Genomic DNA, 57,671 nt, shown 5'->3' with positions numbered 1-57,671 from the left:
GCGAATTCGGCGAAGAATGGATTGGACAGGTCGTTGATCACCAGTGCGATGCTGGAGGACGTGCGCCGCCGCAGGTTGGCTGCTGCGCGGTTGTAGACATAGCGCTGGCGCCGCAGCTCGGCCTCGACCTTGGCCCGGGTATCGACGTTGACCAGCGGGCTGCCGCGCAGCACCAGCGACACGGTCGCCCGCGATACGCCGATGGCGCGCGCGATGTCGGTCACCGTCACTGCCTTGCCGGCGCGTTTGCTGGAAGTGCTGCTGCCGTTGTCGTTCATCGTATTCCCGGGCTCCGCTGAGGGCTCAAGCCTAATGGATCGCGGCCGTCTCGTGCCGTGCCGTTCGCTGGGTCGCCGCGAACGGCACAGCCCCGATCAACGCAGCTGGCTGCCAGGTGCCGCGCACCAGGACACCGGCAGATCCTTCACCGCCGTGCCCCACCCCTGGGTCGGCGCCTGCGCGTCGAGGGCGAAGTGCAGGCGCGGGCCCTGCTGCAGGCGCTCCCAGTCCAGCCAGACCGGGGGATGCGCCTGGCCATCGACCTGCACGCCCTGCACGTACTGCAGGCGGCGGCCGTCCGCCCCCGGGGCATTGATGCGCAGGGTGCGGCCATTGCCCATGTCGACCTCGACCCGGGCAAAGCGCGGCGTATGCAGCAGGAACTGGCCACTGCCCGGTACTGCCGGGTACATGCCGATCGCACTGAACAGGTACCACGCCGACATCGTTCCAAGATCGTCGTTGCCGGTCACGCCATTGGGCGCATTGGTGAACAGCTGCTGCGCGGCCCGCACCACCGCGGCGGTCTTCCACGGCTGGCCGATCAGGGTGTAGAGCCACGGCGCGTGCAGATCGGGTTCGTTGTTCGGGTTGTAGCGGAACTGGTTGTAGTAGCTGTAGGGTCCGACCACCCATTCGCGCCGCGCGGCATTGAGCGGGTCGGCCTGCAGTGCATCCATCGCGAAGAAGGCATCGAGCCGGCGCCCGGCCTGCTCACGACCGTCCATCGCCTCGACCAGCCCCGGCATGTCCTGCTGCGCCAGCCACTGGTACTGCCACGCGGTGCCTTCATGGAAGCCGTGGTGGGAACGTGGGCTGTAGTGCCCGTCGGCCGGGGTGTACCACTGCCCGTCCTCGGTGCGAGGCCGCGGGAAGCCGCTGAAGCCGGTCTCGGCGTCGCGGACCTGCGGGTCCCACACCTTGCGCCAGTTGCGGCCGCGCTCTCGCAGCGTCGCCGCATCCCGGGCGTGACCCAGGCCATCGGCCATCTGCGAAAGCGCGCAGTCGGCCAGTGCATATTCCAGAGTGGCCGAGCCGCCGTGATGCGGATCGACGTCCATGCCCTTGGACGGGAACGCACGGTCGTAGACCACGTAGCCCTTGTCCAGATAGGTCGGATTGCCCGACCGGCCCGCATGACGGGAATTCAACGGAGGGGTGCCGAACGCATTGCGGCGCAGCGCATCCCACGCCTGCGATTCACGGCCCTTGAACGCACCGAAACGCCACAGGTCGACCATGAACGGGGTCACCGGATCGCCGGTCATGATGTTCGTCTCAAAGTTGGCGTAACCCCAGCGTGGCAGCCAGCCCCCCTGCTCGTCGATCGCCAGCAGCGTGCGGCCGATGTCACGCGCCACATCGGGGCGGGTCAGCGCCAGCCATTGGTTCTGCGCACGGTAGGTATCCCATAGCGAGAAGTACTCGTAGTAGGTCCAGCCATCCGCGCGATGGATGCCATCGTCGTAGCCGCGGTAGCGGCCGTCGGCATCGCTGCCGGTCAGCGGCTGCAGCAGCGCGTGGTAGGCGGCGCTGTAGAACACCGTGCGGTCATCAGCACTGCCGCCCTGCACGCGCACCCGGCCCAGCTCCTCGCGCCACGCCTGCTGCGACAGCGCGCGCATGCGGTCGAACCCCATCAGCGCTCCGCCCTGCATGCCCTCGGTGCGCAGGTTGGTGCGCGCGCCTTCGGCATCGACGTGCGAAATCGCGCTCACCGCCGTGACCGACTGCCCCTTGGCCAGGTCGAAGCTCAACCAGGCACCGTTCGGCTTCTGCTCGCCTTCCATGCTGTGGCGCGCCCCCGGCAGGCCACCGGCCTCGCCCCAGGTACCATGCGCCTTGAACGGGCGATCGAACTCGATGCGGAACCACGTCGTGTACTGGTGGCCACCGCAGAAACTCTTGGTGACCAGCTTGCCCTCGACCACGCGGTCGCCGACCACGTCGATCACGCTGCCGATCACCGAATGGCGTTCATTCGCCTGGCCGACATTCACCAGCACGTGGCCATCGCCGCTTCGCTGGCTGAAGGTGTAGCGCTCGGCGGCGGCACGGGTGCGCGCGGTCGCCTCGGCATCGATGCCACCGTAGCTGGTCAGGCGCACCTTGTAGTAGCCGGCCTGGCCGATTTCGCCGTCATGCGTGTACGACGCGGCATAGGTCTTGTGGTTGAAGCTCTTGGCGTCGGCGGTGTCGAAATCGCCACCGGGACCGATGCTGCCGGTCACGGGCAGGACCGAGACCTGGCCGCCCTGCTCCCAGCACCCGGCACCGGACAGGAAGGAGTGGCCGAAGCCACGGATCTTCTCGTCGTCGTAGCGCCACCCCGAATAGTGGCTGCCGATGGGGCTGACCTGGATCAGGCCGAAGGGTGCCGAGGCGCCCGGGAACGTGTTGCCATCGTCCTTGCTGCCGATGAAGGTGTTCACCTCGCGCTCGAGTGCGGCCGGGGCGGCCTGCAGCAGCACCGGCGACATCGCCAGAGCGAGCAGCCAGGCCAATCGCGTCAACGGGCGCGGCGTCGAGGGGACAGCGGGAGCGGACGGCACTGGGCGCATGTCGGGTTCCTGTGGTCGATGGTGCGGTGGCAGACGGCTGGAGCCTGCAACGCCTTCCGCTGAGCGCTGCCTGCAGGCAGCCTGCTCCCCGTGGAATGGCGCGAGACCCGCGCAACCGTGAATTTAGATCGATTCAAGTAGAGCATGGCGATTCGCGCCAATGCATTCTGCGCCGCAGCATACGTCCCGCCGCGCGGCCTCTTGGCCGGCCTGCCGGGGAATCGCGCGAGAAAACGTTTCCAGCCGATTCAGAAAAACGTCATGCCCCCGCCACGGCAATACCATATTGCGCAGCAGCATGCGCCGACGGGCAACCCATGCTAAAAAACGCCCGCCCATCGCTTAGATCGATCCAAGACGACGTTGCGGTGGCCGGGAGTTTGGGGAAGCAGCGACAGGACGGGCCGGCACAGACAAAGGATGCAGTTGCAACTGCGTAGCGACCGCACCGGCATCACCAAAGATTAGATCGATTCAAGTCATCCGCACCACGTCACACGTCACCGGATCAATCCAGGAGAGAGGGAGAGATGGGAATGAGTCACTCAATACGCATGCATGGCCAGGACGCGCTGTCGCTGGCCATCGCGCTGGCATTGGCCGCCGCCGTCCTGCCGGCGGGCGCCGCCGCGCAGCAGGCCACCACCGGCACGCCCGACGCCACCACGCTGGACAGCGTCCAGGTCACCGGCTACCGCTACGCCATCGAAAAGAGCCTTGAGCAGAAGCGCGACGCCAACGCCGTGGTCGAAGTAATCACGGCCGAAGACGTCGGCAAGTTCCCCGACAAGAACGTGGCCGACGCGCTGCAGCGCGTACCGGGCGTGGTCATCACCCGCGACGGCGGCGAAGGCAAGACGGTCAGCGTGCGCGGCCTCGCTGCAGACCTGACGCTGACCCAGTTGAACGGCAACTACGTCGCCACCTCCGAGACCAACGACGAGGCGACCCGCTCTTTCAACTACACCCTTCTGCCGTCCAACATGCTGTCCAGCGCCGAGCTGTTCAAATCGCCGGAAGCGCGCATCGATGAAGGCGGCATCGGCGGCACGGTCATCCTGCACACCCGGCGCCCTCTGGACATGGAGTCCAACTCGGGCTTCGTCACCCTCGAAGGCACCTCGTCGGATACCAATCACGACATCGATCCGCAGGCCTCCGCACTGTACTCGTGGCACAGCAAGGACGAGCGTTTCGGCGTGCTGGTCGGCGTGACCCAGCAGAAGCGCACCAGCCGCACCATGGAAGTCACCACCGAGAACTATCAGTGGTACGGCACCGATACCGATGCGCGCGACGTGCATGGCAACCCCATGCTGCAGGACGGCATCGAGTACTGGTGGGGCAACTCCGGCTTCAACAACCAGAACGGTCGCAACTACACCGACTTCTTCATGCCGACCTCGGTCAATTTCGCGGTGAAGGAGGAAACGCGCGAGCGCAAGGGCGGGCAGCTGACCTTCCAGTTCAAGCCGGTCGACAACGTGACCATGACGGCCAACTACTTCCGCTTCGAGCTGGAGGGCAACTACGCCCAGCACATGCTGAAGGTGCCGGAGTGGAGCATGGCCCGCTTCAATGGTGACGGCAACTGGGCCGGCGGCCGCATGCTCAACGGGCTGGACTTCGATCCCAGCGGCACCGTCGTCACCGGCGCGCAGTTCGAGAAGCTGGCCGGCAAGACCTATTACTGCAATGAAGCCGAGGCCGAAGCGGCCGGGCTCGAGCCGGGGGGCTGGGGCCCCGATGACTGCACCATTCCGACCCCGCAGCTCACCGGCGGCTACAGCCGCGAAAAGGCGCTCTCGCAAACCGCCGACCTCAGCATCGACTGGGATATCAGCCCGCTGTGGAAGGCGTCGTTCACCGGCGGCCGCACCTGGTCCGAAGGCGGCCCCTCGATGAACTTCCGCATGTCAGCCAAACCGCGTCGGCAGACCAATGGCGTGTGGGAATCGTCCAGCAGCACCTCCTGGGACCTGACCGGCACGCCGTCGGGCACCTTCGCTCCCGACCTGCAGCAGCAGCTCATGGCCGGCATCGCCGAGATCGACACCGGTTCGACCGACTCGTCCTGGAAGCAGACCGAGATCAAGCAGAACTATTTCCAGGCCGATGTCACCAAGCTGTTCGAATCCGGCTGGCTGGACTCGATCCAGTTCGGTGCCAAGTATCGTGACGGCACGGTGCACCGCAACACCGGCAATACCTACTGGGTGTGCCAGGGCCGAGACCCGTCGGACTACGACAACAACCGCTACCAGAGCGGCTGCGACCCTACGGCCAATATCGCCCAGCCCGGCTTCTTCCTGTCCAACCCGATCAGCAACATCCCCGGCGGCTTCAATACCAACGTGTTCCCGGGCATCAACTATCCGGCCTACATCGATTACCTGAACAAGACCTACGGCGGTTCGCACAACCGTGTCGAGGACGACTTCATCTACAACGTCAACGAGAAGATCTACTCGGGCTACTTCCAGGCCAACTTCCGCACCGAGCGGGTGCGCGGCAACGTGGGCGTGCGCGTGGTGCGCACCAAGCAGCTGGCGCAGTCCACCGATTCGATCGAGCGTTTCGACGACTACTTCCTCGACAACGCCGCAGGCGCACCGATGGCGTGCTCCGACCCGGCCGCGGCGGCCTACCCGAACTACAGCTGCGAGAGCGGTTTCGTGCGCCTGCCCTACAACCTGGCACAGAGCAAGAGTTTCGAGCTGCTGGGCGTGGACCGCACCTACACCGACGTCCTGCCGAGCTTCAACATCGCCTGGGACATCACCGATACCCTGCTGCTGCGCGGCGCCGCCTCCAAGGTCATCGCACGCCCCGGCTACACCGAGATCGGCGCTCCGGGCAGCCTGCGCTACTACAGCGAGGAGTACGTCAATGACCGCCGCGTGGCCGGCGGTGCACCGACCCCGGGCTGGACCGGCGACGGCAGCAACAAGCAGCTTGAACCCTTCGAGGCCACCCAGTTCGACCTCGGCCTGGAGTGGTACTTCCAGCCTGGCGCGGTGGCCGGCGTGGGCCTGTTCCGCAAGAACGTGGACAACTTCACCGTGCCTGTCGTGCGCGACATGCAGATGCAGGTCGGTGGCGAAACCGTGACCGTGCAGGACTACGAGACCCGTGCCAACGGCCAGGACGGCGTGTCGCAGGGCGTGGAGCTGTACGGCCAGTACACCTTCGATTTCGGCGTCGGCGTGCAGGCGAACTACACCTACAACGACACCAACCTGGCCTCGATCGTGCTGGATGGGCAGAACATCGGCTCGTCGCCGCTGGTCGGCAGCGCCAAGAACCAGGCCAACGTGACGGTGTTCTACGAGAACGACAAGTTCCTTGCCCGCGCCTCGTACAACCGTCGCGGCCAGGTGGTCGGCGGACTGAACAACGGCATGACGGTCTACACCGAGCCGTACGACCAGCTTGATCTCAACGTGGCCTACAACCTCACCCCGGAGTGGACCCTGACCGCGTCGGTGATCAACGCCACCAGGTCCGAGCAGCGCGTGCATCTGGGCAATGACACCAAGGCCCGCCTGATCTCCAATACCTACGCGGGCCGCCAGCTGTACTTCGGCGCGACCTGGAAGTTCTAAGGCAGTCGCCCCGCCTGGCGCGGGGACATTCCTCCACGGCAGTCACGCTGGTACAGGTGGCTGCCGTTTTTCATGGGCACCGCGGAGGCTTCACTTGACCCTGCCATCGTTGGAAGGTGCACACTGGCTGCATTCCCCGGAACCGAAGGAGCTACAGATGGACTTCCATGTTGACGGCATGACCTGCGGCGGATGCGCGCGCAGCGTGACCCGCGCGATCCAGAGCGTTGATCCGCAGGCCACCGTGGTCGCCGATCCGCCGACAGGCCGCGTGCAGGTGCAGACCACGGCCAGCGAAGCGGAGATCTTCGCCGCTGTGAAGGACGCAGGCTTCCCGCCGCGCACCGCCTGATCGCCCGGCTCCGGGCGATGCTCACGTCCTTCTGAAGGAGCCACAGCACTCCCGCCGCGCAGGTGCGAAGGCCCCTGCGCCCCGCGGCTCAGCTCCGGCGCGCCTGCCGCCGCCGCGCCGCGACTGGCTCCGCGCCTTCCTCGCCCTCCTCCAGCCGCTGCAGGATCGGGCACTCCGGCCGCTCGTCGCCCGCACAGCAGCTGATCAGCGACTTCAGCGTATCGGCCATCTGCCGCATGTGGTCGATGCGCTGCTCGAGATCATCGATGTGCTGCTCGGCCAGGCGCTTGACGTCGGCGCTGTGGCGCGAGGTATCGTTCCACAGACCCAGCAGATCCGTGATCTCGGCGACCGAGAATCCCAGGTCCCGCGCGCGGCGGATGAACCGCAGTCGATGCACGTCGGCGTGCGAATAGGCCCGGTAGCCGGATGCCGTACGGTCGGCAGCAGGAATCAGCCCGATCTGCTCGTAGTAGCGGATCATCTTCGCCGAAACGCTCGATGCCTTCGCGGCCTCACCGATGTTCAAGACAGTCTCCTTTTCAGTGGCTGGCGGCGTCGGCCATCGGCGCCCGGAAGCGACGCAGGCGCAGTGCATTGCCCAGCACGAACACGCTGGACAGTGCCATCGCACCGGCGGCGAATACCGGCGACAGCAGGATGCCGAAAGCCGGATACAGCACGCCGGCGGCCACCGGAATCAGAGCGGTGTTGTAGGCGAAGGCCCAGAACAGATTCTGCCGGATGTTGCCAAGGGTGGCCCTGGACAGCGCGATGGCATTGGGCACGCCCAGCAGACTGCCGGACATCAGCACTACATCGGCCGATTCCACCGCCACATCGGTACCGGTGCCGATGGCCAGGCCCACATCCGCCTCCGCCAGCGCCGGCGCATCGTTGATGCCGTCGCCGACGAAGGCGACGTGACCATGCGCAGCCTTGAGGCGTCGCACCGCCTCCACCTTGCCTTCGGGCAGCACTTCGGCCACGACCTCGTCGATGCCCAGCTGGCGTGCGATCGCCTGTGCGGTGCGCGCATTGTCGCCGGTGATCATCGCCACCTTCAGTCCCAGCTCATGCAGTGCGGTGATGGCGGCCGGCGTGCTCGTCCTGATCGGGTCGGACACTGCGATCACCGCTGCCAGCCGGCCATCGAAGGCGGCGTACAGCGGCGACTTTCCTTCACCTCCCAGACGCTGCACCAGCGCGGCAACGCCATCGATATCAACGCCCTGCGTTCGCATGAACCGGTCGGCCCCGACTTCAATGCGGCTTCCCTGCACGATCGCACGCACCCCCATGCCGGTGACCGATTCGAACGCCTGCAGGGCCGGCACGGAGATGCCCTCCTCCTCGGCGGCCTTCACGATCGCGCGTGCGATCGGATGCTCCGAGCGCGATTCAACAGCCGCGACCGCGCCCAGCACCGCCGCTCGCGCAAAACCGTTGCTCAGTTCCAGATCGGTCAATCGCGGGCGGCCCTCGGTCAGGGTTCCGGTCTTGTCCACCGCCACCACCCGCGCATCCTTCAGCAACTGCAGTGCCTCGCCCTTGCGGAACAGCACGCCCATCTCCGCGCCCCGCCCGGTGCCGACCATGATCGAGGTCGGCGTTGCCAGCCCCATCGCACAGGGGCACGCAATGATCAGCACGGCCACGGCATTGACCAGGGCGAAGGTAAGCGCCGGGGACGGCCCGAGCAGCAGCCACGCCACGAAGGTGGCCAACGCGGCCAGCATCACCGCAGGCACGAACCACAGCGTGACCCTGTCGACCACGGCCTGGATCGGCAGTTTCGACCCCTGTGCCTGTTCAACCAGGCGGATGATCTGCGCAAGCACGGTCTGCGCACCTACCGCCGTGGCACGCACGGTCAGTGCTCCCTGCTGGTTGACCGTACCACCGACCACGGCCGCGCCCGATGCCTTTTCAACCGGAACCGGCTCACCGCTGATCATCGACTCATCGACGAAGCTGCGCCCCTCGACCACCTCGCCATCCACCGGGACGCGTTCGCCAGGACGTATTTCCACGAGGTCGTCACTGACCACCTCGCCCACCGGGACGTCGACCACCCGACCGTCGCGTACTACGTGGGCGACCTTGGCCTGGAGCTTGACCAGCCGCTTGATGGCTTCCGACGTACGGCCCTTGGCACGCGCCTCGAGAAAGCGGCCCAGCAGGATCAGCGCGACGATCACCGCCGCAGCTTCGTAATAGACGTTCACCGTGCCGGGCGGCAGCAGCCGCGGTGCGAAGGTCGCGATCACCGAGTAGCCGAACGCCGCCGCGGTGCCCACCGCGACCAGCGAGTTCATGTCCGGTGCCAAACGCAGCAGTGCCGGAATGCCCTTCTGGTAGAAGCGCCGGCCGGGAATCACCAGAACCAGCGTGGTCAGCACGAACTGCACATACCAGCTGGCCTGCAACCCGATGGTCGACATCACCCAGTGGTGCATGCCCGGGATCAGATGCGATCCCATCTCCAGTACGAACACCGGCAGGGCCAGCACGCTGGCCAGTATCAGCGCGTGTTTGAGTTCAGCACGCTCGGCGTCCTTCTTCTCCCCGCCGTCATCGGCCTGCGCGCTGCCATCGAGAAGACGAGCGCCGTAGCCCGCCCTGTCGATCGCCGCCAGCAGCGCCTCCACGTCTGCTGCGCCGCGAACGGTGGCACGCTCGGTGGCCAGGTTGACGCTCGCCGCGCTCACGCCCGGCACGGCCAGCAGCGCGCGTTCGACCCGGCCCACGCAGGACGCGCAGGTCATGCCCTCCACGGCCAGCTCCACGGTCGTGGCCGCAACCTCATAGCCGACCTTGTGCACCGCCTGGATCAAGGCGGCGCGGTCCACCGGCCCCGACGGACGGATATCGGCACGTTCCGTGGCCAGGTTCACCGAGACGCTGCCGACCCCCTCCACCTTGGCCAGCGCGGCCTCGACCCGGCCTACGCAGCTCGCGCAGGTCATGCCTTCGATGGGCAGGCTGATCGGATCAGGCACGGAAGCGGCGGTGTTGGCGTGCGACAGGCTCATGACTGGATTCCCGGGTTCCTTCTGGACAGGAACAGGCTAAACCTTGCCATCGTGGGAAGGTCAAATCCAGCCTGTCCTGTCCGGCGGCCCAGCGGTCAGTTCATCCGCGGGGCATGGATCCACCGGTCGAGGGTGGATCCATGGCGCGGGCTCAGAACGTGAACACGTATTCCAGCGCGAACTCGCGGCCGACCGCACCGAGCAACCGGGTCGGCGCGAAATCGTAGTCCAGCTTGTAGGGATCCTTGTGGTTCCAGCTGGCCGAGTTGAAGACGTTGTTGACGTACACATTGACCTTGGCGCGTTCAGTCACCTGATAGCCCACATTGACGTTCCAGGTGATGAACGGTCCAACCCGGCCGTAGTAGCGCGCCGTGCGCTGGCCGGCGTTCGGATTCGGATTCGGCGAACCATCGGGACGCGTGGCAGGTTCCAGGCAGTCCAGCGAAGGACTGTCGCTGGGTACGTAGCCATCGGCGAACGGCAGGCAGCCGCCGGGATTGTCCAGGCGGTCGGTGCCCCAGTGGTAACGCACGCCCGGCACCGAGCCGATGCGGTCGGCGTACACATTCGCGTTCCAGTGACCACGCTGCCAGGCCAGGCTCGCTCGCAGCTTGCTGCGCAGGTCGCGGTCACGGCGCTGCGGATTCGGATCCGCGGCATAGCGCTGCTCCTTGGTCGACAGCTGGTTGGTGTAGTTCACGCCGAACTGGAAGCTTCCCCATGCTGCGCTGTCCCACCGGTAACGCGCGGTCAGGTCGATACCGCGGACCTCCCGGCTGGCCAGGTTGAACGGCCCCCGCTCGATCGACACCAGGCGGCCATTGCTGTCGCGGTTCACGCGCGCGAGGATGCCGGCGCAGTAGTCGGCACCGGCCGGATTGGCCCACGGCGTGCCGTCGATGTTCAGTCCCGTGCGGCAGCCCGCTTCGCTGGCCAGCACCTCGTCGGCGCCGACATCGACGATCATGTCCTGCAGCTTGATCGCCCAGTAGTCGGCACTGATCGAAAGATTGGACATCACATCCCAGACGAATCCGACCGTCCATGAATCCCCCGTTTCCGAGCGCAGCAGCGGAGTACCGCGACGATTCACGTCGAACGTGTACCAGACATCGGTATTGCCCACTCCACAGTTGTTGACCAGATAGGCACCGCTTTCGATGCAACGCAGGCGGTCATAGGTCTGCACCTCGGAACTGCTGGGCTGCCCCAGCAGGTAGTGCATGTCAGGCGCGTGGAAGCTGGTGGCGTAGGAACCGCGTACCAGCAGCGACTCCACCGGCCGCCATTCCAGACCGACATTCCAGGTGGTCTCCTTCTGGCTGCCGATGTCCAGCGCCTCTGCATTGGCGTCGGCCTTGTAACTGCCGTAACGGTCATAGCGTGCCGCCGCGGTGGCGATCACGCTGTCCAGCAGTGGAATCTTGAACTCCACGCCCGCCGAGTAGCGCGTGCGCTCGCCGCCACCGCGATCAACGTTCTGCAGGTCGAAATCGATGCCGGCGCGAGGGTCGGGAGCGAGGTGATATCCCTGTTGCGCCACCTCGGCCACCGCCGCGAACGAAACAGGCCCCGCCCAGCCCTGGAACAACTCACCGGTGATGTCCGCCGACGCCTGGTTGACCCAGGAAGACGCACGGTTCTTCGCCACCGTACCCATCTGCCAGTACTGGTCCGGCGTGAGCGGGTTCCACCAGCGTGCTTCGTCCAGTGCGTAGATCGCTTCACCATCCGCCGTCGTACCCAGGCGCGGGCCGAGGAAGAAGTCATAGGACTTCTGCTCGTCCACTACATTCTGCCGCTCTTCCACGCGGTAGTAGGAACGGCCGATGGTGGCACTCCAGTCGAAGCGGTCCGCCAGGCGCCCGCGCAGGCCTGCACTCCAGTCCCAGGACAGCTCCCGGTTGGTGTTGCGAAGGGTGTCCAGGCCGCCCACTTCGTTGGGCGTGAACTGGCGCACGCCCAGGATCGCGCGGTTGCGGTTGGCATCCCAGTAGTAGCCGTTGTCATCATCGATGAGCGTCACGCTGGGCGGATTGGTCCCCCAGATCGCCTCCGACCGGTACACCGCCAGGTTGGTCCAGCCCTGCAGGTCGCTGTCGAAATCGAACGTGGCATACAGATTGCCGGACACATTCTCGGCACCACCGGTCAGCAGCCAGTTGGCATAGTCGGCCGTCATGCCACACAACTGCCCGGTATTGGTGATCGTATCGGTGTTGTAGTTGTAGACCAGTCGATCGGCGGTGTAGTACTCGCCATCGAACTTCTCGCAGGTGCCGGTCGGCGGCGCCAGTCGCTGGCCGGTACCCGGGTCGATCAGGGCCAGGCCGGCGGTAGGACGGAAACCGACCTTGCGCTGTTCCATGTTCCAGGAGGGGCGCGGCGCATCATCGGCATCATCCATCTGCGGCCGGTCACGGCCGAACAGCGGATCGCGCTTGGTGTACTGCAGCGCGTAGGTCACGCTCCAGTTGTCTCCGGTCCTGCCACCCGCCCACGACAGATCCCAGGTATCGCGACCACCTTCAGTGGAGGTGCCGCCGCGCACGCGCACTTCGTCGCCGTCGTAGTGGGTCTTCAGGATGACGTTGACCACGCCTGCAATGGCATCCGAGCCGTAGATCGCAGAGGCGCCGCCGGTCAGGACCTCGATGCGCTCCACCGCAGCGGCAGGAATGTTGCCGTAGTTGGAGAAATTGGTCTCCCCGCCATAGGGCAACGGGTAGTCGGCCACGCGACGGCCATTGACCAGCAGCAGTGAGCGGTTGGGGCCCATCCCGCGCAGATTCAGGCCGCTGGCGTTGGGCGTGTGCGAGCCCCACTGCGACGCCGCCTCCACGGTGCCGGTGGCTTCGGTCAATGTCTTCAGCGCATCGTACACGCTGACAAAGCCTTCCTTCTGGATCTGCTGCGCGGTGATCACGTTGACGGGAGCTGGGCCTTCGACGCTGGCGCGCTTGATGCGCGAGCCAGTGACGGTGACCGCGTCGAGATCCTTGGTGGACGAACCTGAGACTTCCTGTGCATTGGCAGCCAGCGGAAGCAGGGCCAGGACCAGGGCCTGGGACAGCAGGTGACGACGATTGCGGACGAACTGAGCCATGTGGACGCTCTCGGAGGGTGTGGTCGCACGGATGGGTGGTGGCGCGGCACTACGGAAGATCCAGGTGCCGGGTCGGTTCAAGCCGGTTCCGGCGCCCCCCTGTGGATCGATCCAAACTAAAGCACAGCTGAACCGGAGAGAGCATTCCGCGGCGCAACACGCCGCTGCGGATCCGCTGCCGTCCCCGCTTGAAAAGTAGATGAATCAGTGGCTTGCGCAGGTTGGCCGCCGCAGGCCGGAGATGAACTGAGGACACGCGAGCGGCAGACCCGCGCGGAACCGACTTCGCCCGGTATTAGGACAGATCGCCGTCCAGCGCCCGCCGCAGCCCCGCCACGATTGCGGCATCGGTCTGATCCCAGTGCGGGTCCAGCCCGCGCAGTGCCGGGTTGTGGAACTGCATGGCCGAGTGCCGGCGGCTCTTGGCCGACGCGTGCAGCTCAACACAGCCGCTGTGCCGCGCCACCGCAGCGATGTTGGCCGGGTCCAGGCCAGCACCCGCCATCACGCTGATGCGCCCCGCCGCCCGGGCGACCAGGCCTTCCAGCACGTCGACACCGGCAGCCGCGCTGGCCTGTCCCCCGGACGTCAATACACGGCTGCACCCCAGAGCGATCACCTGCTCCAACGCCGCCGGAAGGTCACGCGCGGCGTCGAAGGCACGGTGGAACGTCACCTGCAGCGGACCCGCCGCCTGGATGAGCGCGCGGCACAGGGGCAGATCGATATCGCCCTGCCGGTCCAACGCACCGATCACCACGCCATCGCAGCCCAGCGCACGGCACTGTGCGATATCGCGCAGCATCAGCTCGGCCTCCAGGGCGTCGTAGTGAAAATCGCCCGGCCGCGGCCGCACCAGCACGAACAGCGGAATCGACAGGCGTTCGCGGGCCATGGCGATGCTGGCGAACGACGGTGTGGTGCCGCCCTCGGCAAGGTTGTCGAACAGTTCGATGCGGTCGGCACCACCGGCCTGCGCGGCCAACGCCGAAGCCAGCGAGTTGCTGGCGATCTCCAGGGTGAGCCGCGTGCTCACGCCTGTGTGCTCGTGTAGATCGACGGTGAATCGCGCAGGTCGTCCTGGCGCTGCGCATCGCAGACGGCATAGACGAAACCGCGATGCAGCGCATAGGCGCCCACCTCGCCCTGCTTGTTCATGGCCAGGAAGCACACCTGCAGGGTCCTGCTTGCCTCGGGACGCTTGCGTACCACGCGGTCGATCGCCTCACGGCAGGCCTGGGCGGGCGTTCGACCCTGGCGCATCAGCTCGACCACCAGGAACGAGGCCGCATTGCGGATCATCTCTTCGCCCACGCCCGATGCGGTGGCGGCACCGACCTCGTTGTCGACGTACAGGCCGGCGCCGATGATCGGACTGTCGCCGACCCGGCCGTGCAGTTTCCAGGCCATGCCGCTGGTGGTGCAGGCACCGGCGAGATGGCCCCGGGCATCCAGCGCCAGCATGCCGATGGTGTCGTGGTTGTCGCTGTTGCCGGGAAGGCCACGTCGCTCGGCGTTGATCTGGGGCTGGTACTTCTCGGTCTTCAACCACTCGCGCCAGGCCGCTTCGGCCTGCGGCGTCAGCAGACGCCTGCGCTCGAAGCCCTGCTGCACGGCGAACTGCTGCGCCCCTTCACCCACCAGCAACACGTGCGGGCTGTTTTCCATCACTTTGCGGGCCACCGACACCGGGTGCGGGATGTCGACCAGCGCGGCCACCGCACCGCAGCGGCCATCGCCGTCCATGATGCTCGCGTCCAGGCTCAGCACGCCGTCCCGATCCGGATTGCCGCAATGGCCCACGGTGGGATTGCACAGCTCGCTCTCGGCCCAGCGTGCGCCGGCCTCCACTGCGTCCAGGGCACTGCCGCCCTGCGCCAGGACCTTCCATGCCGCCTGGTTGGCCGGCACACCGAAGTCCCAGGTCGAGACCACCTTCGCTCCGCCCTGCACACGTGCCTGTACGCCCGGCAGGGCGGCCATGCCTGCCGCCAGCGCTCCGGCCTGCAGGAACTGCCTGCGATCCACCATGTTGCCTCCCAGTCTGCAACGTGTCGCCGGCCCGATGCCGGCAGCACCGATCAATCGTGTACGGGGTACCGCGCCGCATGCCAGACGGCGGCGCCCAGCACGCCCAGTTGGCCGTGTTCCACCCGCCATACCGGCACCTGCCGCAGCACGTCGGCCAGCACGCCCTTGTTGAGGAAGCGCTCGCGGAAGCGGCCATCGGCGAGGAAATCCTGCACGTGGGTGGAAATGCCGCCCGCCAGGTACACCGAGCGGGCCCCCACGGCGATGGCGGCATCGCCGGCCAGGCTGCCCAGCCAGGCGCAGAACACCTGCAGCGTCTCCACTGCAAGTGCGTCTTCGCCGCTGCGTGCGGCGCCGATCAGCGCTTCGGTGCTGGACCACACCGGAGTGACGCCATGCAGCTCGCACAGGCACGGATACAGATTCATCAGACCGCTGCCGGACAGCACACGCTCGTTGTCCACATGTGGCCACCGCTGCAGCAGCCTGCCCAGCACCTCCAGCTCCAGCGCGTTGCCGGCCCCCAGGGCAGCGTGGCCGATCTCGCTGGGCAGCACCGGACGCCCGCCATCGGCGAAGCGCAGCGCCGCGCCCAGGCCGGTACCGGCCCCCAGCACCAGCGCCGGGAACGCCATCGCCGGGTCGGCATCGCCGTTCAATGGAACCAGGGTGTCGGCCTGCAGGTAGGGAATGGCCAGTGCCACCGCCTCGAAATCATTGATGAGCTGCAGATCGTCCAGACCGGACTGTGCGCGGGTGGCGGACAACGACACCGTCCACGGCAGATTGGCATTGATCAGCACATCGCCATCGAGCAGGCCGGCGATGGCGACCACCGCCGACCGCACCGGCAGTGCGAGGCTCCGGGTGAAGTCGGCCAGAATCGCCGCCAGGCTGGAATGATCGGCACACGCGTAGGTGCGATGACTGCCCAGCCGTGGTGCCTGTCCCGGCAGCGTTTCAGCCAGCGCCAGGCGGGCAAAGGTACCGCCGACATCGGCGACGACCAGGCTTCGCGGAAGACCGCCGCGGGAGGAGTCGGTGGAAACCGGGGGCACTGCTGCGATGGTCACTCTGGCCTGCTTGAATCGATTGAATCGCACCGATTCTCAGGCATCAGGGTCGCTTTGCCTAGCGCGGCGCAGCGCCGGCAGCCGAACCTGCCATGGCCTTGTCCGCAGCGTCCGGGTGGCGGCAGCCGGGACGCAGCGCGCAGCGGCACCTGCGGATCAGGGCTCTGCGGTCTGCAGACTATAACGGGTGGTGGCGGTGAATACCGCACCATCCGGCTGGGTCGAACGCACGTCGATCCTGTGGTCGCCCACGGCCAGGTGGGTGGGCAGCGCGCCGCGCCACAGATGCGGCGAAGCGGTGGCCTCCGGCGAGCGATCGTAACCGCGCAGCACGCTGGACAGGTCGTCCGCCGCATTCTCCACCAGCAGCCGCGGGTCGGGCTGGCGGACCTGCTTCATCGGCTGCCATGCCCCACCGTCCACGCGGTACTCGACCACGCTCGCGTCCTCACCCATGTACACGTTGGCGTACACGCCCCACGCCGGATACGCGCCCTGGCGCAGCACCTTCGGCGCATGCAGGCCGATCTGTTCGCTGGCTGGCGCGCCGGCCACGCGATACTGCAGGCGATAGCTGCCGTTGCCAGCCACATCCAGCAACGCGTAGCCCTTTGGCGTGCCGTCGCTCATGGTGCTGTCCGGCACGCCGGCAGCATCCTTCACACCGGACCAGAACGCACCGCAGTTGGCACCGACGTTGTACTCGTGCAGGGGCTTTTCGCCGTGCCAGCCCTCGGCCTTGCCATGGTAGACATGCTGCTGGGTGTGGCTGTGGCCGCTCAGGACCAGCACGTTGCGGAAGTCCTTCAGCAGGTCGAACAGGCGCTGCCGGTCGGCGTGCCGGAAGCTCTCGCGACCCGGCGCCGCATCGAACAGCGGAATGTGCATGCCCAGCACCAGCAGGCGGTCGCGATGCAGACCCTTGAGGTAGGCGGCAAGGAACGCGAACTGATCCTCGCGCAGGCCACCGACATAGCTCGGCCTCGCCTTCGGGTCGTACACCACATCGTCGAGGAACACGAAGCTGGCACCGCCCTCCTCCACGGCGTACGTGTCCGGGCCGTAGACGTTGCGCCAGCTGTCCAGCGAATGCTCGTCGACGGCGGCATCGAAATCGAGATCGTGGTTGCCCGGCACATGGAACCACGGCACGCCCAGCTGCGTGGTGACCTTGTTGATGGCCGGATACAGCGTCAGGTCATCATTGACGATATCGCCGAGCGTCGTGCCAAGCCGCGCCCGGGTCTGGCCGACCAGCGGCGCCACGATGGACTGCTGGTAGTAGCCGATGTCCTTGAGGCTTGCGGTCTGTGAATCAGTGAACACCAGCATCTGGAAACCACGCCGGTTGTCATGACGATCCGTCTGCAGCGCGAAGTCCCAGTTGCGGGTGGCATCGCCGGTTGCGGCGATGCCACCGTACTTCAGTGCAGGCGAGCCGTTGGGCTGGAAATGACGCCAGAACGACGGCAGCCCGTCGCTCACCTTCGGGAACGCGTACGCATCCGGCTTGATCACGAACACCGTCTGGCCCTCGCGCACGGGCAGGCTGTAGCTGCCATCGGCTGCGGTCTTCACGATGCGCTCGCCGTTGGACACCTGCACCCCGGCCAGGCCCGGGTCGGTCGCACCACGGCCGGGCCTGCCGTCGCGTTCCAGGTAGACCTTGCCGCTGACAACCGCATCCGCAGCCCAGGCCGGCGAGGTCAGCAACAGGCAGCACAGCCACGCAGCGGGCGATTTCATGGGCAATCCGGCAAAGAAGAGGACTGCCTATTGTAGAGCGGAGCCATGGCTGTCTGCCGCGCGGATGCAGCCGGGCCGGCGCCGGCGCCGAAAGCGCGTGCGGACCGCAGGCCACATGCAGCCATCAACGATGGCGCGTTTCCAGCACCCGCCGCGCGTCGTCAAGCGACAGGCCGCGTGCGCGCAGCAGCACCAGCAGGTGGTACAGCAGGTCCGAAGCCTCGCCCAGCAGCGCCGCGTCATCCTGTGCGACTGCGGCCAGAGCGGTTTCCACGCCCTCCTCGCCCACCTTCTGCGCGATACGGCGGATGCCGTCCTCGAACAGGCGGGTGGTGTAACTGCCGGGTGGACGCTGTGCTTCACGCGTGGCCACCAGTTGCCCCAGCCCGCCCAGGAAATCCTTCGGCGCCTGGTCGAAGCAGCTCTCCGTACCGGTGTGGCAGGTCGGTCCTGCCGGGCGGGCCAGCACCAGCAGCGTATCGGCATCGCAGTCCACGCTGATGGACTGCACCACGAGCACGTTGCCGGACTGCTCGCCCTTGGTCCACAGGCGCTGCCTGCTGCGGCTGTAGAAGGTCATGTGCCCGACGGCAAGCGTCGCGGCCAGCGACTCCGCGCTGACGTAACCCAGCATCAGCACCTGCAGGGTATCGGCGTCCTGCACCACCGCGGGCAGCAGGCCGTCCCCCTTGCTCCAGTCCAGCCCCTGCAGGGCCTCCAGCGACGGTCGCACCTCAATAGACATCCCGTACCTCGATCTGCTGTTCGCGCAGGTAGCGCTTCAGGTCTGCAATGGCGATGGCGCCGCTGTGGAACACGCTGGCGGCCAGCGCACCATCCACGTCGGCGCGGTCGAAGGCCTCGGCGAAATGCTCCATCGTGCCCGCACCGCCCGACGCGATCAGCGGCACCTGGCACAACGCACGCGCCTGCTGCAGCTGGGCCACATCGTAGCCGCGGCGCACCCCATCGCTGTCCATGCAGTTCAGCACGATCTCGCCTGCGCCGCGGCGCTGTGCCTCGACGATCCAATCCAGCGTCCGTATGGGTACCGCTCGGGTCTTGTCCGGGTCGCCGCTGAAGCGGCGCACCCGCCATTCGCCATCGGCCTCGCGCACCGAGTCGACGCCGACCACCACGCACTGCACGCCGAACTCGGCAGCCAGCTCGTCGATCAGTGCGGGACGGCCCAGTGCCGGCGAATTGATCGAGATCTTGTCGGCACCGGCAAACAGCACCCGCCGTGCGGTTTCCACGCTGTCGATGCCACCGGCTACGCAGAACGGGATATCGATCAGCCGTGCGATGCGCTCGACCCAGGCCACATCGACCGAACGCGCCTCGGGGCTGGCGCCGATGTCGTAGAACACCAGCTCATCGGCCCCCTGGTCGCGGTAACGCTGCGCCAGCTCGGCGATATCCCCCATGTCCACGTGGTCACGGAAGCGCACCCCCTTGACCACCCGTCCTTCGCGCACGTCCAGGCAGGGAATGATGCGGCGACTCAGCATGCCAGCGCCTCCGCCAGGTCCATGCGCTGTTCCAGCAGCGCCTTGCCAAGGATGGCGCCGCCACAGCCGGCAGCACGCGCATCGGCCACGTCGGCCACATCGCGGATGCCACCGGAGGCCTGCACCTGCACGCCCGGCAGCAGCGACACCAGGTGCTGGTACAGGCCGATGTTCGGCCCGGCCAGCATGCCGTCGCGGGCGATATCGGTACACAACAGGTGGCGCATGCCCGCCCGTGCATACCGCAGCGCGAGGTCATCCAGGGTCACGCCCGCGTTCTCGGTCCAGCCATGCACCGGCAGCTGCCACTGGCCCTGAGGGTCCTGGCGTGCATCCAGCGCGATGGTGATGTGATCCGCACCGAACGCCTGCAGCCAGCCGACCACTTCATCGGGTCTGCGCACTGCCAGCGACCCTACCACCACCCGGCTCGCGCCCGCATCGAGAATGCGCGCCACATCATCACGCCCACGCACACCGCCGCCGGTCTGCACCTGCAACGTCGTCTGCGTGCGAACCGCTGCCAGCAGCGGGGCCAGCGTGTAGCCACCGGCACGCGCTGCGTCCAGATCGACCAGATGCATCCAACGCGCGCCCTGCGCGGCGAATGCCTGCGCGCGCGGCAGGGGATCGTCGCCGTAGTGCGTTTCCTGCGCGTAATCGCCCTGCCGCAGCCGCACCACACGGCCTTCGCGGATATCCAGTGCGGGGTAGACGGTGAAACTCATGCAGCGGTGCCCTCGAGGAAGTTGCGCAACATCAGCGATCCGGTATCGCCGGAGCGTTCGGGATGGAACTGCGCACCGAAGTAGCGCCCCTGCTCCACCACGGCAGTGAACAGGCCGCCGTGATCGCAGGCGGCCACCGTATGGCTGTTCAACGGCGCTGCGTAGCTGTGCACAAAGTAAGCGCTTGCGCGATCAGGCACATCGCGCAGCAGCAGCGAGGACCGCAGTGGCAGCAGGCGGTTCCAGCCCATGTGCGGCACGCGGATGCCGCACGCCGGTACCAGCTTGCGCACCACCCCGGGAATCAGGCCGAGCGCTTCCACGCCGGCTTCTTCCGAGCGCTCGAACAGCAGCTGCATGCCCAGGCAGATGCCCATCAACGGCACCTCGATCCGTCGCAACGGCTCCACCAGTCCCTGCGCGTGCAGGCGCTGCATGCCCGGCCCTGCCGCACCGACGCCGGGCAGGATCACCCGCCGTGCGCCCGCCAGCCCCTCTGCGTCGCGCACCAGCCGGACACTGGCACCCAGCCGTTCCAGCGCATAGCGTACGGAACCCAGATTGGCGCCGCCGGCATCGATCAGCGCGACTTCGCTCACAGGGCCCCCTTGGTCGAGGGCAGCGCCGTGCCCTGGCGCGCCAGTGCCGGGCGCAGCGCGCGGGCCAGCGCCTTGAAACAGGCCTCCACCTTGTGGTGGTCATTGTCACCGCGCACCTGCAGATTGAGGTTCAATCCACTTGCATCGCACAGCGAACGGAAGAAATGCGGCACCAGTTCGGTCGGCATGTCGCCAACGCGCTCACGCTTGAACTCGCCCTCGAAGACGAAATAGGGCCGGCCACTGAAGTCCAGCGCTGCGCTGGCCAGGGTCTCGTCCATCGGCAGGGTGAACCCGTAGCGGCCGATGCCGCGCTTGTCACCCAAGGCTTCGCGCAGCGCCTGGCCCAGCGCCAGCCCTGTGTCCTCGATGGTGTGATGCTCGTCGATGTGCAGGTCGCCCTCGGCGCGGATGTCCAGCGCAAAACCACCGTGCTTGCCGATCTGTTCCAGCATGTGATCGAAGAACGGCAACCCGGTGCGGATGTTGGCGTCACCGGCGCGATCCAGATCCAGCTCGACGCGGATCTTCGTTTCCTTCGTGTTGCGCTGGACCACGGCCGTGCGCGGTGCATCGGCCAGTGCGTGGGCGATGCCCGGCCAGTCCCAGTCACCGCCGAACTGCTCCGTGCGCAACTGGAAGCCACGGATGTTGAGGTTGTCGGCGAACTGCAGGTCGGTGATGCGGTCGCCGACCATCGCCGAGCGTGCCCAGTCGATGCTGCGGTCCTGCAGGTAGGCCGTCATCAGGCCGATGCCGGGCTTGCGGGTCGGGGCATTGTCCTGCGGCCAGCTGCAGTCGATCAGCACGTCACGAAACACGATGCCCTGGCTTTCGAAGATCTGCAGCATCAGATCGTTCGGTCCGTCGAAGCTGGCGCGCGGATAGCCCTCGCTGCCGAGGCCATCCTGGTTGGTGACGATGACGAACTGGTAGCCGGCATCACGCAGCTTCAGCAGTGCCGGAATCACCTGCGGCACGAAGCGCAGCTTCTCGTAGGCGTCGATCTGGAAGTCGGAAGGTTCCTCGATGAGGGTACCGTCGCGGTCGATGAACAGGATCGGGGTCATGCAACGGCCCTCCGGGCCGACAGGGCCGCAAGCACGCGGTCATTCTCTTCGGGGCTGCCAATGCTGATCCGCAGCGCATCGTCCAGCTGCGGGGCTGCACGCTGGTCGCGCACCACCACGCCGGCCGCCAGCAACGCATCGAACGCGCCCTGGGCATCGGCAAAGCGCACCAGCAGGTAGTTCCCTGCGGACGCATGGACCTGGCGTACGCCAGGCAGGCCCTGCAGCGCAGTACGCAGGCGCTCGCGTTCGGTGATCACGGTGGCCACGCGCTCGCGTGTGCGTGCCAGCGCTCCCGGCTGCAGCGCCTGCACCGCCAGTTCCGCGCACGGCGTCGGTACCGGATACGGTGCCTGGCAGCGACGCAGCACCGCGATCAGTTCCGCTGCGGCGATCAACGTTCCGATCCGTGCGGCCGCCAGCGCATGGGCCTTTGACAGCGTACGCAGCACTGCCACATTGGCGTGCGTGGCAAGCAGGGAGGTCGCCGAAGGCCGCTGCGCGTACTCGACATAGGCTTCATCGACCACGACCAGCGCCCGACCGCGCAGCGCTTCGGCCACACGCTCGATGTCGGTCAGGGCGATATCGCTGCCGGCCGGGTTGGAGGGCGCACACAGAAACACCAGCTTCGCATTGCGCGCTCTGGCCGATTCGATCACCGCATCCAGGTCAGCGCGCAGGCCGTCGGCGGCATCGACCAGAGGCACCTCGATCAGAGGCGCGCCCTGCAGCCGTGCACAGACCGCATACATGCCGAACACCGGCGGCGTGACCAGCACACCATCGCGCCCCGGCACGCACAGCGCGCGCACCAGCAGGTCGATGGCTTCATCGCTGCCGCGCCCGACCAGCACCTGTTGCGGCTGCACGCCATACAGCGAAGCCAGTCCATCGCGCAACGCCTGTGGCTGGGGCTCTGGATAGCGCCGGCTGCGGCCCTCGGCGTCCGCGGGGTTGGCCCAGGCCGATTCGTTGGCGTTCAGCCAGACATCGCCCTGCACTGCCGCACTGCGCGCCGAGCTGTAACCTGCAAAGGCCTGCAGGTCGGGGCGCACCAGCGCCAGTACCTCGTCGATCCCGGCATTCATGCAGCCACCTCCATGCGCAGGGCAACGGCGCGCTCGTGCGCGTCCAGCCCTTCGGCGCTGGCAAGGGTGCGCGCGCAGCCGCCGATCGCCGCCAACCCGGCGGCGCTGGCACTCTGCACGCTGATGAAGTTCTGGAAGCTGGCCACGCTGACACCACTGTACGCACGTGCGGCGCCTGCGGTGGGCAGCACATGGTTGGTACCACTGCAGTAGTCGCCCAATGCCTCGGGGGTGTAATCACCCAGGAACACCGAGCCTGCGGCCTGCACCCGATCAAGCCAGCCGCGTGGTTCGCGCAGGGCCAGGATCAGGTGCTCAGGGGCGTAGCGGTTGCTGATCGCGAAGGCATCGGCCAGCGTGTCGACCAGGATCAGGCGCGACGCCGAAAGCGCCTGGCGGGCGATATCCTGCCGCGGCAGCAGCGCGACCTGGCGTTCCACTTCGGCCTCGACCGCGGCCAGCATCGCGGCATCATCGGTCAGCAGCAGCACCTGCGAATCGGGGCCGTGTTCGGCCTGCGACAGCAGATCGGCAGCCACAAACGCCGGATTGGCACCGGCATCGGCAATCACCAGAACTTCCGACGGCCCTGCAGGCATGTCGATCGCCGCTGCACCGTTCTGCGCGACCTGCTGCTTGGCTTCGGTGACGAAGCTGTTGCCGGGCCCGAACAGTTTGTCGCAGGCCGGAACGCTGGCGGTGCCATAGGCCATCGCAGCGATCGCCTGCGCGCCGCCCAGCTTGAAAACGCGTTGCACGCCGGTCAGCCGGGCAGCCACCAGCACCGCCGGATCGGCGCTGCCGTCGGCGCGCGGTGGTGTGCACAGCACCACCTGCGGGCACCCGGCCAGCTGCGCCGGCACGCCCAGCATCAACGCCGTGGACGGCAACGGTGCGCTGCCGGCCGGCACATACAGGCCGACCCGGCCGATCGGCCGCAGCATGCGTTCACAGACCACGCCCGGCGCGGTCTCCACCGCATAGCCCTGGCCCATGCCTGCGCTGTGGAAGCGCGCGATGCGCCCGGCCGCTTCCACCATGGCCTGGCGCAGATCGCCTGGCACCGCCGCTTCGGCAGTCGCGAATTCGGCGTCAGACACTTCAAAAGACGGCAGTTGCACACCGTCAAAGCGTGCGGTGATCACACGCAGCGCCTCGTCGCCCTGCGCGCGCACCTGCGCGATCAGGGTCGCGACCGCATCGCGCGTCTGCTGGGCCACGGCCTGCACCGGGCGGGTCAGTGCCGCGCTGCGCGCAGCCTCATCAAGTTGCGACCAGATCAGACGATTCATGCCAGCGACCGCTCCACGCTCAACACCATCAGGCCCTGCGCGCCCGCACGCTCAAGCTCTTCCATGCGCTGCCAGCTCAGTGGTCCGGGGCACATGGTCTGCAGCCGCAGCGTGCCGCCGTCAGCCGGCAGGCGCTCCAGCGGCCCGGCATCGGCCAGCAGCTGGGCCAGGGCATCAACACGGTCTTCGCTGGCGCGGAACATCAGCAGCTTGCGGTCCTGCTTCTGTACCACGCCATCGAGGCGGCGCAGCAGCATGGCGCGCAGGCCCGCTCGAGCGTCATCGGGCACGCGCACCGCACCGGCCAGCACCGCCTCGCTGTCCAGCAGGTTGTGCACCGGCACAAGCTGGTTGGCACGCAGGGTGGCACCGCTCGACACCAGATCGCAGATCAGGTCGGCCGTGCCCAGCCGTGGGGCGATCTCAACCGAACCGGACAGCTCCACCACCTGCGCGTCCACGCCCTGCTCAACCAGCCATGCGTTGAGGATGGCGGGATAGCTGGTGGCGATCCGCATGCCGGCCAGCTGTGCCGGCCCCTGCCATTGCCAGTCCTCCGGCACCGCCAGCATCAGCCGGCACTGGCCGAAACCCAGCCCCCGCAGGGCCTGATAGGCATCCGGCAGGCCGATCTGGCGACGCGCGGCGGCCTGCTCGTCCAGTTCGTTACGACCGACGATGCCCAGGTCGCAGACACCGTCGGCAATCAGGCCAGGAATGTCGTCGTCGCGCACCAGCAGCAGGTCCACCGGCAACGATTCTCCGTAGCAGAACAGCTTGTCACGGCTTTCGCGCCAGCTCAGGCCGCAGGCACTGAGCAGGTTGCGGGCGGGCTCGGCAAGCCGCCCGCTCTTCTGGATGGCGATACGCAGCCGGTCTCGTGCCGGGGCTGCCTGGGTTGCACTCATGGGAAGGTCTCGAAGTTCGGTACGGGGCGCGGATCAGCGCGAGGCCAGACGGTCGATGGCAGCGGCATAGCCTCGATGGCCATGCTCGAGCGAGCGCGCCACCCGCCCGGTGGTGGTCACGCTGACCCCGGTGCGTTCGTGGATCTCGCGGTACGGCACCCCCTGCTGCAGGAGCGGCACCACTTTCCAGCGGTCGGCCATGGCCTCCAGCTCGGCCGGAGTACACAGGTCACGCAGGAAAGCCATGACCTGCTCCGGCTCACGCAGGGCCGCGAACGCCTGGGCCAGGGCTTCCAGATCGGCCTGGGGGTCTTTGGCGGCGATGTCGGGGCGGGCTTTCACGGGGCGGTTCTCTTGCATCAATGTAATAGCGCGCTAGTACATTAGCGCATTCTTGCGCAGTGCGTCAAACCACCCCATCGCCTCCACCCGAGCATTCAGGTTCCGGAAACGAAAAACGCCCGCCAGAGGCGGGCGTCATCCAGGTCAGCGCCGCCCCACCGCGAGAGCGGCGGCACGGCAATGTCAGTTCACACCATCACCTTCGACTGTTCCAGTTCCACCTGCAGGGTGCTGGCCAGCTCCTCGCGGGATACCTCGAACTGCTGCTCGCGGAGCAGATCCTTCACCGCCACCACCCCGCGCGCCAGTTCGTCCTCGCCGGCGAGCGCCACGAAGCGGATGCCCGCCTTGGCCGCGTACTGGAACTGCTTGCCGATCTTCTTCGGCTCCATCTGCACTTCGGTGTTGATGCCACCGGCCCGCAGGCGGCGGGCGATATCCAGTGACTGCGCCATGCCCTGCTCGTCCATCAGCGCCACCAGCGCCTGCACGCTGCTGGCCTCGATTCCGTCGATCAGGCCCGCCTCACGCAGCTGCCAGAACAGGCGCGACAGGCCGATCGAAATGCCGACGCCGGGCAGCTTCGACTTGCTGTAGTGGCTGGCCAGGTCTTCATAGCGGCCGCCGGAGCAGATCGAACCGATCTGCGGGTGGTCGGTCAGCGTGGTCTCATAGACGGTGCCGGTGTAGTAATCCAGGCCACGGGCGATGGAGAAGTTGAGGCAGTAGGCACTCTCCGGCACACCCAGCGCCTGCACCAGCTGCAGCACTTCGCGCAGCTCTGCCACGCCGGCACGCAGCGTTTCCGAGGACCCCGCAGCGTCCTCCAGCGCCGAAAGCTGGGCCAGCGCATCGGCATGCCCCTGAGAACGCACGGCCACGAATGCCAGGATCTTCTCGACCTGTCCGGCCGGAATGCCGAACCCGTCGCCCACCAGCGTCTCGCGCACGTAGTCGGCGCCCCGCTTGTCCAGCTTGTCCACTTCACGCAGCACCGCCAGCTGGCGCTCGCCCTCGGCCACGCCCAGGCTTTCGAAGAAGCCACGCATCAGCTTGCGGTTGTTCAACTGGATGCTGAAGTCTCCGATGCGCAGCTCCGAGAACACCGCGTGGATCACCGCCAGCACTTCGGCGTCGTACCGCACGCTCAGGCTGTCCTTGCCGATCACGTCGATGTCGCACTGGTAGAACTCGCGGAAACGGCCGCGCTGGGCACGCTCACCACGGTACACCCGCTGCATCTGGTAGCGCCGGAACGGGAACGTCAGTTCGTGCTCATGCTCAGCCACATAGCGCGCCAGCGGCACGGTCAGGTCGAAGCGCAGGGCCATTTCCGGAAGCGAGCGGTCACCCGACTCGGCGGCATTGGCCAGCGCACCGGTGGACTGCACGAAGTACACCTGGCGCTCGGTCTCGCCACCGGACTTGGTCAGCAGCACATCGGACAGCTCGAACACCGGCGTCTCCACCGGCAGGAACCCGAAGCGCTCGTAGTTGCGGCGGATGACGTCCAGCATGCGCTGGAACGCAATCTGCTCGCGCGGCAACAGCTCAAGGGTGCCGGGCGGGGTACGGGGCTTGATCACGGGAGCAACTCCTGCTGGAACGGGACGTGGGAGGGGGCGACATTCTAGCGCCCTGGAGCGCGCGGCCGCCTGACGCAGGGTCGAACAGCCGCTTGAAGTATCATAAGGCCCTCCCCGCCCGCGATACGCCCACGCACCATGTCCCGGCCTTCCGGCGCCCCGTCCGCCAACAACGACACCGCCGGGCAGTCCTGCTCCACGCTGGACTGCCTGCACTGCTCGGTCCGCCACCTGGCGGTGTGTTCGGCGCTGTCTCCTGACGAAGTGCAGGCACTTGAACAGGTGACCGTCTCGCAGGCGGTGACGATGGGCAGCACCCTCGCCCGCACCGGCGAAGAGCGCCAGCATGTCTATACATTGACCGCCGGCGCACTGCGCCTGGTGCGGACGCTGGCCGACGGCCGCCGCCAGATCAATGGCTTCGTGCTACCGGGCGACTACCTGGGCCTGAGCGGCAGCGACCATCACCGCTACGACATCGAGGCGATCGCTGACAGCCGGGTCTGCCGCGTCGCGCTGCCGCAGATGAAGGCGCTGCGCGGGCGTTATCCGCACCTGGAGCGCAAGCTGCTGCAACGCGCCTGCCAGGAGCTGGACGCTGCGCAGGATGCGGCCCTCGCCCTGGCGCGGCTGCAGCCCGCGGAAAAGCTGGCTGACTTCCTGCTGCGCCTGGCCGCGCGCGAGGCGCGGCTGGGCGGCGACGGCCTGCGCGTCTCGCTGCCGATGGGGCGCGGCGACATCGCCGACCACCTCGGCCTGACCATGGAGACGGTCAGCCGCACCTTCACCAAGCTGCGTCAGCAGGCGCTGATCGCGCTGCCGCACCTGAACGTCGTGGAGATCCTCGACGAGGACGGGCTGCGCCAGTTGGCGGGCGACGTCCAGGGTTGAGCGTCGCGCCGGGACCTGCGCCCGGTGGTACCGGGCGCCCCACCCTGCCCCTTGCTTCAGACGACACCGCGCCATGCCCGGCACCTGTGCGTCAGCGCAGCAGCACCTCGCGCAGCGCCGCATAGTCGGCAGCCAGCGGTTCCGCATGCGCGGGACGCTGCAGCAGCGCCGCCAGCGCCGGAGGCACCGGCACTGCTTCGCCGATCAATGGCTCCACCACCGCCTCGAACTTGGCCGGGTGCGCGGTTGCCACCACCGCCCAGTCGCCCTTCGCCCCGCCCGCGCGGAGGTCCTTCAGCACCTTCACTGCCGTCGCGGTATGCGGGCAGAACAGCTCGCCCCCGCTGGCGTGCGCACTGGCGATGGTGGCGCGGATGGTCACATCATCCACCGCGAAAGCACGGAAGGCTGCGCGCAGTTCGGCATCGTCGCCGTCGTACAGCCAGCGCAGGCGCTCGAAGTTGCTCGGCGCGCCCACATCCATCGCATTGGCGACCGTGGCGACACTGGCCTGCGGCTGATACGCGCCGCCCTCGAAGTACTTCGGCAGCACATCATTGGCATTGGTGGCCAGCACGATCTGGCCGATGGGAACCCCCAGCGTGCGTGCGAGCACCGCAGCCATCGCGTTGCCCAGGTTGCCGGTCGGCACCACCAGATTGAGCCGGCGCCGATGCTGCCCATGATGGGCCAGTGCCGCATGCGCGTAGTAGCTCATCTGTGGCAGAAGACGCCCCAGGCTGATGCTGTTGGCCGAACTCAGCGGCACGTCCGCCTGCAACGCCCGATCGGCCAGCGCCTGCTTGACCATGGCCTGGCAGTCGTCGAACGAACCCGCCACGCGCAGCGCCTGGATGTTGTCGCCGAAGCAGCCGAGCTGGTGCGCCTGGCGCGGCGATACCCGGCTATCCGGATACAGCACCACCACGCGCACGCCCGGTTGGCGATGGAAGGCCGCCGCCACGGCGGCACCGGTATCACCGGACGTGGCAACGACGATCGTCAGGTCGCGTCCCTTGCCCGCCTGCAGCCTCGACAGCGCGCCTGCCAGGAAACGTGCGCCGATGTCCTTGAAGGCCGCAGTGGGACCATGGAACAGCTCGAGGACGTAGTCGCCACCGCCAAGCGGACGTAACGGCACCGGAAAATCGAACGCCTCACGGCAGATCGAAGGCAGCGCCTCCTGCAGCGCGTCGCCGTCGAAGAAGGGTGCCAGCAGATCGGCGGCGGTTTCGGCGAGGGTCTCGCCCTGCTGCACATGATGCGGCGCAGGCAAGGCGCTGGGCACATACAGCCCCCCATCGGGGGCGAGGCCGGCGGCGATGGCGGCACTCAGGCCGACGGCCGGCGACTGGCCGCGGGTGGAAACGAATTGCATGGGATCGGTATCCAATGAGAGGAAAGAAGTCAGCACAGTCGTGCTCCCGCCGCGTCCAGCGGCGAGACCCAGGCGTCACTGTCGAAGCCGGCAGCCGCAAATGCCGCGCGGACCTGCCCTGCGGCAGCCTGTGCCTGCACCGCATCTTCGAACCAGGCAAACACGCTGGGACCGGCACCGGAAATACCCGCGCCCATTGCGCCCGCCGACAGCGCGGCGTCACGCGCTGCCTCGAATCCAGCGATCAGGCCGGCGCGGCGCGGCTCGATCAGCACATCGCGCAAGCCTGCGCGCACCAGCGTGGCATCGCCGCGATGGCAGCCGCTGAGGACCAGGGCCAGATTCGCGCTCTGGGCGACAAACTCGCGCAGCTCATAACTGCCCTGCAGTGCCTGCCGTGCCCTGCGCGTTTCCAGCACGGCATGCGGATGCACCAGCAGGCTGTGCCAGCACGCAGGCACCGGCACCGACACCACCCTGTCGGCGGTGCACAGCGCCAGCCCGCCCGCCAGCAAGGGGCCGACGTTGTCGCCATGGCGACCGCCGCTGGCCACCGCTTCGCCGTCGAGCGCGTGCGGATACAGGGCGGCGCGTGGCAGCGGCGCATCCAGCAGCGCGTTGGCTGCAACCAGTGCCGCGACGCAGGATGCTGCTGAGCCACCCATGCCGGAGCCGAACGGAATGCCCTTGTCGATCTCCAGCTCGAACCCGTAGCCCAGGCCCAGGCCCTCGCGCAGTGACAGCAGTGCCGCGCCAGCCGTGTTGCCCGCTGCCTCCAGTGGAAGCTCGACCGCACTGCCACGGATCGCCGCGATACGCACCACAGGCTCATCGATGCGGCGCACGCTGACCGTGTCGCCGATACCGGCGATGGCATGGCCCAGAATGTCGAACCCCACTGCCACATTGGCCACCGACGCCGGTGCGAATGCACGTGCGATCACAGGCGCGCCCCTTCACCGGCCGCCACCCGCAGCAGGTCGGCAAACACGCCTGCAGCCGTGACCTCCGGTCCCGCGCCGGGCCCCTGCACCACCAGCGGATTCTCACAGTAGCGGCGGGTGCGGAACTGCACCACGTTGTCGGTCAGGCGCAGGTTGGCGAACGCGTGTGCCGCCGGCAGCTCGTGCAGACCCACCGACGCGCCGTCCGCGTCAAGCCTGGCCACATAGCGCAGCACTGCGCCGCGCTCGCGCGCGTCCTGCAGGCGTTGCTGCAGTGATGCATCAGACTCGCCCAGGCGGGCCATGAAGTCCTCGACGCTGCCTTCGCGAAGCAGCGCCGGCACCAGGCTTTCCACCTGCACCTGTTCAAGACTGAGTGCGTGGCCGGCCTCGCGCGCCAGGATCACCAGCTTGCGCGCGACATCCACGCCCGACAGGTCATCGCGGGGATCCGGCTCGGTGTAGCCCATCGAACGCGCCTGCGCCACCAGCGAGGAGAACGGCTGGCTGCCGTCGAAGCGGTTGAACAGCCAGGCCAGCGTGCCGGAGAAAATGCCTTCGATGGCCAGCACCTCGTCGCCGGTATCGACCAGGTCGCGCAGCGTGGTGATCACCGGCAGGCCGGCGCCCACGGTCGCCTCATAGCGGAAGCGCGCGCCGCTGGCAGCCGCCGCCGCACGGATCCGCTGGTAGCGCGACAGCGGGCCGGCGCCTGCCTGTTTGTTCGGGGTGACCACATGGATGCCCGCGGCCAGCCAATCGGCATAGCGCTCGGCGACCTCGCTGCTGCCACTGCAGTCGATCACCACCGCATGCGGCAGGTGCGCGGCCAGCAGATGCTCGGTGAAGCGGTCGAGATCGCTGGCCTCACCGCCCGCCTGCAGCGCCTGCCGCCAGTCGGCATGCAGACCATCGGCCTCCAGCCGCATCCGCGAACGCGATGCCAGTGCACGCAGGCGCAGATCGACATTGGCCTTGGCCAACAGCTGCGGGCGCGCCGCCAGCAACTGATCCAGCAGCGCGGCACCGACGTTGCCTGGCCCGATCACGCCCACCGCGAACGTCTGCGGCGACAACCAGAATCCGGCGTGGGCGGCGCGCAGCGCGCGCGTCGCGTCAGCGCTGTCCACGGCCACCGAGATGTTGCGCTCGGAGGAACCCTGGGCGATCGCCAGGATATTGACCTGCGCCCGGCCGAGCGCCTCGAACAGGCGCGCAGCCACACCGGGCTGGCCCGCCATGCCGTCGCCCACTGCCGCCAGCACGCTGACCCCTTCGTGGACCTGTACGCGCTGCACCTGGCCGACCGACAGTTCATGGGCAAAGGCCTGCAGCAACGCTCCGCGGCCACGGCCCGCTTCGGCAGCCCGCACCACGCAGCAGATCGAGTGCTCCGAAGAACCCTGCGAGATCATCACCACCGACACCTGCGCCTGGCGCAACGCTGCGAATACGCGCTCGGCGGTGCCAGGCACGCCGATCAGGCCGGTCCCCTCGAGATTCAGCAGGGCCAGGTCGGGACTCAGCGTGAGCCCCTTCACCGGTCCGCGCGGCGAGCGCTCGGCGCTGATGCGCGTACCCGGGTGGGTCGGCTGGAAGGTGTTGCGGATGAAGATCGGCAGCCCGAGCCGGATCGCCGGCGACATCGTCTGCGGGTGCACCACTTTCGCGCCGAAGTACGCCAGCTCGCAGGCTTCGTCGTAGCTCAGCGACTCCAGCTGCACCGCCTCCGGCACCAGTCGCGGGTCGGCCGACAGCACACCATCGACATCGGTCCAGATGTGCAGCTCGTCGGCATTGAACAGCGCGGCGAAGATCGCGCCGGAGTAGTCACTGCCGTTGCGGCCAAGCGTGGTGATGCGGTCGTTGCGGTCCCGGGCGACGAACCCGGTGGCGACCACGCGCGTCTGCGGATGCTGCAGGCGCCATTTCGCCAGACGGTCGGCGCTGGCTTCCCAGTCCACATCCACGCCCAGCTCGCCGTGGCCGACCACGAGCACGTCGCGTGCATCAAGGACGGCGCAGTCCTCGCCGCATGCGCGCAGGTACGTACCCAGCAGCTGCGCGGAGAACACCTCGCCCAGGCCCTGCACGCGGTCGAGCACTTCACGCGGCAGCTCCCCGATTACGGTCAGCGCGGCCAGCACTTCGGACAGCTGCTCGAAACGCGCGTCGATCCACTCCACGGTGTCGCCCACCTGTTCGCCGAGCAGGGCCACCGCGGCCCCACGATGGCGGGCACGCAACGCATGCCAGGCCTCGCGCCACCCCTCGTCTCCCTGCGCCGCCAGCTGGGCCAGTTCAATCAACGCATCGGTGACGCCCTTCATGGCCGAGACAACGGTGACCTGCTGCGATTCGGGGCGGGCCCGCAGCAGGCCGCCGACATGGCGGTAGCGCTCGGCGTCGGCCACCGAAGTGCCGCCGAACTTGTGCACGACCGTGGACGGCGCGGCCAGCTCGGCCGGGGCAACAGGAGGGGGGAGAACGTGGGAAGACATGCAGACCTCGGCAGGAGGCCCCGTCGCATGCAGGTGTCGAGTTTCCCCGCCACCTGGATGGTGCGGGGCCGTGGTTTTCGGGAGTTACACGAAGACGACGGGCCGCACCAGGGCAGTGGTGACGGTGGTGGTGGTAATGGTGGTGATGGCGACCGGTGCAGTCGGACGCCCCGCGGTAGCGGGTGCAATCAGGCTGGCGGTGGCGGCATCAAGGACCATAGCGGACAGAAAACACTGTTCGCCCCGCTGCTGTCAAGTGCTGCAGCGCAAAAACTCCCTGCGCCGATCATCTGTCAACGTGCCGTCATTTGGTTGCAACTGAGACAAAGCAGCGATCGTCGACTCTGGGATGTCCATTCAGCCGGCATGTTCGGCGATCGCGCGTGGCGCACGGTGGGCGTGCGCGCACAGCATCACCCCGGCCACCAGGAACACGATCGCCAATGCCTCCAGCACGGTTGGCCAGCGCTGCTGCCAGGCAAATGCGTACAGCAGCGCGAACAGGGTTTCGAACACGATCATCTGCCCGGTCAAAGTCAGCGGCAGCAGACGGCTGGCACGGTTCCAGAATGCGTTGCCCACGATCGACGCCACGACCGCGACACCTGCGCTGATGGCCCAGAATGCGCCCCATTGTGCGGCCGTATGGCTGCCGGCGGACCCGGCAAAGGCCATCGGTACCAGCAGCAGGGACAACCCGCCGGTGGTGACACCCGTCAGCAACGACCAGTCATGGCTGGACAGATCCGGGCGCCGCGCCAGCCAGCGGCTGTTGCCGATCGAGTACAACGCCCACGAGAACAGTGCGCCGAAGGCACACAGCAGGCCGATCAGGCGCTGCCGCCAGGGCGTCGCCAGGTGTTCGGACATCAGCGCCTCCCACCCGACCAGGGCCACGCCGAGCACGCACAGCGCCAAGGCGGGCAACAGCTGCTTCAGGGGCACCGCCCCCTGCTCGCGCACGCCCACCAGGGTCACCACGACCGGAATCAGGCCGACGATCAGCGAGGCCGCAGCGCCACCGGCCCACTGCACGGCCGTGGCCAGCAGCAGGAAGTACACCAGGTTGCCCGCCAGGCTCAGCCACAGCAGGCCGTACCATTCCGCGCGCCCCAGCCTCGGTGCCAGCCGCCTCCAGCGCGGCAGCAGCAGGATCACGGCGATGAGGCCATAGACCAGATAACGGCCGGCAGACAGCTGCAGGGCGTTGAACGTGTGCAGCACGGCAGGCGCCAGGAACACCACGCCCCACAGCGCGCCCGCGGCTACGCCGTTGGCGATGCCCAGGACCATCGGATTGTTGCGCATTGCGGATTCTTCGGGGGAGAAGAGGCCGCGCAGTGTAGCCGCCCACCGGACGACCTCTCTTGACCCAGGCTATTGCTGTCCCGGCAGGGCCGGACGCACTCGGCTGCGTTCCCGCAGCGCCATGGATCAGAGGCCGCCCCGCCGCCAGGCCGCAGGGGTAACGCCGCTTTCCCGGCGCAGCGCGCGGGTCAATGCGCTCTGTTCGGAATACCCCGCGGCCAGCGCGATCTCGCTGATCGGCAGCGCGCTGGTCCGCAGCTGGTGCTTGGCCCAGCGCAGGCGGCAGGCACTGACCCAGGCCTGCGGACTCAAGCCGAATTCGCGCTGGAACAACGCATGCAGCCGGCTTTCGCTGACGCCGACGAATGCCGCCATGCGCGCGACCGGCCAGGGCTGCCCCGGGTCGGCCTGTACCGCCGTGCACAGCCCCTGCATGCGCGCGCCACTGCCTGCCGGTGCAAACACCCTCAGCAAGGCAGGCAGCAGCAAAGGCAGCGGCTGCCCCTGCCGCACCTCGGCCAGCCCCTGGCGCAGGGCCAGCGGCAGATGCAGCCACCGCTGCCTGCACAGGTGCTCCTGCGTATCGTCGTCCAGAACATCCGGACCGCAATCAACGATCACGAAACCGTTCGGACCCTCCGCCATCTGGTCATGCGCCTCGCCGGCGGCCACGAATGCGCCCTGCAGAAGGTCCAGCCGGCCGCCCCGCCCTTCCAGCTCGAACTGCAGCTCGCCCTGCAGTGGCAGCACCCATTGCGCGTAGTCGTGGCGATCCAGGCCGGTGGCCTGGCCATAGTGCCGGAGGTGGAAAATGGCGCCCATTCGGCAAGTCTGCGCGCCTGACACCGGCGGTGCAATTGACTGCTATAGTCGGGCCGTCTATCCAGCAAGGAGTGCAGGTCATGGCATATCGACAGGTTTCCCTGGCTCTGGCCGCGAGCATCGGCCTGTCCCTTTCCGTCACCGCCAGCGGGCAGGAACGCCGGGTGCCGGCACCGCACTGCCTCGACGCCGTGGGCGTGCAGGAGGTGGAGCAGGCCTCGCCGCGCTCGATCGCCGTCCGTGCCGCTTCCGGCCAGGCCTACCGGATCGACTTCAGCGAAGACTGCCCGAACGTGCGTGCCGCCACCTCCCTGAAGCTGGAAGCGCCGGCAGGCTGGGCCTGCGGCAGCCCCAGCGAACGTGTTGTCGTGGACGGGCACAGCTGCGCGGTCAGCGCGGTCAGTCCAGTGCAGAACCGCGACTACGCCACTGTCGCCCGTGACAGTGACCGCCTGAGCACCGCGACCCTGCCTGCGGTGACCATCAGCGAGCGGCGCGAGCAGCGCCGCAGCTTCGGCGGATCGCCCGCCTACTGTTTTGCAACCCGCAACGTCCGTGCCTGGTCCTCCGATCAGCAGGGGCTGCTGGTGGAGACCAATCCACGCCGCAATGGCGGCCACCGCTACTACCGCGTCGAACTGGGCGGCAGTTGCCGCCAGCTGGACCGCGCGCCTCAGGTCAGCTTCCAGTCCGGGCTGCAGAACGGACTGATCTGCGGCAATCCGGGTGATCGCATCCTCAGTGCCGAGTTCGAGCCCGGCGACGAGCGCGGCCTGGGGCCGCTGCCGCTGTACACCCGCGGCAGCTGCCAGATCCAGGCGGTCTACCCGGCCGCGACCCAGGCGTCGAACTAGCTCCCGACACCGAGGAAGGTGAACGGTGCGCTGGGAACGAAATGCTCCAGCGCATCGCCGGAGAAGGTGTTGCGCTGGTCCTTGCCCAGGTCCAGCTTGAGCACCTTGCCACCGAAGTCGATCCTGTTGAGGTCCACCCAGAACGTATTCGGCGTCATCGCGGACTCGAAGAAGTACAGGCGTCGCTTGTGGTCGGCCACGGTGCGCCAGCGCGTGGACGAGATATTGGGCTCGCCCGGCGTGGTGATTCCGTACGGCACCGAGACATTGCGGATCACACTGAACACACTGGCCAGTGCCACCACGGGGTCTTCCGCCTTGGGAATCGCATTGATGTAGAACGACGCGCGTGCAAAACGGTCGGCCGATCGGTTGGTGCCCGGCAGCATCACCGTGCCGCCGATCTGCTGCCAGTAGCTGTTGAGCGCAAGCTGATGCTCGAAGATGGGCGAATTCGTCATCACCTGGTAGCGGCGATCATGATGGATGACCTGACGGCCACCGATGTATTCCACGATCGCGCTGTCGCCGCTGGCATCGGACAGAGAGAGATGCAGGGTCGCCTGCCGGTCCTCGCCGGGCACCTTGTCGGTGACGATGGAGTACGGCTCACGCTGCAGCGCCGCCACGGCCTCTGCAACTGTCGCAAAATTATCCAGCACGTACTGCGCCCACAATGAAATGGCCAGGCCGGGCTTGCTGCCGCGCTGCTGCGGATACTCCGATTCCACCAGCCATAGCAGATTGGCGACCAGCCCCTTCTCGTTCATGCCATCGGTGGTCGACACGTCGTAGCCGGTGGCCACCACGCTGCCGTACCGTGCAGTCCATGCCAACGACTTCGGCCCGGCCTCGCCGGTCCGTGCAATTCCGCGCGGCAACACGTACAGGTTGGTCGCCACATCGACCTTCCAGTCCATCGACCGCGCCGTGATCACATCGCCGTTGTCACCCAGATAGACCGCACGTGTGCAGGCCAAGGCAGGCATTGCAGCGCCTGCCAGGGCCGCCACCAGCAGCGCGGCCCCTGTGTGCTTCATCATCCGTACCATGTTGCCCCCGTCCATGCCCTGGAGGTCCAATCTCAGCGCATGCAGGGTGAGACAGCGGTGAAGCCCGGCGCCCCTGCCGCGACTCAGCCGGCGTGGAGCGCCGGCTGCACGATGTCGGCGAGCAGGTCCACCGCCGTCGGCGCCGCGCGGTCGCCCTGCAGCGCACGGCTGAATCCGGCCCAGTCGCCCACCGTGAGTCCATGCAGCATGGACGCCTCCACCTGCAGGACACGCATCGCCCAATAGGGAAACTGGCGCTGGCCAAGCCTGCTGCGCGCCAGCTCGACGATGTCGACATGGCTGCCGGCCTGCAGGATGCGCTCATACACCGAATCAATACCATCCGGCGGCCCTTCGATGTACTGCAGGAAGCGCCCGCCATCATGCAGCAGCACCCCGGTCACGCCAGCCAACTTGTTGAAACGGGCGGCGTCGTCCACCAGCGCCTGCAGGCGATCTGCGGAAAGATCCGGCAGCGCCTGGCTGACGTAGGCGATGGCTCGCAATGGCATAGCGCTTCCCTGGCAAGATGTGCAGCCACGGTAGCAGTTGCGGATGAGCCCGTCATAAGCGCGCGCCCCGCTTCCTGAAGAATTCAGATTCAGGCCATGTCCGGCCCACCGCAGCGCCGTGGCAGTGCTGCCTCCAGCACGACCTGCCCTGCGTCGTTGCGCGCGGTCAATCGACCGCCGTGAGCGCGCACGAACTGATCGACGATGTACAGCCCCAGGCCGAGGCCCTTGCTCTGGTGGAAGCTGGCCTTGAAGGGCTCGAACAGCCGCGGCAGCAGCGCCGCGTCGATGTGGCCGGCATTGCTGACCCGCAGCACCACCCGCTGCGGGTCACGCCCGTCCAGTTGGACATGTGCTTCGCCGGCATGCGTCAGTGCATTGCCGATCAGGTTCGATGCGACCTGCCCCAACCGGTCCATGTCGCCCTGCAGGACGGTATCGCCCTGCGCCTGGAAGCGGATCCGCTCGAGTCCGTGGGCACTGCCCGCCTCCGCAATGACCGCGCGGGCCAGGGCGTCGAGGTCGCAGGTCGTGGTCTGCAATCGCAGGCCGCCGCTGCGGATGCGCGAGAAGTCCAGCAGCTGCTCGACCATCCGTGCCATGCGCAGCGTGCTTGCTTCCAGGTGCTGCAATGTCTGCTGTGCAGCGGAATTGCCCGCAGGCAGTTCCAGGCTGAGCTTGTCCGCGCAGAGCAGGATGGCTGACAGCGGCGTCCGCAGGTCGTGGGTAAGCACCGCGGCCATGGTCTCGTTCAACTTCAGCGCGCGCTCCAGGGCTTCGTTGCGCACCTTCAGCAGCTGCCGCTGCTGGTACAGCTCGATGAACACATTGACCTTTCCGAGGATCACCTGCGGCGCCACCGGCTTGTGCAGGAAATCCACCGCGCCGGTTTCGTATCCCTTGAACGCGCGCACCGGATCATCCGGCGACGCGGTGAGGAAGATGATCGGCACGTCGCGGCTGCGCAGCGAGCCCCGCATCAGTTCCGCCAGCGTGAAGCCGTCGATCTCGGGCATGTGCACATCCAGCAGCGCCAGCGCCACCTCGTGCTCGAGCAGCAGTTCGAGCGCCTGGGCGCCGGAGCTGGCCAGCAGCAGGTTGACGCCCTCGCGCTGCAGCAGTGCCTGCATGGCCACCAGGTTCTGTGCAACGTCATCGACGATCAACAGGTTGACCGGGGCCTGGGACTGCGCAGGGTCCGGTGGCAACAGGTTCATGAAAACAACTCCTTCAAGCGGCGACACATCAGTTCAAGGGGCAGCACCGCATCGGCGCCGGCATGCTGCAGGGCCGAGGCCGGCATCATCGAAGCTTCGGCCTCTTCGGGGCATTGCAGCCAGGCGCGACCTCCCGCCTCGCGCACTGCCGCCACGCCCTCGGAGCCATCACTGCTGGCGCCGGTCAGCAGCAGTGCCAGCACGCGCGGACCAAACACCGCCGCGGCCGATTCAAACAGGGGGTCGATGGCCGGACGCGAATACAGCACAGGGGGATCGATCGACAGGGCAACCGAGGACCGGTCTTCCACCAGCAGGTGATAGTCCGGCGGCGCAAACGTCACCGTACCGCGCTCTATCGGCTGCTTGTCCTCCGCCTCGCGCACCGGCACCGCGCAATGCGGCGCCAGCACCTCGACGATGCGGCTGTTGCGGTCACGGGGCACATGCAGAACCACCAGCACCGGCACCGACAGGCCCGCCGGCAGCGCCTGCACGATGGCCTGCAGGGCAGCGACCCCGCCAGCGGATGCACCGACCACCATCACCTCCGGCAGACCGGCGTCATTCATCAGGCGACCTTCCGGTACAGCCGATGTTCGCGCGAACACACGTCGAACGCGTCGTGATGGCAACCGAACTGCAGCGACTCCTTGCTTCCCAGGCCGAGGAAGCCACGATGCACGAGCGCTTCCCGGAACAACCCCACGGCCCGGTCCTGCAGGTCCCGGTTGAAATAGATCAGCACATTCCGGCACGACACCATGTGCACCTCGGAGAACACCGTGTCCGTCGCCAGGCTGTGGTCGGCGAACATGATGTTGCGTCGCAGGTGACGGTCGAACACGGCCCCGTCATACGCCGTCGAATAGTAGTCCGACAACGACGCCCTGCCCCCCGCCGCCAGATAATTGCGGCTGAACTGCGCCAGGCGATCGATCGGGTATGCGCCGGCCTCGGCGGTCACCAGGGCCCCGGGATTGATATCGGTGGCATAGACGATGCTGCGCTCCAGCAGCCCTTCTTCGTGCAGCAGCACCGCCAACGACCACACCTCCTCGCCCGTGCTGCAGCCCGCCACCCACAGCTTCACCGAAGGATAGGTGCGCAGCACCGGCACCACCTGCTCGCGCAGGGTGCGGAAATATGCCGGGTCCCGGAACATTTCCGAGACCTGCACGGTGAAGAACTGCATCGCCTGCGTGAAAAGCTCCGGCTCGTGGAGCAGGCGATGCTGCAGGTCCGACAGCTTCTCGCACTCGTAGCGCTGCATGGCCTGACGCATGCGCCGTCGCAGCGACGACACCGCGTAGCTGCGGAAGTCGTAGTGGTAGCGCTGATAGATCGCCTCCAGCAGCACCTTCAGCTCCAGGTCGAACAAGGCCTGCTCGTTCATTGACGCGAGCACCACACCCGGCACAGCGAAACCAGCTTGTCGACATCGATCGGCTTGGCGATGTAGTCGTTGGCGCCGGCCTGCAGGCAACGCTCGCGGTCATCGGGCATGGCCTTTGCGGTCAACGCGATGATCGGGAGATCCTGCAGGTGGCGCTGCGCACGGATCTCGCGCATCGCCGTCAGACCATCCTTCTCCGGCATCATGATGTCCATCAGCACCAGGTCCACCTCGCGCTGCGCCAGCCGATCGACCGCCTCCTGGCCGTTGCGCGCGATCTCGAGGTTGACACCCAGCGGCTCGAGCACGCTCGACAGCGCGAAGATGTTGCGCACATCATCCTCGGCCAGCAGTACGGTGCGCCCATCAAGGATGGTGTCGCGCCGGCGCGCCTCGCGCAGCAGGCGCTGCTGATCGGTGGGCAGGCTCGCCTCCACGCTGTGCAGGAACAGGGTGACCTCGTCCAGCAGGCGCTCGGGAGAGCGCGCACCCTTGATGATGATGCTCTTGGAATAACGACGCAGCCGTTGTTCTTCCTCGCGGCTGAGCGCACGTCCGGTGTAGACGATCACCGGCGGGAAGCCGACGTCATCATTGCCGGCCATGTGTTCAAGCAGGTCGTAACCGCTGCCGTCCGGCAGGGAAAGATCCATCACCATGCAGTCGAACGTGACACTGCTGAGCTGCTCCAGCGCTGCGGCCAGTGTGCCGACGGCGACGATCTGCAGTTGATCACGCCCCAGCAGCAGCTCCAGGTTGCGCCTCAGCTCGCTGTCATCCTCGACGATCAGCAGGCGCCTGACATCGCGTTGGCTGGTCTGCTCGAGCTGCTCGATGGCCGCCGCCAGCCGCTCGCGCGTGGTCGGCTTGATCGCATAGCCGATCGCGCCCAGCTCACGGGCCACTTGGCTGCGGTCCATCGCCGAGACCACGTGCACGGGGATGTGCCGCGTGTCCGGGTTGCGCTTCAGACGCTCCAGCACGCTCAGACCTGACACGTCGGGCAGGCCGATGTCGAGCAGGATGCCGTTCGGCCGTAGTTCGGCAGCCAGCGCCAGCGCTTCCTCTGCCGTGCCGGCAACCACGCAGTCGAAGTCCAGTTCATGCGCCAGCATCACCAGCGCTTCGGCGAATGCCACGTCGTCCTCCACCGCCAGGATCAGGCGTCCCATGCGCTGCCGCCGGCCACGATCATCTGGAACGTGTGTGGCAGCTGCGGGCGGGGGCGCAGGCGCAGTCGGCGCCATCTGTGCAACCACCGGACGCGCTGCCGGAGTGGCCACGCGCGCGGCCTCCGCTCCCGGCTCCGGCGCGGACACGGGGGCGCCCTGCAGTGGAAGCTCCAGCACGAAGCAGCTGCCACGCCCCGGTTCGCTGTCCACCTGGATTTCGCCGCCCATGCGGGCAGCCAGGTCGCGCGAGATCGACAGGCCCAACCCGGTGCCGCCATAGCGCCGGCGGGTGCTGCCATCAGCCTGGCGGAAAGCCTCGAAGATCACCTGCAACTGCTCGCGTGCGATGCCGATGCCCGTATCACAGACCTCGAAGCGGATGCGGCCACTGCCGCCGGGACGCACCTGCAGGCTGACCTTGCCGTGCTCGGTGAACTTCAGTGCATTGGCCAGAAGGTTCTTCAGAATCTGCTGCAGGCGCTGGCTGTCCACCACCAGCTGACCCGGCGCCAGCGCATCGGCGCTGATCTCCAGGGCAAGCCCCTTCTGCCGCGCGATCGGATCGAAGGTCTCGCGCAGCCGCTGCAGCGCGCTGTCGACCGCGACCACTTCATCGCTCAGTTCGACATGCCCGGCTTCGATGCGCGACAGGTCGAGAATGTCATTGATCAGCGCCAGCAGATCGTTGTTCGACGACAGGATTGCCCGTGCGTACTTCACCTGCTCTTCGGTGAGCGTACCGTCCTTGTTGTCGGCCAGCAGCTTGGCCAGGATCAACGAGCTGTTCAGCGGCGTACGCAGCTCGTGCGACATGTTGGCCAGGAACTCGGACTTGTAGCGCGACGTCGCCGCCAGCTCGTTGCTGTTGCGCACCAGCTGGCTCTGCGCAACCAGCAGGGCCTGCTTCTGCGCCTCCAGCTCGTGCGTGCGCTCCTCAAGCTGTACGTTGCTCTGCTCCAGTTCGGCCTGCTGCTGTTCCAGATGGGTCTGCGACTGCAGCAGGCTGCGGCTCTGCTCTTCAAGCTCCTCGTTGGCCACGCGCAGTTCTTCCTGCTGGGCCTGCAGCTCCTCTCCCTGGCGCTGCGACTCCTCCAGCAGCACGACCAGCTGCGCGCGCAGCAGCGACGCCCGCAGGGCCATGCCGATGGTGTCGCCACAGCGCTCCAGCAGTTCGCGGTCCAGATCACGCTGTTCGCCGACGCTGGATCGACCCAGCTCGACGATGCCGACCACGGCACCGTCACTGGTGATCGGTGCAAGGATCCGCTCACGCACCGGAACCCGCCCGAGGCTGCTCTGGAGTTCAAGTACCGAGGCCTCATCGCCCTGCAGGTGGCGGGTGCGCAGGTCGCGCGCGACCTGTCCGGCCAGCCCCTCCTGCAGTGCCAGCGACGCCGGCATGCCGGCCGGCAACGCCAGTCCGCCCGTCAATTGCAGGCGGCCGCCCTCAAGCCGGTACACGGCGCCGACATCGGCCTGCAGCTGCGAGGCCAGGCTGGTCGCCGCCGCCTCGGCGATCTGCTCCGGCCCCAGGTCTCCCCGCAGGCTCATGGCCACGGCGTTCTCCGCCTCCTGCAGCCACAGGGCGCGCATGGCCTGCCGGCGCGCCTGGATGGCGCGGGACACGATCAGCGCGATCATCAGGAAGGCCGCACCGCCGATGGTGCGGTTCACCAGCGAGAACGCCGAATTCGTGCTTGCCGGGGCAATGTTATAGCCCACCATCAGCAGCGCGCAGGCCAGCACCGCGACCACGAACGGTGCGCGCGCACTCCGCTGGAACACCGTCACGCCAACGGCCAGGAAGTAGGCCAGCCACACCGCATAACCCAGAGGCACGACAAGTTCCAGTGCGATGGTTGCGGCCAGCAATGCGGCGGCAGTCATCCATATCCAGCGGTCGCGCGAGGTTGCACCGGGACGCATACGGGGCGATTCCAGAAGGCAGAGAAGTGCGTGATGGTACCCCGTGTCGTATTCAGCCGCATACGACCAATGGCACGGGCAATCCCTGCACACATCCTTCACACTGCAGTGCCTAGCTTTCCGGCCCTCACAGGGGTAATGCTCATTTCCACGTGGACGCACCCGCTTCTACGAGGTCCGCTCTGACGGACACTTCCCAACAGCTGCGCCTGCTGATAGACAGCGTGCGGGACCATGCGCTGTATCTGCTCGATCCCGAGGGCATCGTCTGCAGCTGGAACCCCGGGGCCGAACGCATCAAGGGGTATGCAGCCGACGAAGTCATCGGGACCCACTTCGGACGCTTCTACCTGCCAGCAGACCGCGACGCCGGCGAGCCGCAGCGGCTGCTCCGGCTGGCCGCGCAGCAGGGTCATTGCTCCGCCGAAGGCTGGCGCGTCCGTCGCGACGGCGCCTCGTTCCGCGCCAGCATCGTGATCGAGCCGGTGCTGGAGAACGGCGAACTGCTCGGCTACGTCAAGATTACCCGCGACATCACCGAACAATGGCAGGCGCAGCGCCTGCTGCGTGACGCACAGCGTGCACTCCGGCAGACCCAGCAGTTCGAGACGGTCGGCCGGCTGAGTCGTGGGCTCTCGCATGAATTCAACAATCTGTTGACCACCATCGGCAACGCACTGGATCTGCTGGCGCTGCGCGTGGGCAGTGATCCGCGGGCCCACGAACTGCTTTCCACTGCACAGACGGCGACCGACCGCGGCGCATTGTTGACCCGCCAGTTGCTTGCCTTCAGCACCGGGCAGACCCTGATCCGTGAACCGGTGGACGTCAACGAACTGATCGTCGAGTCCTTGCCGGGCCTGCGGCGCGCGCATGCCTCGGGTACACTGCTGGGCACGGAACTGGCTCACGATCTGCCGCCGGTGTGCACCGACGCGCTGCAGCTGCAGACCGCCCTGGCGAACCTGGTCGCGAACGCTGTCGAAGCCACGGCCGATGGCGGCCACGTGCTGATCGCCACCGCACTGGAGCATCGCCTTGATCCGGATGGAGAGGCTGGCCAGCAGCGCCGATACGTGACGGTGAGCGTGCGTGACCAGGGGCGTGGCATGCCCGTCGATGTGGCGGAACGCGCGACAGAGCCTTTCTTCACCACCAAGGACATCGGCAAAGGCAGCGGACTGGGCCTGAGCCAGGTGTTCGGATTCACCACCCAGAGCGGCGGCTTCGTCGATGTCTCCACCACGCCAGGCGTAGGCACCACAGTCAGCCTGCTGTTACCCGCACTAGAGGAACCCGCCCCATGACCGATGATCCGATCCGCGTGCTGATGGTGGAGGACCAGACCGACCTGCGCGAAATGATAGGGCTGGCCCTGCGCGATTTCGGCATCGACGTGGCGACCACGGCCGACGGTCATGAAGCAGTGGCCCTGCTACGCGGCGATACCCGCTTCGACGTGGTGTTCAGCGACGTCAGCATGCCCAATGGCATGTCCGGCATTGAACTGAGCGAACACGTCGCGCGCGACCAGCCGCACGCCCGCATGATCCTCTCCTCCGGCTATGCGCGTTCGCAGCTGCCTCCCCTGCCCGAACAGGTCGAGTTCCTGCCCAAACCGTATCGGCTGCGGCAACTGGTGGAGCTGCTCAGGCAGGACTGAGCCTCGTCAAGTGCGTCAGGGGAGTTTTTCCCTGTCCGCACGCCTGCTGCGGCCCCTGCGCCGACGGTGAACCCGGCTGCAGATTTCAAGAATTCCGAGCACGCAGGCGAACACCGCGGCCACTTTGCCAAGGGCGATCAGCAGGTGCATGGCGACTCCCGTCTGGACCGAAGGCGTGCAGGTGGCCGGGTACCCCTCCCGGCATTGGGGGCCACTGTAGGCCCGGCAAACCCATGCAGCCCGCAGACTGCTATGCGTTTCCGGCAAGAATCACCCGCGGACTCAGTCATCCAGAGAGTCGGCCTCGCCCGGTTTCCGGCTGATCCGTGATCTTCGCCAGCCGCCGTGGGAACGGAAGTAGCCGGTATCCCCGCTCACGGTATAGCGCAGCGCTGCCCACGCGGCGGCGACCAGGGAGGCCTGCCAGCCCCGCGCCTTGCGGAAGGCGTACTGGAAACGCCCCATCACCCGGCCGCCGGGGGGATGATCGGGAAGGCGGGGCGGCGTGCGCGTCCAGGGAAGACGGCATGGCCCACCCGGCAGCACAGGGGGACGGCGCCCGGTCCGACGCCAACGGACGTCACGGCATTGCGATTCATTCGGATCCTGCTGGTCATGGGGGAAGCGCTGCGCACGGCAGGCTCAAGGCCTGCCACGAGTCCCCCTGCCGACCCGTCACGCTGCAGTGAAACTGGGCGCTGAGCAGTTAGCCTTGTGTGAAAACGGCTTGCTTACCTGACTGGATGTTCAGGCTCCCCGCCCCTCTCGCGAACCCTCGGCCCTCACCAGAACGAGATAAGGGCTGTCAAGAACGAGAGTCTTAACAGTTCATGCTGTATGGTCACTGCATTCGGCTTCTCTTCGGCGCGAAATTCCTCGCCTCCGTGTCCAGCCCCTGACCGGCAAGACACATGACCACTCCTGTTGCATTCCGGATCCTGCGGATCCGCCCTTTGCTGCGCCTGGATGCCACCATCGAACGGCTGGATTCCGTGCAGGCCAAGTGCAAGTCATGTGGGGACGAATCACGGATGTCGCATGGGTGCGGGCTCACCGATGTGCACGGGGGTGTGCAACTGAGGTGTCCCGCCTGCGGCTCGATCGATGTCTTGACGGCGGCGGATGCCTGGGGCCACTGGGTGCAGCAGATCAGGCACGATCGAATACTCGCACTCGCTGGCCTGTTGCCAGAGGACCTGGATCGCCCCTAGGTGAGCCTGGCGGAAGGCAGACCAGGCCGCCGCACGCCCTTTTCCAACGCACTGTGGCGGGTGGCAAGCACGCCGCAGCGAAGACAGCACGCCGCAAGCAGAAGCGGTACCCGCCTGATCATCTGCGGGCAATTGACCGATGGTGACCCCGGCCCGATTCGAACGGGCGACCTTCCCCTTAGGAGGGGGACGCTCTATCCAGCTGAGCTACGGGGCCTTGCGCAAGCGGTAAAGCATACCGCGTCCAGCTGAATGGACCAAGCCACCGACGATCGCCGCGCCATCGGCGGCAGGTATGCTGGCCGCCCCCACATCAGTCCCACCGGATGTCCGAGTTCTGGCTTTTCCTCTCCAATTTGGGCGACAGCCGCTGGCTGCTGCCCATGGCCATGGTGCTGCTGCTGGCATTGCCGCGAAGCGAATCGTCCTTGAGGCGACGCTGGGCCGTCGCCATCGCCGTGACCGCCGGACTGACCTTGGCCTCCAAGCTGGCGTTCATGGGCTGGGGGCTGGGCATTCAGCGTCTGGACTTCACCGGCATTTCCGGGCACGCCGCCATGTCCAGCGTGGTGTACCCGGTGGCTCTATGGCTGACGGTGAGCACTGGCGAACGCAGGGACCTCCGCTGGTTCGCTGCAGGCTCTCTGCTGGCCGGTGCAATCGCGTATTCACGACTGCCTGTTCAGGCACACTCGACATCGGAGGTCATCTCCGGCCTGGCTCTGGGCCTGGCTGCAAGCTGCGCGGTGCTGGGGACATCGGTCGCCCACTCGCGGCCGAAAGTCCGGGTGCTGTTGCTGGCCTGCGTGACGGGGCTGGTGGTTCCGGCGGCCATTTCGGATCTTCGGACACACGATCTCATCAGGGACGCCGCCAAGCTGCTGTCGGGGCGAAGCAGCACGCATGAGCGGCATGACCTCGGGAACTGAACCCGGCGCTTGACACTGCGGGCCTTCCGCCGCAAGATTGGGGTGAAATTTTCCCTAACGGAGTAGGTGCCTCTCCCATGTTCAAGAAGACGATCGCCGTTCTGGCCCTGGCGGCATTCTCCGCCTCCCCGATGATGGCCTTCGCGCAGGACGCGCAGGCAACCACTGACGCCGAGACTCCGGCTGCCGAAGTGACCGCCGGCGCTGAAGCCGCTGGCTATTCGAACGCTGCCATTTTCGGCACCACTGTAGTCGGCATTGCAGCCGCAGCTGTGGCTTACAGCATCGGTGGCGACAGCAGCAGCGGCAGCGACGACAATGGTGGCGGCGAACCCGGTGGTCCGGGTCCGGGCGGCCCAGGCACCGGCGGTACGGGTGGCACTGGCGGGACCGGCGGCACCGGCGGCTGATTCGCCCTGCTGTTCGAGCAAGCCCTCGCCGGGCAATGCACGGCGGGGGTTTTTTATGCCTGTCGGAAACCCACCACATGAACATGAAGCCTCTCCGTATTCTCGCCACTGCACTCACTGTGCTGGCCGTTTCCGGCTGCGCATTCGCGCCAGGTCAGCACCTGCGCCGAAGTGATGTCACTTCGCAGAGCAGCGACGATGGCCGACTGGAAATCGTCACCATTACCTCCAAGCTGATCGCCCAGGAGCATGCAGCTCGCAACGAACAGACGCTTCCTGCCGAGCTTTTCGATTACCAGCCTTCCCCTTACCAGGTCGGCATCGGTGACATCCTCTACGTGACGGTCTGGGATCACCCTGAACTCACCGTACCCGCCGGCTCCCAACAACAGGGCGCGCTCGCCGGTCGTCTGGTGCAGAGCGATGGCACGCTGTTCTACCCCTACATCGGGAAGGTCAAGGCGGCGGGCAAGACCCCGTCTGAGATCCGTGAGGAAATCAGCCGGCGCCTCGCGCAGTACGTGGAATCGCCGCAGGTGGATGTGTCGGTCCTCAACTACGGCAGCCAGCGGGTGTGGGTCACCGGCGCGGCCGAGCGGTCCTCGCCCGTCCCACTCGGTACCTCGCCGCTTACCCTGACCGATGCCATCAGCCAGGCCGGACTGAACGCAGCCCAGGCGGATCTCTCGGGCATCCAGTTCAGCCGCGACGGAGTGAGCTACACCATCAACCTTGAAAGTCTGGCCAAGGAACATGGTGGGCGCCAGCTGTTCCTGAAGGATGGCGATTCAATTTATATCCCCTATCTGGATCGCAAGGAGGTCTTCGTCGTTGGCGAGGTCAACCTGCCAGGCGCGTACAGCTTCCGGACTGGCGACGTCACATTGAACCAGGCGCTCGGTCGTGCACGCGGGCTGCTGCAGCAGACGGCCAATGGCAATGCGGTGTACGTCATCCGCGGCAGCACCGATCTGCAGCAGGAGCCTTCGGTGATCTATCAGCTGGAAGCACGCTCACCAACAGCATTTGCCGTCGGCAGCCAGTTCAAGCTGCAGCCCGGGGACGTGGTGTTTGTCGGCGCCGCAGGTGTGAGCCGCTGGAACCGCTTCGTCAACCAGCTGCTGCCCTTCACCAATATCCTCTACACGGCCGCGCGCACCGGAACCGAAGTCAGGGACAACTGACATGGCGCGCACGGGAGCAGCCTCGGTGCGTTCATTCCGACGCACTTCAGGCCGTCTATTGCGCATGGCGTTGATCGCCGTGGCGCTCGTGCTTGCCGGTTGCACCACCGGCAGCCGGGCAACGGCGGACAGCTTCCGGCTGTTGCTGCACAAGCCCGTTGAGGTCAGCCCCGCTACCGTGGCGGCAAATCGCTTCCCGCAGGTGCTGGTCCAGACACGGGACCTGACCGCGGTGGCCGTTCTTGGCTACGTTGATGGTGGCCGGCAGCAGTGGTACGCCGGCACGCATGCCGTGATCGAGCTGGACGGCAACGGCGTGCTGCTGGGCTCAAGCGGGCTGGGACGTCAGTTGCAGACGCGGATCATCGGCGCGTCCCCCTTCGACCGCCTGACGTCGTTAAGCGGACCGGCACAGGTGCAACGCCAATACGACTGGATGTCGTCGTATCAGCTCGGCGTTGTCGTCACCGGCACGCTGACACCCGGCGCCACCGAGGAGGTCAGGATTCTCGGCCGCACCCGCACCCTGCAGCGATTCGTCGAGCATCTCCAGGGCGGCGGAATGGACACGCAGAACATCTACTGGGCGGACCCGGCGACCGGATTCATCTGGAAGAGCCGGCAGCATCTTGCCCCCGGGTACGTCGTGGAACTCACCCAGCTCAAGCCCTACCGTGCCCCGAAGGGATGACAGGCATGAACACTCGAATTCTCTGCCTGATTCTGTCGGCACTACCGTCACTGTGCTTGGCGCAGGCACCGTCTACCGTGCGCGTCGAGGGTGCGGTCGCCCATCCCGGTGACCAGGCCATCCAGCCGGAGCGGCGACTGGCCGATGCGGTTGTCCAAGCCCAGCCTGCCGCCGACGCCTATCTGCTCGGCAGCAGCTATCTTCGCCGCCAGGCGCTCGTTGAACAGGTCCGACTGCGTGCCGGAATCCTGCATGGCCTGACGCAGCTTCAGCTCAACGCGGATCCGGCCGTCGTCGAAACCGCGGCGGCCCTCCAGCAATGGGTGCAGGCGCACGCTGCAACCGGACGTGTACCGACGGTGATCTCGCCACGCCTGATGCAGGTGCAGCCGCAGAGCAATCCGGTGCTCATGGCCGGCGATGTACTCCGCATTCCCGTCCGACCTGATCACATCACGGTCCTCGGCGCGGTCCGAACCAGCTGCACTGTCCACCACTCCCCGCAGCGCGATGCGCGGGACTATCTGCGTGACTGCCCACCCAGCGCGGCCGCCGATCCCGACTCGCTCTACATCGTGCAACCCGATGGCCGGGTTCAGCAACAGGGCATTGCACTCTGGAACCGCGCGGATCCCCAGGCGGTCGCCCCTGGCGGTTCGATCTATGTTCCGTTGCGCGAATCGGTGCTGAAATCCATCGACCCGGCATTCAACAACGATCTTGCCACCTTCATCGCCACCCAGCCTGTCAGCCCGTAATGACCGACATTCCCCAGCGTGCACGCGTGCCGCGCCCAGCCCGCTTTGCGCTGACCGCGCTTGCCCTGTCACTGAGTGCCGCGTTGCAGGCCCAGGAAGCCCCTCCGCCGACCGCCAACGAATGGGGCGGCATCGGCCTCCTGCAGACACCGACGGCACGCATGGCGCCCGACGGCGACCTCAGCTTCACGGCCTCGCACAATTCCCCGTACAGCCGCTACAACCTCACGCTGCAACCGTTCCCCTGGCTTGAGAGCACGTTCCGCTACATCAACGTGTCCAACATCCGCTATGGTCCGAACATCGCGGGAGACCAGAACTACAAGGACAAATCGATCGACTTCAAGCTGAGGCTCTGGCAGGAGTCACGATGGCTGCCGGAGCTTGCCTTCGGTGTACGCGACCTCGGTGGTACCGGCTTCTTCTCCAGCGAATATCTGGTTGCCAGCAAGAATCTGGGGCCCATCGACGCCTCCATCGGCCTTGCGACCGGCTACATCGGCAACCGCGGCGATTTCGCCAATCCGCTGGGAGCGATCGACGATCGATTCAAGAATCGACGCCCCATCGCGGGCAGCAACATCAACGACGCCGGTCGCTTTGGTCTGGACAACATGTTCAAGGGCCCGGTCGGCGTCTTTGGCGGCATCACCTATCAGACGCCGCTGGATTCGCTGCTGGTCAAGGTCGAGTACGACGGTAACGACTACCGCCGTGAGCCGCGCGGGAACAATCTGGAACAGCGCACCCCCATCAACGTGGGGCTGGTCTACGTTCCCAACCGCAACGTGGAACTCACCGCCGCGTGGGAACGCGGTGACGCGGCGATGTTCTCGCTGACCTGGCGCGGCAATCCCGGCCATGCCGTGTCTGCGCCCAAGCCTTTCGATCCCCCGCCACAACGGATCGTGCCTCGCGACCCGCAGGCAGCCGCGGTTGCGGCGACCGCAGCGCCCGACGCCGGCGCCACGACAGCAGAAGGCGGCCCGGACTGGGCTGCCATCAGCGCCGACCTCACCCGGAATGCAGGCTTCCGGGTCGAGCGCATCTCCCGTCGCGGCGATGAGCTCTACGTGGACGGCTACCAGAACCGATACCTCCACAACGCCAAGGGCCTGGGACGCGCCGGCCGCATCCTGGCCAATGCGACGGGCGATGAGTACGAGTGGTTCACGCTGCGGACAACGCGACTGGGAATGCCCATCGTGGACACGTCCGTCTCCCGCAGTGCCCTCGTGGGCTATCTGGATGGTCGGGTCAGCGAGGACGTGCTACGTCGCAGCACCGAGGTGCAGTCTCCCGACGACGTCACTCGCCAGACGTTGTATGAACCCAGGACACGCCCCTATGGTGGCGGCTTCAACATCGGCTACCGACAGAATCTCGGCGGCCCGGATGGCTTCATCCTTTACCAGATTGCCGCCAATTATTCCGGAAGCCTGTTCGTACGCCCCAACATGTGGCTCACAGGAACCGTCAGCGCCAATCTGATCAACAATTACGACAAGTTCAAGTACAACGCCCCAAGTCGACTCCCGCGCGTGCGCACCGATCTGCGCAGGTACATGGTGGACTCGGATGTGGTGCTGCCAAATCTGCAGTTCAATGTGGCTGGACGTCTGGGCCGCGATCTCTATGGCATCGCGTACGCGGGTTACCTGGAGTGGATGTATGCCGGCGTAGGCGGTGAACTGCTGTATCGTCCTGGCGGTGAGCGATGGGCCGTCAGCGCGAACCTGAATCGCGTGCAGCAACGCGGCTTCGATCAGCGCTGGGATCTACGCGACTACAAGGTCACGACCGGGCACGCCACCTTCTACTACAGTTTCGACGCCCGCGAGCGCATCGTCGGCTCGCTGTCCGTCGGCCAGTATCTGGCCGGGGACAGGGGCGCAACCCTGGACGTCGCCCGCGTCTTCGACAATGGCGTCACGATGGGTGCCTATGCAACGAAGACCAACGTTTCCGCACGCGATTTCGGCGAAGGCAGTTTCGACAAGGGAATCTACATAAGCGTCCCGCTGGACGGATTCCTGCCACGGTCGACACGCGGACGAGCCGCGTTCAACTGGAATCCCCTGATCCGCGACGGTGGCGCCATGCTCAGCCGCAAATATTCGCTGTACAACATCACCGGCGATCGCGACGAGCGATTCTTCTACGACAACATCCGCTCGATCGACGATTGACCTGCCGGAACGCAGCAGGGCGGCCAAAGGCCGCCCTGCTGCACGTTCGCCCGGTGAAGACCTACAGGTACCGCACCCAACTTTCGATGCCTTCGGCCATCAATCTGTAGACATGCTCGAAAGCAGGACGCTGCTGGCGATAAGGATCGGGGATTTCCCGGTCCTGCTGCCACTTGCCCAGCAGGAAGGTCTTGCCCGACGCCTGCGGCGCAATCTCGGTGATCCGGTGAATGTGCTTACGCTCCATGGCCAGTACCAGATCAGCCGCCCCAAGGATCGCATCATCGATCTGGCGTGCGCGGTGAGCCAGCCCATCCATGCCCTGCTCCACCAGCAGCGCCTGGGCAGTGGCGTCGATACCATGCCCGACGAGTGCTCCCAGACCTGCGGAAGACACCTGGATGCCTCTGCCCTGAACCGCCCGTCGAAGCATCACTTCAGCCGAGGGACTGCGGCAGATATTGCCGACGCAAACAAAAAGTACGTTATTGAACACTGACCTGGATCCTGTGGCATTCCATGCAGGCCCCGCCGCGAAACGGGCGGAGCGCTGACAGCTGCACAGATTACCTTACAGCGCCGCTGCTGGCGAGAAAATAGCCATGCAACTCATGGAATTACGTCGCAGTTCGCAGTTCTGCAGGCTCAATAAGCCGACTTCTGCCCGAGAACCTTCAGCGCCGTCAACGCAATGATCCGAACATCCAGGGTCGGGCTCCAGCGACGGATGTAGTCGATGTCGTACTGCACGCGCTTCTTCATCGACCGCAGTTCCGGCGTCTCGCCCCGCAGCCCGTGCACCTGCGCCCAGCCGGTGATGCCCGGCTTGACGTAATGGCGGTGCATGTAGCGTTCGATCACCCGTTCATAGTGATTGTTGTGCTGGATCGCATGCGGACGCGGGCCCACCACCGACATGCTGCCACCCAGCACGTTGAAGAACTGGGGCAGCTCATCCAGGCTGCTGCGCCGCAGGAAGGCACCGAACCGGGTCACCCGCGGGTCGCCCCGGGTCGCCTGCGTGATCTGCCCCGTCCCTTCCTCATGCACGCGCATGGAGCGGAACTTCAGCATCCAGAACTCCTTGCCGCCCAGGCCGTGGCGGCGCTGGCGGAACAGGATCGGGCCAGGTGAACTGAGCTTCACACCGATCGCCAGCACCACGAACAGCGGCGCCAGCAGAATGACCGCTACGCCGGCCACGAGGATGTCCTCGATGCGCTTGAACAGGCGGAAATTGTGGTCCACCAGGCCCTGGCGCACGCCGATCATCGGCACATCGCCCACCTGGTGCACGCCCGGGTTCAGTGCCCCCAGGCCCGTGGTATCGGGAATCAGGCGGATCGGCACCGGGAACCGCTCGATCTGTTTGAGCATGTCACGGATGGGCGCGGTATCCCCCAGCGGAAGGGACACCCAGACCTGGTCGAACTCCCCCCGGTGCGCATCCAGGTAGCGCGGTACATCATCCAGTGCGCCCAGGCGCTGCGGGGCATCGCCGCCACGCCGGGTGGCGATGTCGCCCTTGCTGGTGAAGTAGCCGATCACTTCCTTGCCCATCTCCGGCTTGCCGCGCAGCAGGCGATGCAGCCTGAGCGCCGGGGCCCGGAGCCCGACCAGCAGGATCCGCTCGTGATCCAGTCCACGCGAACGCAACCGGTGCAGCTGGACACGCAGGAGTACGCGCAGCCCCGCCATCGAGGCCAGGCCGCCGATGTACCAGCCCACCAACCAGCGCGATGGCACGGCATCGGCCAGCCCCACCAGCACGGCATACAGGGAGAACAGGGCGAAGCTGCCGGACCAGGCCAGCAGCAGCAGCCAGAGGTCGGCCAGCAGGCCACGCAGGCGCCAGTTGCGGTAGACCGGTGCGATGGAGAAGCAGACGATGGCGCTGAGAATCACCGCACCGAAGACGATGCGCTGGGACTGGTTGGGCGCCGGCGTCCCGTAGCATACGACGTGGGCCAGTGCAGCCATGCCGGGCAGGAGCAACAGGTCTCCGAGGCGAAGCCCCAGTTCCAGGGCCGCCCGGGCTTCGACCCGGCGGCGGCCGGCATCGGCACGCTCTGCGGGGAGGTCATCTACCGATCCATGTAGCACTGCACTTCTCCAAGCTGTGTTCCGATCCAGCACTACAATGTGATGGCTGTCGCATACCAGGCCTCCCCAAGCCGGTGCGAACAGACGGAATTGCGTCAATAAGTCGAACGTGATTGTGAATGATGTGAAAGGCAATTGGTAGGAAGCGGCAGCCTGTCGTGCGCCCATTCACCCGCCCGACCCACCCTAAGTCATTAGAACTATTCCTATTTTTTAATATTTCAAAATGCGTCAAAATGATTCGCACTGCGTCCGACAGCGTCCAGAAATTGACGTTTGATGCACGGAATCATCCCATCACGCTCCGAAGGATCAACCCGATTGGCGTCGCCGGGACGTCCCGTCCCAGCACGTCCGCCAGGCCTGGCACCCTGCACTGCACCAAGGCCGCTTATCGCCCTCTGCTACCATCGGCGGTTCTGTTCATCGCCCCCCCACCCGCCCGCGATGACACCAAACAACGTAACGAAAACACAGGAGTCTGCATGTCTTCCGAGCTGCTCAAGTCCCTTGGCCTGGACGCGATCAACGCTGGCACGTATCTGGGCAACGGGGAGTGGTCGAGCGCTGCCAGCGGTGAGCTGATCACCCCGGTCAACCCGACCACGGGCGAGCCGATCGCACAGGTGCGTGCGACCACCGAGGCTGAATACGAGACGGTGATCGCCCGCGCCCAGGAAGCGTTCAAGCAGTGGCGCACGACCCCTGCCCCGCGCCGTGGCGAAGCCGTGCGCCTGTGCGGCGAGGCGCTGCGCAGGCACAAGGATGCGCTGGGCTCGCTGGTTGCCCTGGAGATGGGCAAGAGCAAGCCGGAAGGCGATGGCGAGGTGCAGGAGATGATCGACATCGCCGACTTCGCCGTCGGCCAGAGCCGCATGCTGTATGGCTACACGATGCACTCGGAGCGCCCCGGCCACCGCATGTACGAGCAGTACCACCCGCTGGGCCTGGTCGGCATCATTTCAGCCTTCAACTTCCCGGTCGCGGTGTGGAGCTGGAATGCATTCCTGGCGGCGATCTGCGGCGACGTGTGCATCTGGAAGCCGTCCAACAAGACGCCGCTGACCGCCATCGCCTCGATGAAGATCTGCAACGACGCGCTGCGCGAAGCCGGCTTCCCGGACATCTTCTACCTGGTCAACGATGCCGGCACCGCACTGTCGGAAAAGCTGGTTGATGATCGTCGCGTGCCGCTGATCAGCTTCACCGGCTCCACCCAGGTCGGCCGCACCGTCAATGAAAAGGTGGCGCGCCGCCTGGGCCGCTGCCTGCTGGAACTGGGTGGCAACAATGCCATCATCCTCGACGAGACCGCCGACCTGAAGCTGGCTGTGCCGGGGATCGTGTTCGGCGCCGTCGGTACGGCCGGCCAGCGCTGCACCACCACCCGCCGCCTGATCGTGCACCGCTCGATCTACGCCGACGTGCTGGCCACGCTGGTCAAGGCGTACAAGCAGGTGGAAGGCAAGATCGGCGACCCGACCGATGCCGCCAACCTGATGGGTCCGCTGAACAGCGAAGGTGCCGTGCAGCAGTTCCTCGACGCCATTGCCCAGGCCAAGGCCGCCGGCGGCACCATCGAGACCGGCGGCACCCGCATCGACCGCGCCGGCAACTTCGTGCTGCCGGCCATTGTCAGCGGCCTGAAGAACAGTGATGCCGTGGTCCAGCACGAGACCTTCGCGCCGATCCTGTACGTGATGCCCTACGACAGCATCGACGAAGCCATCGACATGCAGAACGGGGTACCGCAGGGCCTGTCCTCGTCGATCTTCACCCAGAATCTGAAGACCGCCGAACGCTTCCTGTCGGCTGCGGGCTCGGATTGCGGCATCGCCAACATCAACATCGGCACCTCCGGTGCGGAGATCGGTGGCGCGTTCGGTGGCGAGAAGGACACCGGTGGTGGCCGCGAGTCGGGCTCGGACGCATGGAAGGTCTACATGCGCCGGCAGACCAACACCATCAACTACTCCGATTCGCTGCCGCTGGCCCAGGGCATCAAGTTCGACCTGTGATGCATCCCGGCCCGGACGTCGCCGAGGGTGGGGCCCCGGCGGGGGCTCCAATCCTCGACTTCAGCGGCCGCCGGGTGCTGGTTGCCGGCGGCAGCAAAGGCATCGGCCGTGAGATGGCCCTGGCCTTCGCTGCGGCCGGCGCCCATGTCTCGGTCTGCGCACGAGGTCAGGCGGGGCTCGACGCCCTGCTGGCCGACGCAGCGGCCCAGGGGGCATCACTGCACGCCTTTGCCGCCGACCTGGCCGACCCCGGCCAGATCGACGCCTGGCTGCATGCGGCCGCAGCGTCCCTGGGCGGCATCGACGTGCTGGTCAACAATGCCACCGGTTACGGCATGGCAGACGATGAAGACGGCTGGGCCGCCAGCCTGCAGGTCGACCTGATGGCCGCGGTGCGGGCCTCGCGGCTCGCCCTGCCCTGGCTGCGCGAATCGAGCGACGCCTGCATCCTCAATCTCTCCTCGATCGCCGCGCAGCAACCCCGGCCGGGGGGCGCTCCCTATGCGGCTGCCAAGGCCGCTCTTTCGCACTACACCACGTCGCAGGCGCTGGCACTGGCGCCGGACCGGATCCGGGTCAACGCCATCGCCCCGGGCTCCATCGAGTTTGCCGACGGTCTGTGGGACCGGCGCAGGACCCGCGACCCGGCGCTGTATCACGGCACCCTGGCAAGAATTCCGTTCGGCCGCTTCGGCCAACCACGCGAGATTGCCGATGCCGCGCTGTTCCTGTGCTCGCCGCTGGCGCGCTGGATCACCGGTCACGTGCTGAACGTCGATGGTGGCCAGGTACTGATGGGCTGAACCGCTCGGGCCGGGCACTGCCCATGGGATTGCCCGGACGGAGGCACTATCATGTGCGTACTGCAAGGAGGACCCGATGAGCGTGGCACCCCGACAGACAAGCGCCCTGGCCGTGGTCAGCCTGGTCATGGGCATTGCCGCCTGGACTGTCCTGCCCTTCGTGGCCAGCATCGTCGCCATCGTCACCGGCCACATGGCCCGCGCCGAGATCCGCCGCCGCCCGCATGAACTCGAAGGCGATGGCCTGGCGGTCACCGGGCTGGTGCTGGGCTGGGTGATGGTGGCAGCCGCCCTGGCGGCAGTCCTGGCCTTCATCCTCTTCTTCGGTGGCCTGGCCTGGCTCGCCGCACTGTCGAACTGACCGCCATGACCTCCTCCGACAGCACCGAACGCTTCAGCAGCCGCGTCGCCGATTATGTCCGTTATCGGCCTGACTACCCGCCGGCGTTGATGGAATGGCTGCATGGACCGATGGGCGTCGGCCACGATGCACGGGTGGCCGACATCGGCGCCGGTACCGGCATTTCCAGCCGTCTGTTCCTCGACACCGGCCATCCTGTGGTCGCGGTCGAGCCCAACGCCGCCATGCGCGCTGCTGCCGAAGGCTGGCTGGCTGCATACCCGTTGTTCCAGGCCGTCGATGGGCGTGCCGAGGCCACCGGCCTGGCAGAGCACAGCGTCGATCTGGTCAGTGCCGCGCAGGCCTTCCACTGGTTCGACACCGACGCCGTCCGTGTTGAATGGCAGCGCATCCTGCGCCCCGGCGGACTGGCGCTGATCTACTGGAACTCACGCCTGCTCGATGCCAGCCCGTTCCTGGT

Annotated in this window: 50 protein-coding genes and 1 tRNA gene (2 of these 51 only partly in view); 16 read left to right on the top strand and 35 right to left on the bottom strand. The window is 66.7% G+C overall.

Going from position 1 to position 57,671, the window contains the following annotated elements; genetic code table 11:
• Window positions 1-278: the beginning of a LacI family DNA-binding transcriptional regulator gene (locus ACX9OW_RS03775; protein WP_180875969.1), read on the bottom strand. Its footprint begins 775 nt before the window's first position; 278 of the gene's 1,053 nt are visible here — the first part of the coding sequence; its start codon is at window positions 276-278; its stop codon lies off the left edge, out of view.
• A 96-nt stretch (window positions 279-374) separates the two neighbouring features.
• The gene (locus ACX9OW_RS03770) at window positions 375-2,840 is read right to left on the bottom strand and encodes a GH92 family glycosyl hydrolase (protein WP_459061959.1); all 2,466 of its coding nucleotides are present in this window, start codon (window positions 2,838-2,840) and stop codon (window positions 375-377) included.
• A 530-nt stretch (window positions 2,841-3,370) separates the two neighbouring features.
• Between ACX9OW_RS03770 and ACX9OW_RS03765 the strand changes: the two genes are divergently transcribed.
• Together ACX9OW_RS03765 and ACX9OW_RS03760 are read left to right on the top strand one after the other, a co-directional pair.
• A complete protein-coding gene (locus tag ACX9OW_RS03765) occupies window positions 3,371-6,445 on the top strand; it encodes a TonB-dependent receptor (RefSeq protein WP_459061958.1) in 3,075 nt (1,024 codons plus the stop codon).
• 157 nt (window positions 6,446-6,602) lie between these two features.
• Complete coding sequence (locus ACX9OW_RS03760; protein WP_253118757.1) at window positions 6,603-6,797, top strand: heavy-metal-associated domain-containing protein; 195 nt, start codon at window positions 6,603-6,605, stop codon at window positions 6,795-6,797.
• Between the two features lie 88 nt (window positions 6,798-6,885).
• Here ACX9OW_RS03760 and cueR read toward each other — a convergent pair whose 3' ends face one another.
• The 17 genes from cueR to hisS form a co-directional block, all read right to left on the bottom strand.
• Window positions 6,886-7,326: a Cu(I)-responsive transcriptional regulator gene (cueR, locus tag ACX9OW_RS03755; protein ID WP_053516714.1), complete on the bottom strand. Its 441-nt coding sequence runs from the start codon at window positions 7,324-7,326 to the stop codon at window positions 6,886-6,888.
• A gap of 13 nt (window positions 7,327-7,339) precedes the next feature.
• The gene (locus ACX9OW_RS03750) at window positions 7,340-9,832 is read right to left on the bottom strand and encodes a heavy metal translocating P-type ATPase (RefSeq protein WP_459061957.1); all 2,493 of its coding nucleotides are present in this window, start codon (window positions 9,830-9,832) and stop codon (window positions 7,340-7,342) included.
• 151 nt (window positions 9,833-9,983) lie between these two features.
• Complete coding sequence (locus tag ACX9OW_RS03745) at window positions 9,984-12,941, bottom strand: TonB-dependent receptor plug domain-containing protein (RefSeq protein ID WP_459061956.1); 2,958 nt, start codon at window positions 12,939-12,941, stop codon at window positions 9,984-9,986.
• Window positions 12,942-13,236: 295 nt separating this feature from the next.
• The gene (locus ACX9OW_RS03740) at window positions 13,237-13,977 is read right to left on the bottom strand and encodes a copper homeostasis protein CutC (protein ID WP_197600509.1); all 741 of its coding nucleotides are present in this window, start codon (window positions 13,975-13,977) and stop codon (window positions 13,237-13,239) included.
• Window positions 13,974-14,972 carry a N(4)-(beta-N-acetylglucosaminyl)-L-asparaginase gene (locus tag ACX9OW_RS03735; RefSeq protein WP_053516718.1) on the bottom strand — a complete coding sequence of 333 codons (999 nt, stop codon included), beginning with the start codon at window positions 14,970-14,972 and terminating at the stop codon, window positions 13,974-13,976. Before ACX9OW_RS03735 ends, ACX9OW_RS03740 begins: the two co-directional genes overlap by 4 nt.
• 50 nt (window positions 14,973-15,022) lie before the next feature.
• The gene (locus tag ACX9OW_RS03730) at window positions 15,023-16,045 is read right to left on the bottom strand and encodes a glucokinase (RefSeq protein ID WP_459061955.1); all 1,023 of its coding nucleotides are present in this window, start codon (window positions 16,043-16,045) and stop codon (window positions 15,023-15,025) included.
• A gap of 156 nt (window positions 16,046-16,201) precedes the next feature.
• The gene (locus ACX9OW_RS03725) at window positions 16,202-17,791 is read right to left on the bottom strand and encodes a calcineurin-like phosphoesterase C-terminal domain-containing protein (protein WP_459061954.1); all 1,590 of its coding nucleotides are present in this window, start codon (window positions 17,789-17,791) and stop codon (window positions 16,202-16,204) included.
• A gap of 124 nt (window positions 17,792-17,915) precedes the next feature.
• Window positions 17,916-18,536, bottom strand: coding sequence for a bifunctional phosphoribosyl-AMP cyclohydrolase/phosphoribosyl-ATP diphosphatase HisIE (gene hisIE, locus ACX9OW_RS03720; protein WP_459061953.1), 621 nt, complete (start codon window positions 18,534-18,536; stop codon window positions 17,916-17,918).
• The gene (gene hisF / locus ACX9OW_RS03715; protein WP_053516721.1) at window positions 18,526-19,302 is read right to left on the bottom strand and encodes an imidazole glycerol phosphate synthase subunit HisF; all 777 of its coding nucleotides are present in this window, start codon (window positions 19,300-19,302) and stop codon (window positions 18,526-18,528) included. Before hisF ends, hisIE begins: the two co-directional genes overlap by 11 nt.
• A complete protein-coding gene (gene hisA, locus ACX9OW_RS03710) occupies window positions 19,296-20,030 on the bottom strand; it encodes a 1-(5-phosphoribosyl)-5-[(5-phosphoribosylamino)methylideneamino]imidazole-4-carboxamide isomerase (RefSeq protein WP_053516723.1) in 735 nt (244 codons plus the stop codon). The genes hisF and hisA overlap by 7 nt, the downstream gene beginning before the upstream one ends.
• Window positions 20,027-20,629 carry an imidazole glycerol phosphate synthase subunit HisH gene (gene hisH, locus ACX9OW_RS03705; protein WP_053516724.1) on the bottom strand — a complete coding sequence of 201 codons (603 nt, stop codon included), beginning with the start codon at window positions 20,627-20,629 and terminating at the stop codon, window positions 20,027-20,029. The genes hisA and hisH overlap by 4 nt, the downstream gene beginning before the upstream one ends.
• Window positions 20,626-21,699 carry a bifunctional histidinol-phosphatase/imidazoleglycerol-phosphate dehydratase HisB gene (gene hisB, locus ACX9OW_RS03700; RefSeq protein ID WP_283219089.1) on the bottom strand — a complete coding sequence of 358 codons (1,074 nt, stop codon included), beginning with the start codon at window positions 21,697-21,699 and terminating at the stop codon, window positions 20,626-20,628. Before hisB ends, hisH begins: the two co-directional genes overlap by 4 nt.
• On the bottom strand, window positions 21,696-22,790 hold the full coding sequence (hisC, locus tag ACX9OW_RS03695; RefSeq protein ID WP_459061952.1) for a histidinol-phosphate transaminase: 1,095 nt from the start codon (window positions 22,788-22,790) through the stop codon (window positions 21,696-21,698). Before hisC ends, hisB begins: the two co-directional genes overlap by 4 nt.
• Entirely contained in the window at window positions 22,787-24,082 is a 1,296-nt protein-coding gene (hisD, locus tag ACX9OW_RS03690; protein ID WP_065175580.1) for a histidinol dehydrogenase, read from the bottom strand. Before hisD ends, hisC begins: the two co-directional genes overlap by 4 nt.
• Window positions 24,079-24,990 (bottom strand): ATP phosphoribosyltransferase, encoded by a 912-nt coding sequence (hisG, locus tag ACX9OW_RS03685; RefSeq protein WP_459061951.1) that lies wholly within the window; start codon window positions 24,988-24,990, stop codon window positions 24,079-24,081. Before hisG ends, hisD begins: the two co-directional genes overlap by 4 nt.
• Before the next feature lie 33 nt (window positions 24,991-25,023).
• Window positions 25,024-25,332: a YerC/YecD family TrpR-related protein gene (locus ACX9OW_RS03680; RefSeq protein WP_074901503.1), complete on the bottom strand. Its 309-nt coding sequence runs from the start codon at window positions 25,330-25,332 to the stop codon at window positions 25,024-25,026.
• Window positions 25,333-25,520: 188 nt separating this feature from the next.
• A complete protein-coding gene (gene hisS, locus ACX9OW_RS03675) occupies window positions 25,521-26,918 on the bottom strand; it encodes a histidine--tRNA ligase (protein WP_053516730.1) in 1,398 nt (465 codons plus the stop codon).
• Window positions 26,919-27,056: 138 nt separating this feature from the next.
• On the opposite strand from hisS, the gene ACX9OW_RS03670 reads away from it, so the two are divergent.
• Window positions 27,057-27,809, top strand: a complete 753-nt coding sequence (locus ACX9OW_RS03670; RefSeq protein WP_053516731.1) for a Crp/Fnr family transcriptional regulator — start codon at window positions 27,057-27,059, stop codon at window positions 27,807-27,809.
• 91 nt (window positions 27,810-27,900) lie between these two features.
• On the opposite strand, the gene thrC is transcribed toward ACX9OW_RS03670, so the two are convergent.
• The 5 genes from thrC to ACX9OW_RS03645 all read right to left on the bottom strand — a co-directional run bounded on the left by thrC (window position 27,901) and on the right by ACX9OW_RS03645 (window position 34,762).
• Entirely contained in the window at window positions 27,901-29,187 is a 1,287-nt protein-coding gene (gene thrC / locus ACX9OW_RS03665; protein ID WP_459061950.1) for a threonine synthase, read from the bottom strand.
• A 29-nt stretch (window positions 29,188-29,216) separates the two neighbouring features.
• Entirely contained in the window at window positions 29,217-30,131 is a 915-nt protein-coding gene (locus ACX9OW_RS03660; protein WP_180875952.1) for a homoserine kinase, read from the bottom strand.
• Window positions 30,128-32,632 (bottom strand): bifunctional aspartate kinase/homoserine dehydrogenase I, encoded by a 2,505-nt coding sequence (gene thrA / locus ACX9OW_RS03655; protein WP_164152307.1) that lies wholly within the window; start codon window positions 32,630-32,632, stop codon window positions 30,128-30,130. Before thrA ends, ACX9OW_RS03660 begins: the two co-directional genes overlap by 4 nt.
• 357 nt (window positions 32,633-32,989) lie before the next feature.
• A complete protein-coding gene (locus tag ACX9OW_RS03650) occupies window positions 32,990-33,940 on the bottom strand; it encodes a DMT family transporter (RefSeq protein WP_128988648.1) in 951 nt (316 codons plus the stop codon).
• Window positions 33,941-34,066: 126 nt separating this feature from the next.
• A complete protein-coding gene (locus tag ACX9OW_RS03645) occupies window positions 34,067-34,762 on the bottom strand; it encodes a helix-turn-helix transcriptional regulator (protein ID WP_262101317.1) in 696 nt (231 codons plus the stop codon).
• Between the two features lie 80 nt (window positions 34,763-34,842).
• On the opposite strand from ACX9OW_RS03645, the gene ACX9OW_RS03640 reads away from it, so the two are divergent.
• Window positions 34,843-35,616 carry a DUF6491 family protein gene (locus ACX9OW_RS03640; protein ID WP_459061949.1) on the top strand — a complete coding sequence of 258 codons (774 nt, stop codon included), beginning with the start codon at window positions 34,843-34,845 and terminating at the stop codon, window positions 35,614-35,616.
• On the opposite strand, the gene ACX9OW_RS03635 is transcribed toward ACX9OW_RS03640, so the two are convergent.
• The 6 genes from ACX9OW_RS03635 to ACX9OW_RS03610 form a co-directional block, all read right to left on the bottom strand.
• Window positions 35,613-36,668, bottom strand: a complete 1,056-nt coding sequence (locus tag ACX9OW_RS03635; protein ID WP_180875997.1) for a linear amide C-N hydrolase — start codon at window positions 36,666-36,668, stop codon at window positions 35,613-35,615. The two genes, ACX9OW_RS03640 and ACX9OW_RS03635, sit on opposite strands and share 4 nt — an antisense overlap.
• A gap of 83 nt (window positions 36,669-36,751) precedes the next feature.
• Complete coding sequence (locus ACX9OW_RS03630; protein WP_053516741.1) at window positions 36,752-37,180, bottom strand: BLUF domain-containing protein; 429 nt, start codon at window positions 37,178-37,180, stop codon at window positions 36,752-36,754.
• A gap of 89 nt (window positions 37,181-37,269) precedes the next feature.
• Window positions 37,270-38,397, bottom strand: coding sequence for a hybrid sensor histidine kinase/response regulator (locus ACX9OW_RS03625; protein ID WP_180875945.1), 1,128 nt, complete (start codon window positions 38,395-38,397; stop codon window positions 37,270-37,272).
• Window positions 38,394-38,969 (bottom strand): chemotaxis protein CheB, encoded by a 576-nt coding sequence (locus tag ACX9OW_RS03620; protein ID WP_053516743.1) that lies wholly within the window; start codon window positions 38,967-38,969, stop codon window positions 38,394-38,396. Before ACX9OW_RS03620 ends, ACX9OW_RS03625 begins: the two co-directional genes overlap by 4 nt.
• A complete protein-coding gene (locus tag ACX9OW_RS03615) occupies window positions 38,969-39,793 on the bottom strand; it encodes a CheR family methyltransferase (RefSeq protein ID WP_340044748.1) in 825 nt (274 codons plus the stop codon). Before ACX9OW_RS03615 ends, ACX9OW_RS03620 begins: the two co-directional genes overlap by 1 nt.
• Entirely contained in the window at window positions 39,790-42,891 is a 3,102-nt protein-coding gene (locus ACX9OW_RS03610) for a response regulator (RefSeq protein WP_459061948.1), read from the bottom strand. Before ACX9OW_RS03610 ends, ACX9OW_RS03615 begins: the two co-directional genes overlap by 4 nt.
• A gap of 152 nt (window positions 42,892-43,043) precedes the next feature.
• Here ACX9OW_RS03610 and ACX9OW_RS03605 point away from each other — a divergent pair, with 152 nt between their 5' ends.
• Window positions 43,044-44,198, top strand: coding sequence for a two-component system sensor histidine kinase NtrB (locus ACX9OW_RS03605; protein ID WP_193396309.1), 1,155 nt, complete (start codon window positions 43,044-43,046; stop codon window positions 44,196-44,198).
• Window positions 44,195-44,554, top strand: a complete 360-nt coding sequence (locus ACX9OW_RS03600) for a response regulator (protein WP_053516753.1) — start codon at window positions 44,195-44,197, stop codon at window positions 44,552-44,554. The genes ACX9OW_RS03605 and ACX9OW_RS03600 overlap by 4 nt, the downstream gene beginning before the upstream one ends.
• Before the next feature lie 15 nt (window positions 44,555-44,569).
• Here the strand turns inward: ACX9OW_RS03600 and ACX9OW_RS03595 are convergent, their stop codons facing one another.
• The 3 genes from ACX9OW_RS03595 to ACX9OW_RS03585 all read right to left on the bottom strand — a co-directional run bounded on the left by ACX9OW_RS03595 (window position 44,570) and on the right by ACX9OW_RS03585 (window position 45,982).
• On the bottom strand, window positions 44,570-44,704 hold the full coding sequence (locus ACX9OW_RS03595; protein ID WP_258012811.1) for a hypothetical protein: 135 nt from the start codon (window positions 44,702-44,704) through the stop codon (window positions 44,570-44,572).
• Window positions 44,705-44,836: 132 nt separating this feature from the next.
• The gene (locus ACX9OW_RS03590; protein WP_053516755.1) at window positions 44,837-45,019 is read right to left on the bottom strand and encodes a hypothetical protein; all 183 of its coding nucleotides are present in this window, start codon (window positions 45,017-45,019) and stop codon (window positions 44,837-44,839) included.
• Window positions 45,020-45,905: 886 nt separating this feature from the next.
• Window positions 45,906-45,982 (bottom strand) — tRNA-Arg (locus tag ACX9OW_RS03585).
• 109 nt (window positions 45,983-46,091) lie between these two features.
• On the opposite strand from ACX9OW_RS03585, the gene ACX9OW_RS03580 reads away from it, so the two are divergent.
• From ACX9OW_RS03580 to ACX9OW_RS03555, 6 genes are all read left to right on the top strand, one after another.
• Complete coding sequence (locus tag ACX9OW_RS03580; protein WP_180875943.1) at window positions 46,092-46,694, top strand: phosphatase PAP2 family protein; 603 nt, start codon at window positions 46,092-46,094, stop codon at window positions 46,692-46,694.
• Window positions 46,695-46,771: 77 nt separating this feature from the next.
• Entirely contained in the window at window positions 46,772-47,104 is a 333-nt protein-coding gene (locus tag ACX9OW_RS03575) for a hypothetical protein (RefSeq protein WP_053516758.1), read from the top strand.
• A gap of 35 nt (window positions 47,105-47,139) precedes the next feature.
• Entirely contained in the window at window positions 47,140-48,288 is a 1,149-nt protein-coding gene (locus ACX9OW_RS03570; RefSeq protein ID WP_459061947.1) for a polysaccharide biosynthesis/export family protein, read from the top strand.
• Window positions 48,289-48,352: 64 nt separating this feature from the next.
• Window positions 48,353-48,979, top strand: a complete 627-nt coding sequence (locus tag ACX9OW_RS03565) for a YjbF family lipoprotein (RefSeq protein ID WP_459061946.1) — start codon at window positions 48,353-48,355, stop codon at window positions 48,977-48,979.
• Window positions 48,980-49,056: 77 nt separating this feature from the next.
• Complete coding sequence (locus tag ACX9OW_RS03560; protein ID WP_459061945.1) at window positions 49,057-49,737, top strand: capsule biosynthesis GfcC family protein; 681 nt, start codon at window positions 49,057-49,059, stop codon at window positions 49,735-49,737.
• Between the two features lie 83 nt (window positions 49,738-49,820).
• Complete coding sequence (locus tag ACX9OW_RS03555; protein WP_459061944.1) at window positions 49,821-51,926, top strand: YjbH domain-containing protein; 2,106 nt, start codon at window positions 49,821-49,823, stop codon at window positions 51,924-51,926.
• A gap of 61 nt (window positions 51,927-51,987) precedes the next feature.
• Here the strand turns inward: ACX9OW_RS03555 and ACX9OW_RS03550 are convergent, their stop codons facing one another.
• Together ACX9OW_RS03550 and ACX9OW_RS03545 are read right to left on the bottom strand one after the other, a co-directional pair.
• Window positions 51,988-52,422, bottom strand: a complete 435-nt coding sequence (locus ACX9OW_RS03550; RefSeq protein WP_053516763.1) for a low molecular weight protein-tyrosine-phosphatase — start codon at window positions 52,420-52,422, stop codon at window positions 51,988-51,990.
• 149 nt (window positions 52,423-52,571) lie between these two features.
• Complete coding sequence (locus ACX9OW_RS03545; RefSeq protein ID WP_430544474.1) at window positions 52,572-53,921, bottom strand: undecaprenyl-phosphate glucose phosphotransferase; 1,350 nt, start codon at window positions 53,919-53,921, stop codon at window positions 52,572-52,574.
• Between the two features lie 593 nt (window positions 53,922-54,514).
• Between ACX9OW_RS03545 and amaB the strand changes: the two genes are divergently transcribed.
• From amaB to ACX9OW_RS03525, 4 genes are all read left to right on the top strand, one after another.
• Entirely contained in the window at window positions 54,515-56,047 is a 1,533-nt protein-coding gene (gene amaB, locus ACX9OW_RS03540) for an L-piperidine-6-carboxylate dehydrogenase (protein WP_111186677.1), read from the top strand.
• Window positions 56,047-56,850 carry an SDR family NAD(P)-dependent oxidoreductase gene (locus ACX9OW_RS03535; protein ID WP_065175565.1) on the top strand — a complete coding sequence of 268 codons (804 nt, stop codon included), beginning with the start codon at window positions 56,047-56,049 and terminating at the stop codon, window positions 56,848-56,850. Before amaB ends, ACX9OW_RS03535 begins: the two co-directional genes overlap by 1 nt.
• A 76-nt stretch (window positions 56,851-56,926) precedes the next feature.
• Window positions 56,927-57,211 carry a DUF4190 domain-containing protein gene (locus ACX9OW_RS03530; RefSeq protein ID WP_053517549.1) on the top strand — a complete coding sequence of 95 codons (285 nt, stop codon included), beginning with the start codon at window positions 56,927-56,929 and terminating at the stop codon, window positions 57,209-57,211.
• A gap of 5 nt (window positions 57,212-57,216) precedes the next feature.
• Window positions 57,217-57,671 carry the 5' portion of a class I SAM-dependent methyltransferase gene (locus tag ACX9OW_RS03525; protein WP_065181374.1) on the top strand. It continues 313 nt past the right edge of the window, so only the first 455 of its 768 coding nucleotides appear in the window; the start codon lies at window positions 57,217-57,219; the stop codon falls past the right edge of the window.

The sequence above is a fragment of the Stenotrophomonas genospecies 5 genome (genome assembly GCF_054473825.1).
Note: the sequence above shows the minus strand (reverse complement) of the source record. Positions and strands in the feature narration are given on the sequence as shown.

Excerpts from the sequence above, each read along its gene's own strand:
- ACX9OW_RS03770 (WP_459061959.1), bottom strand. The coding sequence starts at position 2,840 with ATGCGCCCAGTGCCGTCCGCTCCCGCTGTCCCCTCGACGCCGCGCCCG.
- ACX9OW_RS03765 (WP_459061958.1), top strand. The coding sequence starts at position 3,371 with ATGGGAATGAGTCACTCAATACGCATGCATGGCCAGGACGCGCTGTCG.
- ACX9OW_RS03760 (WP_253118757.1), top strand. The coding sequence starts at position 6,603 with ATGGACTTCCATGTTGACGGCATGACCTGCGGCGGATGCGCGCGCAGC.
- ACX9OW_RS03750 (WP_459061957.1), bottom strand. The coding sequence starts at position 9,832 with ATGAGCCTGTCGCACGCCAACACCGCCGCTTCCGTGCCTGATCCGATC.
- ACX9OW_RS03745 (WP_459061956.1), bottom strand. The coding sequence starts at position 12,941 with ATGGCTCAGTTCGTCCGCAATCGTCGTCACCTGCTGTCCCAGGCCCTG.
- ACX9OW_RS03735 (WP_053516718.1), bottom strand. The coding sequence starts at position 14,972 with ATGGTGGATCGCAGGCAGTTCCTGCAGGCCGGAGCGCTGGCGGCAGGC.
- ACX9OW_RS03725 (WP_459061954.1), bottom strand. The coding sequence starts at position 17,791 with ATGAAATCGCCCGCTGCGTGGCTGTGCTGCCTGTTGCTGACCTCGCCG.
- hisIE (WP_459061953.1), bottom strand. The coding sequence starts at position 18,536 with ATGTCTATTGAGGTGCGACCGTCGCTGGAGGCCCTGCAGGGGCTGGAC.
- hisF (WP_053516721.1), bottom strand. The coding sequence starts at position 19,302 with ATGCTGAGTCGCCGCATCATTCCCTGCCTGGACGTGCGCGAAGGACGG.
- hisA (WP_053516723.1), bottom strand. The coding sequence starts at position 20,030 with ATGAGTTTCACCGTCTACCCCGCACTGGATATCCGCGAAGGCCGTGTG.
- hisB (WP_283219089.1), bottom strand. The coding sequence starts at position 21,699 with ATGACCCCGATCCTGTTCATCGACCGCGACGGTACCCTCATCGAGGAA.
- hisC (WP_459061952.1), bottom strand. The coding sequence starts at position 22,790 with ATGAATGCCGGGATCGACGAGGTACTGGCGCTGGTGCGCCCCGACCTG.
- hisD (WP_065175580.1), bottom strand. The coding sequence starts at position 24,082 with ATGAATCGTCTGATCTGGTCGCAACTTGATGAGGCTGCGCGCAGCGCG.
- hisG (WP_459061951.1), bottom strand. The coding sequence starts at position 24,990 with ATGAGTGCAACCCAGGCAGCCCCGGCACGAGACCGGCTGCGTATCGCC.
- ACX9OW_RS03670 (WP_053516731.1), top strand. The coding sequence starts at position 27,057 with ATGTCCCGGCCTTCCGGCGCCCCGTCCGCCAACAACGACACCGCCGGG.
- thrC (WP_459061950.1), bottom strand. The coding sequence starts at position 29,187 with ATGCAATTCGTTTCCACCCGCGGCCAGTCGCCGGCCGTCGGCCTGAGT.
- thrA (WP_164152307.1), bottom strand. The coding sequence starts at position 32,632 with ATGTCTTCCCACGTTCTCCCCCCTCCTGTTGCCCCGGCCGAGCTGGCC.
- ACX9OW_RS03650 (WP_128988648.1), bottom strand. The coding sequence starts at position 33,940 with ATGCGCAACAATCCGATGGTCCTGGGCATCGCCAACGGCGTAGCCGCG.
- ACX9OW_RS03645 (WP_262101317.1), bottom strand. The coding sequence starts at position 34,762 with ATGGGCGCCATTTTCCACCTCCGGCACTATGGCCAGGCCACCGGCCTG.
- ACX9OW_RS03640 (WP_459061949.1), top strand. The coding sequence starts at position 34,843 with ATGGCATATCGACAGGTTTCCCTGGCTCTGGCCGCGAGCATCGGCCTG.
- ACX9OW_RS03635 (WP_180875997.1), bottom strand. The coding sequence starts at position 36,668 with ATGGTACGGATGATGAAGCACACAGGGGCCGCGCTGCTGGTGGCGGCC.
- ACX9OW_RS03630 (WP_053516741.1), bottom strand. The coding sequence starts at position 37,180 with ATGCCATTGCGAGCCATCGCCTACGTCAGCCAGGCGCTGCCGGATCTT.
- ACX9OW_RS03625 (WP_180875945.1), bottom strand. The coding sequence starts at position 38,397 with ATGAACCTGTTGCCACCGGACCCTGCGCAGTCCCAGGCCCCGGTCAAC.
- ACX9OW_RS03620 (WP_053516743.1), bottom strand. The coding sequence starts at position 38,969 with ATGAATGACGCCGGTCTGCCGGAGGTGATGGTGGTCGGTGCATCCGCT.
- ACX9OW_RS03615 (WP_340044748.1), bottom strand. The coding sequence starts at position 39,793 with ATGAACGAGCAGGCCTTGTTCGACCTGGAGCTGAAGGTGCTGCTGGAG.
- ACX9OW_RS03610 (WP_459061948.1), bottom strand. The coding sequence starts at position 42,891 with ATGCGTCCCGGTGCAACCTCGCGCGACCGCTGGATATGGATGACTGCC.
- ACX9OW_RS03600 (WP_053516753.1), top strand. The coding sequence starts at position 44,195 with ATGACCGATGATCCGATCCGCGTGCTGATGGTGGAGGACCAGACCGAC.
- ACX9OW_RS03595 (WP_258012811.1), bottom strand. The coding sequence starts at position 44,704 with ATGCACCTGCTGATCGCCCTTGGCAAAGTGGCCGCGGTGTTCGCCTGC.
- ACX9OW_RS03590 (WP_053516755.1), bottom strand. The coding sequence starts at position 45,019 with ATGGGGCGTTTCCAGTACGCCTTCCGCAAGGCGCGGGGCTGGCAGGCC.
- ACX9OW_RS03580 (WP_180875943.1), top strand. The coding sequence starts at position 46,092 with ATGTCCGAGTTCTGGCTTTTCCTCTCCAATTTGGGCGACAGCCGCTGG.
- ACX9OW_RS03575 (WP_053516758.1), top strand. The coding sequence starts at position 46,772 with ATGTTCAAGAAGACGATCGCCGTTCTGGCCCTGGCGGCATTCTCCGCC.
- ACX9OW_RS03570 (WP_459061947.1), top strand. The coding sequence starts at position 47,140 with ATGCACGGCGGGGGTTTTTTATGCCTGTCGGAAACCCACCACATGAAC.
- ACX9OW_RS03565 (WP_459061946.1), top strand. The coding sequence starts at position 48,353 with ATGGCGTTGATCGCCGTGGCGCTCGTGCTTGCCGGTTGCACCACCGGC.
- amaB (WP_111186677.1), top strand. The coding sequence starts at position 54,515 with ATGTCTTCCGAGCTGCTCAAGTCCCTTGGCCTGGACGCGATCAACGCT.
- ACX9OW_RS03535 (WP_065175565.1), top strand. The coding sequence starts at position 56,047 with ATGCATCCCGGCCCGGACGTCGCCGAGGGTGGGGCCCCGGCGGGGGCT.
- ACX9OW_RS03530 (WP_053517549.1), top strand. The coding sequence starts at position 56,927 with ATGAGCGTGGCACCCCGACAGACAAGCGCCCTGGCCGTGGTCAGCCTG.